At 46.9% G+C, this 42,409-nt stretch carries 38 protein-coding genes and 2 pseudogenes; 15 read left to right on the forward strand and 25 right to left on the reverse strand.

Annotated elements, in window-relative coordinates; translation table 11 throughout:
* Window positions 1-218: 218 nt before the first annotated feature.
* Window positions 219-656, reverse strand: a complete 438-nt coding sequence (locus tag QUA57_RS20705) for a helix-turn-helix domain-containing protein (protein WP_333034650.1) — start codon at window positions 654-656, stop codon at window positions 219-221.
* A 958-nt stretch (window positions 657-1,614) separates the two neighbouring features.
* On the opposite strand from QUA57_RS20705, the gene QUA57_RS20710 reads away from it, so the two are divergent.
* The gene (locus tag QUA57_RS20710) at window positions 1,615-2,259 is read left to right on the forward strand and encodes a pentapeptide repeat-containing protein (RefSeq protein WP_333034648.1); all 645 of its coding nucleotides are present in this window, start codon (window positions 1,615-1,617) and stop codon (window positions 2,257-2,259) included.
* A gap of 260 nt (window positions 2,260-2,519) precedes the next feature.
* Complete coding sequence (locus tag QUA57_RS20715) at window positions 2,520-3,296, forward strand: pentapeptide repeat-containing protein (RefSeq protein ID WP_333063354.1); 777 nt, start codon at window positions 2,520-2,522, stop codon at window positions 3,294-3,296.
* Window positions 3,297-3,303: 7 nt separating this feature from the next.
* Here QUA57_RS20715 and QUA57_RS20720 read toward each other — a convergent pair whose 3' ends face one another.
* The 8 genes and pseudogenes from QUA57_RS20720 to modB all read right to left on the reverse strand — a co-directional run.
* Window positions 3,304-6,309 (reverse strand): GAF domain-containing protein, encoded by a 3,006-nt coding sequence (locus QUA57_RS20720; RefSeq protein WP_333063355.1) that lies wholly within the window; start codon window positions 6,307-6,309, stop codon window positions 3,304-3,306.
* Between the two features lie 370 nt (window positions 6,310-6,679).
* A complete protein-coding gene (locus QUA57_RS20725; protein ID WP_333063356.1) occupies window positions 6,680-7,132 on the reverse strand; it encodes an NADAR domain-containing protein in 453 nt (150 codons plus the stop codon).
* A gap of 471 nt (window positions 7,133-7,603) precedes the next feature.
* Entirely contained in the window at window positions 7,604-7,996 is a 393-nt protein-coding gene (locus tag QUA57_RS20730; RefSeq protein ID WP_333063357.1) for a hypothetical protein, read from the reverse strand.
* An 87-nt stretch (window positions 7,997-8,083) separates the two neighbouring features.
* The gene (frr, locus tag QUA57_RS20735; protein ID WP_333034638.1) at window positions 8,084-8,632 is read right to left on the reverse strand and encodes a ribosome recycling factor; all 549 of its coding nucleotides are present in this window, start codon (window positions 8,630-8,632) and stop codon (window positions 8,084-8,086) included.
* Window positions 8,619-9,347, reverse strand: a complete 729-nt coding sequence (gene pyrH / locus QUA57_RS20740; RefSeq protein ID WP_071884014.1) for a UMP kinase — start codon at window positions 9,345-9,347, stop codon at window positions 8,619-8,621. The genes frr and pyrH overlap by 14 nt, the downstream gene beginning before the upstream one ends.
* A 131-nt stretch (window positions 9,348-9,478) precedes the next feature.
* Window positions 9,479-9,877, reverse strand: coding sequence for a peptide-methionine (R)-S-oxide reductase MsrB (msrB, locus tag QUA57_RS20745; protein WP_333063358.1), 399 nt, complete (start codon window positions 9,875-9,877; stop codon window positions 9,479-9,481).
* Between the two features lie 644 nt (window positions 9,878-10,521).
* A pseudogene (locus tag QUA57_RS28750) lies at window positions 10,522-11,221 on the reverse strand (sulfate/molybdate ABC transporter ATP-binding protein); the annotation flags it as partial.
* A pseudogene (gene modB / locus QUA57_RS28755) lies at window positions 11,204-11,740 on the reverse strand (molybdate ABC transporter permease subunit); the annotation flags it as partial. The pseudogenes modB and QUA57_RS28750, both read right to left, overlap by 18 nt.
* Here modB and QUA57_RS20755 point away from each other — a divergent pair.
* Entirely contained in the window at window positions 11,649-11,858 is a 210-nt protein-coding gene (locus QUA57_RS20755) for a hypothetical protein (RefSeq protein WP_333063384.1), read from the forward strand. The pseudogene modB and the gene QUA57_RS20755 overlap by 92 nt on opposite strands.
* Here QUA57_RS20755 and modA read toward each other — a convergent pair whose 3' ends face one another.
* From modA to speB, 3 genes are all read right to left on the reverse strand, one after another.
* Entirely contained in the window at window positions 11,859-12,665 is an 807-nt protein-coding gene (gene modA, locus QUA57_RS20760) for a molybdate ABC transporter substrate-binding protein (protein ID WP_333063359.1), read from the reverse strand.
* Window positions 12,666-12,844: 179 nt separating this feature from the next.
* Window positions 12,845-13,402 carry a thioredoxin family protein gene (locus QUA57_RS20765; RefSeq protein WP_333063360.1) on the reverse strand — a complete coding sequence of 186 codons (558 nt, stop codon included), beginning with the start codon at window positions 13,400-13,402 and terminating at the stop codon, window positions 12,845-12,847.
* 133 nt (window positions 13,403-13,535) lie between these two features.
* Window positions 13,536-14,465 carry an agmatinase gene (gene speB / locus QUA57_RS20770; protein WP_333063361.1) on the reverse strand — a complete coding sequence of 310 codons (930 nt, stop codon included), beginning with the start codon at window positions 14,463-14,465 and terminating at the stop codon, window positions 13,536-13,538.
* Between the two features lie 248 nt (window positions 14,466-14,713).
* Here speB and QUA57_RS20775 point away from each other — a divergent pair, with 248 nt between their 5' ends.
* Complete coding sequence (locus tag QUA57_RS20775; protein ID WP_333063362.1) at window positions 14,714-15,628, forward strand: alpha/beta fold hydrolase; 915 nt, start codon at window positions 14,714-14,716, stop codon at window positions 15,626-15,628.
* 170 nt (window positions 15,629-15,798) lie between these two features.
* Here the strand turns inward: QUA57_RS20775 and QUA57_RS20780 are convergent, their stop codons facing one another.
* Together QUA57_RS20780 and QUA57_RS20785 are read right to left on the reverse strand one after the other, a co-directional pair.
* Window positions 15,799-17,337, reverse strand: coding sequence for a M10 family metallopeptidase C-terminal domain-containing protein (locus QUA57_RS20780; RefSeq protein WP_333063363.1), 1,539 nt, complete (start codon window positions 17,335-17,337; stop codon window positions 15,799-15,801).
* Window positions 17,338-17,495: 158 nt separating this feature from the next.
* The gene (locus tag QUA57_RS20785) at window positions 17,496-17,909 is read right to left on the reverse strand and encodes a hypothetical protein (protein ID WP_333063364.1); all 414 of its coding nucleotides are present in this window, start codon (window positions 17,907-17,909) and stop codon (window positions 17,496-17,498) included.
* A 143-nt stretch (window positions 17,910-18,052) separates the two neighbouring features.
* Here QUA57_RS20785 and QUA57_RS20790 point away from each other — a divergent pair, with 143 nt between their 5' ends.
* From QUA57_RS20790 to QUA57_RS20810, 5 genes are all read left to right on the forward strand, one after another.
* Window positions 18,053-18,736 carry a response regulator transcription factor gene (locus tag QUA57_RS20790; RefSeq protein ID WP_333034626.1) on the forward strand — a complete coding sequence of 228 codons (684 nt, stop codon included), beginning with the start codon at window positions 18,053-18,055 and terminating at the stop codon, window positions 18,734-18,736.
* Window positions 18,733-20,355 carry an ATP-binding protein gene (locus tag QUA57_RS20795; RefSeq protein ID WP_333063365.1) on the forward strand — a complete coding sequence of 541 codons (1,623 nt, stop codon included), beginning with the start codon at window positions 18,733-18,735 and terminating at the stop codon, window positions 20,353-20,355. The genes QUA57_RS20790 and QUA57_RS20795 overlap by 4 nt, the downstream gene beginning before the upstream one ends.
* A 30-nt stretch (window positions 20,356-20,385) precedes the next feature.
* Window positions 20,386-20,523: a hypothetical protein gene (locus QUA57_RS20800; RefSeq protein WP_158307953.1), complete on the forward strand. Its 138-nt coding sequence runs from the start codon at window positions 20,386-20,388 to the stop codon at window positions 20,521-20,523.
* Between the two features lie 123 nt (window positions 20,524-20,646).
* Entirely contained in the window at window positions 20,647-21,753 is a 1,107-nt protein-coding gene (locus QUA57_RS20805) for a DUF4241 domain-containing protein (RefSeq protein ID WP_333063367.1), read from the forward strand.
* A 15-nt stretch (window positions 21,754-21,768) separates the two neighbouring features.
* On the forward strand, window positions 21,769-22,191 hold the full coding sequence (locus QUA57_RS20810; protein ID WP_333063368.1) for a DUF2809 domain-containing protein: 423 nt from the start codon (window positions 21,769-21,771) through the stop codon (window positions 22,189-22,191).
* A 158-nt stretch (window positions 22,192-22,349) separates the two neighbouring features.
* On the opposite strand, the gene QUA57_RS20815 is transcribed toward QUA57_RS20810, so the two are convergent.
* The 3 genes from QUA57_RS20815 to QUA57_RS20825 form a co-directional block, all read right to left on the reverse strand.
* On the reverse strand, window positions 22,350-22,778 hold the full coding sequence (locus QUA57_RS20815) for a DUF202 domain-containing protein (protein ID WP_333063369.1): 429 nt from the start codon (window positions 22,776-22,778) through the stop codon (window positions 22,350-22,352).
* A gap of 220 nt (window positions 22,779-22,998) precedes the next feature.
* Window positions 22,999-24,414, reverse strand: a complete 1,416-nt coding sequence (locus QUA57_RS20820) for an LCP family protein (RefSeq protein ID WP_333063370.1) — start codon at window positions 24,412-24,414, stop codon at window positions 22,999-23,001.
* Between the two features lie 104 nt (window positions 24,415-24,518).
* Window positions 24,519-24,893 carry a hypothetical protein gene (locus QUA57_RS20825; protein ID WP_333063371.1) on the reverse strand — a complete coding sequence of 125 codons (375 nt, stop codon included), beginning with the start codon at window positions 24,891-24,893 and terminating at the stop codon, window positions 24,519-24,521.
* Window positions 24,894-25,136: 243 nt separating this feature from the next.
* Between QUA57_RS20825 and rpe the strand changes: the two genes are divergently transcribed.
* Window positions 25,137-25,838 carry a ribulose-phosphate 3-epimerase gene (rpe, locus tag QUA57_RS20830; protein WP_333063372.1) on the forward strand — a complete coding sequence of 234 codons (702 nt, stop codon included), beginning with the start codon at window positions 25,137-25,139 and terminating at the stop codon, window positions 25,836-25,838.
* Between the two features lie 257 nt (window positions 25,839-26,095).
* Here rpe and QUA57_RS20835 read toward each other — a convergent pair whose 3' ends face one another.
* The 7 genes from QUA57_RS20835 to QUA57_RS20865 all read right to left on the reverse strand — a co-directional run bounded on the left by QUA57_RS20835 (window position 26,096) and on the right by QUA57_RS20865 (window position 34,886).
* A complete protein-coding gene (locus QUA57_RS20835) occupies window positions 26,096-30,766 on the reverse strand; it encodes a DUF4347 domain-containing protein (protein WP_333063373.1) in 4,671 nt (1,556 codons plus the stop codon).
* 314 nt (window positions 30,767-31,080) lie between these two features.
* On the reverse strand, window positions 31,081-31,863 hold the full coding sequence (locus QUA57_RS20840) for a DsbA family protein (RefSeq protein WP_333063374.1): 783 nt from the start codon (window positions 31,861-31,863) through the stop codon (window positions 31,081-31,083).
* Window positions 31,864-32,297: 434 nt separating this feature from the next.
* Window positions 32,298-32,810, reverse strand: coding sequence for a hypothetical protein (locus QUA57_RS20845; protein WP_333034605.1), 513 nt, complete (start codon window positions 32,808-32,810; stop codon window positions 32,298-32,300).
* Between the two features lie 116 nt (window positions 32,811-32,926).
* On the reverse strand, window positions 32,927-33,370 hold the full coding sequence (locus tag QUA57_RS20850; protein ID WP_333063376.1) for a hypothetical protein: 444 nt from the start codon (window positions 33,368-33,370) through the stop codon (window positions 32,927-32,929).
* A gap of 77 nt (window positions 33,371-33,447) precedes the next feature.
* On the reverse strand, window positions 33,448-33,630 hold the full coding sequence (locus tag QUA57_RS20855) for a CsbD family protein (protein ID WP_333063377.1): 183 nt from the start codon (window positions 33,628-33,630) through the stop codon (window positions 33,448-33,450).
* Between the two features lie 380 nt (window positions 33,631-34,010).
* Window positions 34,011-34,217 (reverse strand): hypothetical protein, encoded by a 207-nt coding sequence (locus QUA57_RS20860; protein ID WP_333034600.1) that lies wholly within the window; start codon window positions 34,215-34,217, stop codon window positions 34,011-34,013.
* Window positions 34,218-34,625: 408 nt separating this feature from the next.
* On the reverse strand, window positions 34,626-34,886 hold the full coding sequence (locus QUA57_RS20865; protein WP_333063378.1) for a hypothetical protein: 261 nt from the start codon (window positions 34,884-34,886) through the stop codon (window positions 34,626-34,628).
* A 1,053-nt stretch (window positions 34,887-35,939) separates the two neighbouring features.
* Here QUA57_RS20865 and QUA57_RS20875 point away from each other — a divergent pair.
* Window positions 35,940-36,038 (forward strand): RQC domain-containing protein, encoded by a 99-nt coding sequence (locus QUA57_RS20875; protein ID WP_333034595.1) that lies wholly within the window; start codon window positions 35,940-35,942, stop codon window positions 36,036-36,038.
* Between the two features lie 80 nt (window positions 36,039-36,118).
* Window positions 36,119-37,210, forward strand: coding sequence for a hypothetical protein (locus QUA57_RS20880; protein ID WP_333063379.1), 1,092 nt, complete (start codon window positions 36,119-36,121; stop codon window positions 37,208-37,210).
* A 312-nt stretch (window positions 37,211-37,522) separates the two neighbouring features.
* Here QUA57_RS20880 and QUA57_RS20885 read toward each other — a convergent pair whose 3' ends face one another.
* A complete protein-coding gene (locus tag QUA57_RS20885; protein ID WP_333063380.1) occupies window positions 37,523-37,843 on the reverse strand; it encodes a leucine-rich repeat domain-containing protein in 321 nt (106 codons plus the stop codon).
* 306 nt (window positions 37,844-38,149) lie between these two features.
* Here QUA57_RS20885 and QUA57_RS20890 point away from each other — a divergent pair, with 306 nt between their 5' ends.
* From QUA57_RS20890 to QUA57_RS20900, 3 genes are all read left to right on the forward strand, one after another.
* A complete protein-coding gene (locus QUA57_RS20890; RefSeq protein ID WP_333063381.1) occupies window positions 38,150-40,099 on the forward strand; it encodes a long-chain fatty acid--CoA ligase in 1,950 nt (649 codons plus the stop codon).
* Between the two features lie 150 nt (window positions 40,100-40,249).
* On the forward strand, window positions 40,250-40,690 hold the full coding sequence (locus tag QUA57_RS20895) for a YlqD family protein (protein WP_015179467.1): 441 nt from the start codon (window positions 40,250-40,252) through the stop codon (window positions 40,688-40,690).
* 173 nt (window positions 40,691-40,863) lie between these two features.
* Window positions 40,864-42,159 (forward strand): dihydrolipoamide acetyltransferase family protein, encoded by a 1,296-nt coding sequence (locus QUA57_RS20900; RefSeq protein ID WP_333063382.1) that lies wholly within the window; start codon window positions 40,864-40,866, stop codon window positions 42,157-42,159.
* Window positions 42,160-42,409: the final 250 nt, after the last annotated feature.

Genomic DNA, 42,409 nt, shown 5'->3' on the forward strand with positions numbered 1-42,409 from the left:
CTCGAGCGAATAAGCTTTCATTTTTTCTGCTGATGTACTGAATGTAGTGTACCACATTTACATGGAATTTGCTGTATATGCTCCGCAGTTTATGAGATCGAGTTTTGTTAAAAAAGAATTAGTCAAGTTTGTCGTGATGACGCAACTCCCCACAATCTTCAAAAGCTGACGGCAAACAATTAGATAATCGGTGCTTAATCCGACGTGCTATGAACTGTCTAGACTTTCGTCAGCTTGGCTTTTAGCTGGTATCTGACTGTTGCATAAACTGCTTTATAGGAAGCCTCAATGCTGTATTCCTGCTGCAACCACTCTTGAATCTCTCCATAGCTTTTAAAGCCTTCCTGGGGGTCGCTGAGGCGCATTGCCAAACTAGCGCGTGCCAAAGGAGGAATGGCAGGCTTGCGGCCGCCGCTGTGCTTTGTTTCGAGGAGTCCTTCGAGTCCGTCAGAGCGGTACTTTCTCAGCCACCGCTGGACTGTAATTCGATTTACCCCGATCGTCATAGCCAATTCTTTAACTGTCTTAACATGACAAATTTTGAACAGGTAAAGTGCTTGAATTTTTTGAAAGCCGCTTGCCGTTTTTTGTTCACTTAACAGGTTTTTTAGTTCTTCAATTGTCTCTGTGATACTAAGCTTACATACTCCAGCCATATCAATTACCTCAAGATTCGCGTTCTACAATACCTTTGTTGGACAATGGAGCCAAAGCTGCTCCTATCCTAAATGCTGACCTTTTGTTTGCCCTGAAGCCATACAAAAGCGATCGTTCTCATTAAACTTTTTCCTTCCGGGAGGCACTCAGACGCTCAGAAACCGCATTATTTTAACCTGGAGCAAGGTGGCAACGATTTTTTTTGGTAAAAAACCCGGTTTCTGGGTCAGTTTTGTATTTGATGGACAAGCGTCATTGCTAATACTGATAGCCGTTAACCGATCGACTCTAAGATTAGCGGCAATAGGTGACTCTTAAGGAATACCATTTATTCTTTTATTGTTAAACATCTATCATGGTTTTCCTGGTATCTATTGGTAATTTTTGCGAACGTATGGGCGATTTTTAGTCATTAGGTGCTAGCAAACAGGCGAATGTCTCTACACCAGCGATCGCATTTTTATACAGACATTCCCCTACTCCCAGAAGTGCATTTCTGGCTTTCGCTGTGCGAGAAATCTTGATACATCAACACTCTCATCACCCGGAGTGGGTAGCGCCGAGTGACATTGCAACCTACTTTCACAGCAAGCGGGCAAGTATCCGTGAAACTACTGGCTTTATCGCCAATTGAGTAAAACACGACGAGGGTGGCATTGTCAATTTTTCAGCATTACAGTATAAGTATCGGCTATTTTTGCCTGCCTGCTGTGATCGAAAGCCGAGTTTCTATGTGATCCTACTAGCATTTTTTTGTGATCTTAGTCACACGCCTACTCAGTAAGCTCAACTACCCACAAAAAGTTATGGGTAGTTGAGCACTTTCCACCTCAAATCTTGCAGATTGAGGGAAGTCTCACCCTGGGTGTGAATCTTTCAGAATCTAAAATTGCAGAACATCCGGTGTAACCAGCTTGCTGACAGTATTCTTCATTTAAAAGGTGTAGAGAAGCCACAATGAACGTTGACGAACTGCTCAAGCTATATGCAATAGGAGAAAGAAATTTTAGCGGGGTCTACCTGCACGAGGTCTACCTCTACGAAGCAGAATTGATTGGAGCCAATCTGTATGAAGCCGACCTGATTGGAGCCAATCTCAGCAAAGCCAAACTTAACAGAGTCAACTTTGGCAAAGCCAATTTATGCAAGATTAATTTGAGCAAAGCAGACTTAGGTGGAGCCGACCTCACAGAAGCACTTTTAGTTGAAGCTAACCTGCATCGAGCTGAGTTGATGGGAGCGAATCTCAGTAAAGCAGACTTGAGCGGAGCTTCCCTGATCCAAGCAACTTTAATTGGAGCCAACATATCTAGGGCAACACTCAGCCATGCAGACTTGCACGGAGTAAATCTTTACGGAGTAAACTTGCGTAGGGCGGTACTCACAGAATGCGATTTAATTGGCGCAAACTTGAGCAAAGTAGACCTTAGCGGAGCCGACTTAATGGGGGCGAGTCTAATTAGGGCAGACTTGACTGAAGCGATTTTAAGTGCGTCAGACTTAAGCGGAGCAAACCTGTTGGGAGCCAACCTTACAAAAGTTAACCTGAGCGGAGTATATCTTAAGGGTACAACGATGCCCGACGGCACGATTCACGACTAATTTATTTGTTAATTTTTATGGTTGCCGAGAACAGCGGCTAAAGGGTAATGAGTAATTCATTACCCTAATTTATTGGCAGCGAAATCTTTATTTGACACTAAGGTAAGGCCGAGAACTTCAATGTAGGGTGCTGATGGCGCACAGAACTCCTACATACGGCAAGTCAAAAGATTTGTTGGGTGAACTTGTGTTATGGTGATTTTCAATTGCTTCGATAAAAGCTATTTTAGATTTAATATTTTGGATTTTGGACGGTTAAAATGAAACTCAGAATCCTCGCTGCTGCAACGCTGCTAAGCGCGATCGCCCCGATCGCTCCTGCACCCGCCGAGAACATCCAACACACGCAACAATTACTAGCCACCCGACAGTGCCCCAACTGCGACCTCAGCAGTGCGGGCTTGGTTTTAGCCAACTTAACAGGAGCCAATCTCAAAGGTGCTGACTTGAGGTTGGCTAACCTCAGTCGAGCCAACCTCACGGGGGCTGACCTCAGCGGTGCTAACCTCAGCGGCACTAGCCTGTTTGGCGTCAACCTGACAGGGGCAAACCTCAGCGGAGCTAACCTCAGCGGTGCTGACTTGAGAAGTGCCTATCTCAGCGACGCCAATTTGCAAGGCGCTAATTTAAATAACGCGCAACTGCTCGGAGTTAGAGGAATGCCAACCAATATCGGCACCGCTGAAGACTTCTACCGGTTGGGAGTGCTGGAAGCTCAAGCAGGAAACTACAGAAACGCGATTGATTATTACAATCAAGCCCTGAATCTGAAATCGGATTTAGCAGCCGTTTATTTTGCGCGCAGTATGTCTCGCGCTGACTTGGGAGACTTCGCCGGCGCGACTCAAGACGCCGAGCAAGCAAACAAACTCTTTGCAGCTCAAGGAAATCCCCAAGGTCAGGATTTGTCAAAGCAGTTAGGCGAAGCCATTGTTGCACGTCAAAAGCCTACGGAACCCCGCACGGGCGGCGGTGGCAACTTTATGAGTCTTCTGGGCTCGATCGGTTCTGTGCTGGTGAAGCTAATCTTGCCTTGACGGTTGCCTAATTCATGGGAATCTCGATCCAGAATTCTGTACCATGACCGGGTACAGAAACACACTTAAGTACGCCTTGGTGTTTCTCAACTACAATTTGGTAACTGATAGACAATCCTAAACCCGTGCCCCGACCTACGGGTTTAGTAGTAAAAAACGGATTAAATATATGAGAGATTAACTCTTTGGGGATGCCGTGACCATTGTCGGCAATACAAATTCCTACCGTTTTTTCATCGATTAATTCAGTGCGAATCCGAATGCAAGGGGATGGGAAATCAGGAATCAAACACTCGGTGGTGGCATTTATATCTCCTGACTCGATAGGCAGTATTTGGGAGCTTAAATGCGTCGCCGCTGCACTTGCCACTTTAAAGGGAAGATTCATAACTCGCTCTTTTTTTCCCATTTCTAGGGCGTCAAGGGCATTACCGATCAGATTCATAAATACCTGATTGAGCGAGCTGGCATAGCATTCTACTAAGGGCAACTTGCCGTATTCTTTAATAATTTCTACGGTGTTGTGATCGGAATTTGCTTTGAGCCGGTGCTGCAAAATCAACAGGGTACTGTCTATGCCCTCGTGAATGTCAACGGCTTTTTTCTCGGCTTGATCCGTCCGGGAAAAATTACGCAAAGATACAACTAACTGGCGGATGCGCTCAACTCCGACTGTCATGGAACCCAAAATTTTTGGCAAATCTTCGGCAAGAAATTCGATGTCGATTGCTTCGGAGCACTCGCTAATTTCTGGGTTGGGATTGGGGTAGTGCTGGCGGTAGAGTTCCACCAAGCAGAGTAAATCTTTGGTGTATTCGCTGGCGTGGGACAGATTGCCGTAGATAAAGTTAACGGGGTTATTTATTTCGTGGGCGACTCCGGCCAGGAGTTGTCCGAGACTGGACATTTTTTCGGTTTGAATCAGTTGGGCTTGGGTATTGTGCAATTCTGTGAGGGTTTTAGCTAGCTGTTCGGCTTTTAATCGATCGGCAGTTGCTGCATTGAGACTTTCTTGATAAAGTTCTGCTTGGTGAATGGCGATCGCAGCTTGAGCCGCTAAATGTTGCACCAATTCCTGTTCTGCTGTTTGCCAAACTCTCGGCCCCGAACACTCATGGGCAATCAGTAACCCCCACAATTGGGAATCTTTGCCTCTCATCGGCACAATTAAACTTCCTCTTACCTGCAACTCTTCCAAAAATTCGCGGTGACAGGGTGTTAAATCCTCAGTATAAATATCATTAATTGCTCGCACCCCTCCGGCTCGATAAAAGCAGTCTGAGAATTCGGGAAAGCATTGTTGTGGAGATGTGATACCTAAAATAGACCGCCACTCGCCGCAAACAGCTTCGACAACTACCTCGCCCTGTCTGTCTGCTGCAAATTGGTAGATTACCGTGCGATCGGTATCCAACAAAACTCTGACTTCTCGCACAATAGTTTGCAGTATGATTTTTAAATCTAAGGTGCTGCGAATCTGGTCTCTAACTCGCGTCAATACTTTGGCAAAGTCCAAGGATTGTTGCAATTGGGCGGTGCGTTCTTGAACTTGGCGCTCCAAGTTGGCATTCAGGGTTTGCACTTCTTTATAAAGAATGTACTGCCCAATTGCCGAACAAAATTGGCGGCCTATAGCTAAAGCTTGCTCAATTTCCTCGTAATTCCACTCGGGCGACTGACCTTTTTTTATTTCTCGCCAGAGTTCAAAGGATTGTCTAGGAAGGGTTTGTTCAGCGCTGGTGTCAAAGCGCCCCGCCCACATTTTTTCGGTATCAATTGCATTGCGAAAAATGGTCAAACAGCCGACTACTTGTTGTTGGTAGTGGAGGGGAATTACCAGCAAACCCTGAATTTGAGTAGATTGGAAAGCGGGAACTAATACTCTAAATAGAGCTTCTTTGTATAAGTCGGTAATTATCAAAACAGGGAATTGAGAATTAGTAAAACTGGCAATTTTGGGAAGTTGGTCCGTATTTTTGAATCCTTTGGTTAGCCATTCCTGCCAGAGGGGATGAGCTTCGAGCGCCTTAACTTTTTCCCAGTTGGGAAGTGTCGGTTGTTCTCCTGTGGTGAACACTTCAAAGGTAGCATCACTGTGGGCTGGGGCAATGGGAAATCCTCCCTCAATCTTGGGAGCAGATAACTTTTCACCGTTGATTTTCGGCGGGTTGAGATAGAGTCGGCCACCGCTGCCACCCAAAGCGGTGACGGTAGCTTCTAAACCCTGTTGCAGTTGAATGTTGACGTGACCGTACAACAGGGCTGCTATGCGGCTCACGGTAGCTTCGCGGGCGGCTTGAGAGCGGGTTTGCTGGAGGAGGAGCGCGTGGGCGATGGCGCTAGACAATTGATCTGATACGAGCTGAACTACTTCTAAATCTGCTGGTGAAATATTGAGGGGCGCGGAGTGGTGAGACACTAAAAGTCCCCACAGTTCGATGTGAATTTTTTGATTATTTCCTGGCTCGTATCTAGTCAGACACGTGGCCGCCTCACAGATATCTGTTTTGCTGTTTGGCGACGCGATCCTGCGGTGCAAAATCGGCACGACTAAGGAAGATTGCACTCCCATTGCTATCAGGTAAGCGGTGTGGCAAGGATCGAGCGATCTGTAGTGCATCTCTTCCTTTACTAAAGGTTGACCGGTGTCTGCAGCATCTAGGGGACTCAGGACGATCGTCCCTGAGTTAACATCTATTATTGTCCGCTGGCGCATAGTGACATACATCTCCCTGGCGCTCGCGGGAATGTCGTCTGCGGGAAAGTGCAGTCCTTTCAAGGAAGGGAGATGGTTGTTATTAATTGATTCCGCAACAACTTCTCCACTCCCGTCGGCACTAAACCTGTAAATCATAATGCGATCTGTTTTCAAAAAATCCCGCACTTCTGCTACTGTACTGGTTAAAATATCTTCTAATTCTAGAGATTGGCGAATGCGTTCTGTTATCCGCCGTATCAAAACTTCTCTGTCTAGTTTATAATGTAATTCTTCCGTATTTTCTGTGAGTTGCATAAATCTCCTTTTGTACTTATACAATGATAATAAGAAGTTTTGATGTGCTGTTGGAGCGTTCAAACTCAAATAACTCACCCTGAGTTTTTGACTCAACCGATCTGTACAATTAATCGGTGGCGCATTGGTGAGAGACGACGGTGTATCGCCTCGGGTGGGCTGGGGCAAGTAAAATCTGCGATCGCGCCGGTTTAATCCTTGCCTTCAACAGGCAGAGCAACTTAAGCAAATAATAATTATTATTTTAATGCTCTTATAAATTTCTCGCAATCTTCAACTCTCACTATGAGAATTCTTAATTGTTAGGATAACTTGACATTTGTTGTATAACTTCATATAATGATAATTAACGAAAGAATTTGAGTTTCTATCAGCGCGCAAAGCGTTGACCAATTTCTTGGCGCACGCTCATCAGAATTTTACCCAAATGATTTTCACCGGTTCGGTCCCAGCCACACCCCCAGTAGTAATCCGTTGGCGAATCCTCAACAATCACTCGATCCCCTGTGGAGAGGAGAATCGCTTGAATGTCTGTATGAGTCAGAAACTTAGTTAAAACTGCTTCGCGCATAATAGGAATTTTCACAGCTTCCCAATCATCGCGAATCCGGTGGTTGGGATCTCGACCTAGTTTAGCGGCTTCTTGAGGAGTTGCTACGGCTTGAATCGCCGCCACTAATCTTTTATCCGTGCTGACAAATTTTTGGGCTTGATAGTAATGTTCCACAGTCAACCAATATTGACCGTGCAGAGAAATGTCGTGTAGTGAAAAATTAGAAAAGCAGCCGTAAGGCTCCTCTACTTTATAAAAGTAAATTATCATTAGATTTGAGATTTTATATTTTACAGGATGTAGGTAGAATGTAATTATTTAAGCTGCCCCTGAAGCGCCTTACCGCGCTCTTAGTAACGTGTCAAACCACTTGTTGCCTCCAGGAGTATTTGAGATTGATTGTATAAGTAGCGCGGGGCTTGTATTAAAAACTCCTCGCATAGACTTTATTTAAAATAGCAGGTACGCTTTTAAACCCAGTTTATTGGAAAAAAGCGGGTTGGGCAAGTAAAAATCTAGGAATCAACTGGCTTTCTGAGGAATAAGCTGTTGTCCATTTAAGTTTTGTGTTGAGGGCGGGCTTTCCGGCCCACTCCACAAGAGTGAAATTTTATTGAGCCATGCAATTTAAAGGCGGATTAGCTTAGTGCGTAATTCCTATTTTTAAATTAAGGATTAAGAATTTGAAATCAAGAATAAGCAATGGGGATTTAAGAGTATTTATTATTCCCTCTTCCTTCATTATAAAACGGCCTCAGAAGAATGAAAAGCGCGGTTAGCGATATCGGCATAACGCAGTTTGCTACACAAAATTTTGCTGATCAACTGAGTAGTCCTCGGAAATTGGAGGCCCGCTTGATAAACAGCTCCTGTAAACTGATAGAAGGCTCGGGCCAAGCGACTAGCCCAAACCATATCAGTGTTGCATTCTTGGGCGATCGATTGAGTGTACGGCTCCTTAGCGTCGTCGGCACCTCCAAGAGCTCGATCGATCGCCTCAGCAGCCTTAAATCCGCTAACAATGGCAGGACGAATTCCTTCACCGGACAACTGGTAATGGGTGATTGGTAATGGGACAGGAGGAATTGGTAAGTTAATGAGTGTTAAATCTTGAGTTTTTAACTCACAACTCACAAATCATTAAGCGTCTGCTCGTTGTTCGCGGCCGGATCTCGGCAATCTCAAAACTATTCCTATTCCCCCTGCCAAATTTCCGATTCCCTAAACAGTCGTGATATCTTTCTCTTTCGCTGCCAGAACTTCTTCTATTTTGCCAATGTACTTGTCCGTCAGCTTTTGAATTTTATCTTGCAAGTCGCGGGATTCATCTTTAGAGATATCGCTGCTTTTTTCCTGCTTGCGAATCGAGTCAACGGCATCGCGGCGGATATTGCGAATTGCAACTTTACCTTCTTCAGCAAACTTCCCGGCCATTTTGACAAATTCTTGGCGTCTGTCGCTCGTCAGCGGCGGAATGTTCAAGCGAATAACTGAACCGTCGTTGTTGGGAACGAGTCCTACATCGGACAGGGAAATTGCTTTTTCGATCGAGTTGAGCGCTGTGCGATCGAACGGTTGAATGGTGATCGTAGTCGCATCCGGGGTGCCGATGTTGGCAAGGGATTTGATCGGAGTTGGAGAGCCGTAGTAGTCTACCATGACTCGATCGAGGAGAGAGGCGTTGGCCCGTCCCGTCCGAATAGTATTAAAAGACCGTTGAGTAGCCTCAACTGCCTTTTGCATATGATCTTCTGCGTCAGCTAACTTCACAAAAACCTCCGACAAGAGTTCCAATAGATTCTCCCATTACAGCTCGGTAGATGTTGCCCGACACCGAGAGGTCAAATACCATAATAGGAATATTATTTTCTTTGCAAAGGGCGATCGCCGTACTGTCCATCACCCGCAAATCTTGATTCAAGACGTGGGCATAGGTGAGGGTTTGATACCTGCGCGCGTTGGGGTTGAGGTGGGGGTCGGAATCGTACACCCCATCTACCTTAGTAGCTTTAAAAATCACCTCTGCATCAATTTCAGCCGCCCGCAGAGCGGCTGTAGTATCAGTAGTAAAAAAAGGGTTGCCAGAACCGGCACCAAAAATCACTACTCGTTTTTTTTCGAGGTGGCGAATTGCCCGCCGCCGGATGTAGGGTTCAGCTACTTCTTGCATGGCGATCGCCGATTGCACCCTCGTTGGCACTCCTGCTTGTTCCAGGGCATCCTGCAAAGTGATAGCATTCATCACCGTCGCAATCATGCCCACATAATCAGCCGTTGCCCGATCCATCCCTGCCGAAGCAGCTTTCACCCCGCGAAAAATGTTGCCGCCACCGACAACAATCGCGATTTGAATGCCTTGCGACACGACTTTGGCAACTTCCTGGGCGATCGACTGAACGACTACCGGATCGATGCCGTAGCCCAAGCTACCCATAAGCGCTTCACCGCTGAGCTTCAGCAAAACTCGCTGATATACCATCCCCATGCCGCCACTATTTTTTTACTCTTTTTGCCTCCACCATAAGATAGCAGTACGGGTGCATTTTGAACATCAATTACCCAGAACAGACCCAAAAGTCTGTTCCAGAACAGTTGACTGAGAACGGTTGACTAAATTTAATCCTTGGGGACGAAATTAAGAGCAGCAGAATTCATGCAGTAACGCTGACCGGTAGGTTTTGGCCCGTCGTTAAATACGTGACCGAGATGAGCGTCGCAAACAGCGCACAGTACCTCTGTTCGGCGCATGAACAAGGTGTTATCCGACTCGCACTTGACATTTTCTTCGCTAACGGGAGCGTAGAAACTCGGCCAACCGGTACCGGAATCGTACTTTGTTTCTGATTTAAATAGCTCAGTGCCGCAGCAAATACACTTATAAGTTCCGGATTTTTTGTTGTCGTGATATTCCCCGCTAAAAGCTCTTTCTGTTCCTTTTTTGCGGGTGACTTTAAACTGTTCTGGCGTGAGTTGTTGTTGCCATTCAGCGTCGGTTTTTTTAAGTTTTTCAGTCATGATTAGAGGTTGGGTTAAGATGTATTTAGCTGATGAGTGTTGACGGTTAACTGTTGAGTGTTGACGATTAACGGTATATTGCTAGTTAACTCAGGCTTCCATTAATATTAACCTAATTGGCTCGAAATGAACATACCAGGGAAAAGGATTGTCCTTAATAGCCCTCCATTTTTCCTTGAAAACTTCGGCTTGTAAGTGATAATCTTGGGAATCATTGGGAGGCGAGTGCAATTTGAGATATAATGTCACCCGGTGGGGAGTTTCCAATGTCGAGGCGATCCAACAAGCAAAAGTATTTTCACGATCGCACCCGCTAACAAAAATCAGTTGATGAGCCCGAATTCCCACAGAAACTAGAGATTTGGGAATGGGTTCGACTACAGTCAGAGTACAGCCCCAGTCGATCGCCTCCACGAGAGTTTCTGCGATCGGTTTAGCTGCTGAGAAATTCTTGCAGCCAGTCAACTGGGCGACAGTGAAGTTGCCAGGGCGATCGAAAATGTTTTCTTTGCTATCAAAGGCGATCGGCCTCCCCTCGGCCAATACCAACAGATTTTTGCACAGCCGGTAAACTTCCTCTAAATTGTGGCTGACAAACAAAGTAATTCCCCGATAATTAGCCAGAGTCTGCATTAATTCCCGTTCAAGTTGACTGCGTAAGTGAGTATCCAAAGCAGAAAACGGTTCGTCTAACAGCAGCAAATCGGGAGAAGGGGCGATCGCCCTCGCCAAAGCTACCCGCTGCTGTTGGCCCCCCGAAAGTTCGTGCGGGTAGCTGTTTTCCAGTCCCGACATTTGCACCGAAATTAGCTGTTCTTTTACCCGAAGTTTTTGCTCGCTTTCAGATAAATGCTGCAAGCCAAACGCAATATTTTCAGCCACAGTCAAGTGAGGAAATAAAGCGTAATTTTGAAACAAAAAACCGATGCGGCGGTCTTTAGAAGGTACATTAATGCCCTGTGCTGAGTCAAATAAAACCTTGCCGTTGACTGCAATTTTACCGCTGCTGGGAGTTTCCAAACCAGCGATGCAGCGCAGAGTCATGCTTTTGCCGGAACCCGATGCGCCCAAAATTCCCAGGACTTCCGGGCTGATATCGAAGCCAACATCCAAGGCAAAGCCGGAGAGAGGTTTAAAAATGTTTAAACAAAGTCCGCTTTCAGATTGTTTTGTTGTGGACTTTGTGGTAGAAGAAGAGGCAGCCTTGGGAAAATGAGATTCCTGTTTTTGACTCGAATTTGGTTTGGGCGATATCCTTTGTAAATCAGTCCAAAAATTAACAGCAGTTAGCACGCTCAAAGAAAGACTAAGAATAATCAAAACCCAAATAGCAGCTTGCCTCATATCCCCTGCTTCCACAGCAAAATAAATTGCCATCGGGATAGTTTGAGTTTGTCCGGGAATATTCCCCGCTAACATCAGCGTCGCACCGAATTCACCCAAAGCGCGGGCAAATGCGAGAATAGTTCCTGCTACAATTCCCGGCCATGCTAGCGGCAACATAATGCGCCAAAAGACTTGCCACTCCGAGGCTCCCAAAGTGCGGGCTGCATTGAGAAGATTGGCATCAATTTGCTCAAAAGCTCCCAAAGCAGTTTTGTACATGAGGGGAAATGATACAACTGTGGCAGTAATGGCGGCGGCTTGCCAAGTGAAAATTATAGTTAAGTCGAATTTTAGCAAAAATTGCCCGATCGCCCCATTTCTCCCAAACAGCAGCAGCAGCAAAAATCCGACGACTGTCGGCGGCAAAACTAAGGGAGAAATTAAAATGCCTTCAATCAAAGCTTTACCTCTGATGCGAGTTGAAAGCATCCACCGGGCGGCCGCTATTCCCAGAAAAAAGGTGATAAATGTCGCAATAGCGGAGGATTTTAGAGATATCCAGAGCGGAGAAATATCAAATTCCATCTATAAATACATTCGCATTAATCAGCGCTTATCTGCTTTCATCAGCGGTAAAAAATCCCTAATTAATTAGTTATCGAACTATGCCAAATCCGTATTTCTGAAATACTATTTTAGCGCGATCGCCCGCCAAAAAGTCAACAAACGCTTTTGCCGCAGCCGGATTGCGGCTGTTTTTAATAACTGCCAGCGGATAAACAATGGGCGAGTGCAAATTTTCGGCAGCCCTTAGTAGCACAGTTACTTTGTCGGAGGCTGTGGCGTCAGTCGCATAAACTATGCCAGCATCAACGTTACCGCTTTCGACAAATGTCAGCACTTGGCGGACGTTATTTCCTAGCACTAATTTTTGCTGGAGTTGCTGCCACAATCCAAGCTTAGTTAACATTTCCTGAGCGTATTGGCCCACAGGTACGCTTTTCGGTTCGCCGATCGCAATTTTCTTGATTCTGGCATCTGTCAACTGTTTGAAATCGCTCAAAGCAACACCGTTTTTGGGAGTAATCAAAACTAGGCGATTTGTCAGCAAATTGCGGCGCGTGTCGTTAATTAGCAGGTTGGATTGCTGCAAAGCATCCATTGGGTTGGTGGCGGCGCTGAAAAATACATCTACCGGGGCGCCTTGCTGAATTTGCTGTTCTAGAGCACCGGAACCACCAAAATTATAAGTAATAGTAAAATTCGGATTACTGCTTTGATAAACAGTTTTGATTTCCTCTAAAGGTTTCGATAGACTGATAGCAGCGGATACGTTTAAGGAGGTGCGCTGCGGCGTATCGACTGAGGAAAAGTTCTTAAATAAGTTCCAACTAATCAGCAGTGCTAGCATGAAGGCGACTGCGAGAATTAAGTTGGGAATAGGTCTACTTTTTAAGTTCACAGAAAATTGTTTTGAATCTTTTTACTCCTTACCAGGCTCTGCCTGCTAAAGCAGATTCGGAGGCTGTACTTCCAATTTGCCTCCAGTCTTTGACGAGGCAGAGCCTCTGGAAATAGGTTCCCAGGCACAGCCAGGGAACCAGTTAATAATTACTGCCGGAACGTTAATTTTAAATCTGCCTATGCTCGCCATTTGACGGAACAGCCTATCGCCTCTGTAGTTGAAGGCTCAACGGGTTGGCTGTTGAGCAATTGGTCGATCGCACTCCGCAGATAAGAAACCTGCACCGCCGCCGGATCGTCGGCGTTGTCGTCAATTAAACCTTTATAGCGCAATCTGCCGTCTTGGTCTAACAAAAAAACTTCCGGCGTTTTAGAAGCCCCAAAACTTTCAGCCACATCTTGAGCAACATCTCGGATGTACGGGAAGTTGAGTTGATTGTTGGCAGCAAAAATTTTCATGTTTTCAAAACTGTCGTCGGGATGCTGGTTTGCATCATTAGCATTAATCCCGATTAAAGTAACATCTCGATCTTGAAAATCTGCTTGAAGTTCTTTCATGCGATTGAGATACAACTGCACGTAAGGGCAGTGATTGCACATAAATATCACCGCGATCGCCCGAAATTTTTCTAAGTATCGAGCTAAATGGTGAACTTCTTCGTCCACTCCCGGCAGTTCAAAATCGGGAGCGTAGCCGTTAATGGGAGTACCCGTTGTATCCATTAGTAAACTCATGTTTTCAGGAGGTGAAGAGCAGGATTTGCTAGCATGAAAGATGAAACTGTCAGCACGAATAAAATTGGCTGTTGTTTGGCTTTAGCTTAATTCTAGCCTTGCCAACAGCCTATTGTGGTTCGTACTTCGCGATTTATTCCTCGTCTGGCTTTAGCCAACCTTGAGCCAGAGCTTGGTATCCAATAAGTTTGTATGCTAATTTGGCGGCGGTAAATTCTGAGACTACAGAATCTACAATAGGTGCTAATTCCATAATGTCACACCCGATTACTTCGTAGGACTCGAAGATGCGGCGCAAAAATGCGGTGAGGGAATACCAATTTAACCCGCCCGGTTCGGGTGTTCCCACCCCTGGAATTAAAGTCGGATCGATGCCGTCTAAGTCGATCGTCAAAAAGACTCGCTTAGTTGTGATGCTGGCAATTGCCCGATCGGCCCAATCCGGTTGAGTAGCGATTTCGCGAGCTCGAATCACGTTTAGCTGTTTTGCTTTAATCAAGTCGGCTTCTTCCTTGCAGATAGCGCGAATCCCGATTTGCAGTGTCGGTAAGCCCATATCTACAATACGTCGCATCACGCAGGCGTGGTTGTGAATCGAGCCTTCGTATTCGTGCCGCAAGTCGCCGTGGGCATCGATTTGCACGACTGTGAAAGGTTCGTTTGGGTATGCTTGGCGATAACCTTCGACAACGCCGGCAGTGATGCTGTGTTCGCCTCCGAGGGAAATGACAAATTTATTTTCGGTAACTAGCTGGTGGACTGCGGCTTGGGTGACTTGGAGCATTTCTGAGGATGAAACCGGTTGCCTGTTGCGGGTATCGGCGATCGGCTCTTGTGTATAAATTCCGACATCGTAGCAAACTTCGGAATCCAATTCTTCGTCGTAGCACTCGAGTTGATGAGAAGCTTCTAGAAGTTTCGCCGGCCCGTTTTCGCACCCCCGGCGGTAAGTGGTGGTAGCTTCGTAGGGAATTGGTAAGATAACTACTTTGGCGGTGTCGTAGTCGGGTACAATTTCCGACCCCAGAAACGGTACGACAGCAGTGGAAATGATTGTTGGCATAAGGGAAATTTTAATACAGCAAAGAAGTCAGCAGGTTTAATCGTGACATAATATCGGCTCTAACTGCAAAGGAAGAAGGAAGAGGAATTAACCGCAGAGGGCGCAGAGGGCGCAGAGGGAGGAGGGAAGAGGGTTTGGGATTTATGTCCTAGCGGTTGCCTCGAATTGCGATACGGTTTGTAGTATTGACTTGAGTTCTTTGCAGCCTTGCATTCATCTAAAATCTAAAATCTAAAATCTAAAATCGCATGACATCTTCTACTCCCACTTCGTCAACTGCTGTTGTCCCTCAAACTTGGCTGTGGAAAGGCTTTCCGATTTGCTACCAGGCTGCGGGTTCCCAGGGGCCTGCTGTGGTGTTTGTCCACGGTTTTGGTGCGTCTTGGGGCCACTGGCGCAAGAATTTGCCGGCGCTGGCTGCTGATTGCCGCTGTTATGCGATCGACCTCATCGGTTTTGGCGGTTCTGCTAAACCCGCGCCCAAGCTTGAAATTGACTATACTTTTGAAACTTGGGGACAGCTAATTGCTGATTTTTGTCGGGAAGTTGCGGGCGGGCCGGCTTTTTTGGTGGGAAATTCGATCGGCTGCGTGGCAATTATGCAAGCGGCTGTTGATTTTCCCGATATTGCTTCTGGCGTAATTTTACTTAATTGTTCCCTGCGATTGCTGCACGATCGCAAACGCGCCGAATTGCCTTGGTATCGCAGTTTTGGAGCGCCAATTGCACAAAAAGTTTTAAATGTCAAGTGGATAAGTCAATTATTTTTTAAACAATTAGCAACGCCAAAAACAGTAAAAAAAGTGCTTTTGCAAGCTTATCGCCGTCCCGAAGCTGTCAGCGACGAACTGGTAAATATGCTGTTGGAACCTGCAAAAGACAGCGGCGCAGTCGAAGTATTTGTAGCATTTATCAGTTATTCTCAAGGCCCGCTACCGGAGGATTTGTTGCCGCGTTTGAGCTGTCCGGCTTTGATTTTGTGGGGGACAGATGACCCTTGGGAGCCGATCGCATTGGGCCGAGAATTGGCAAAGTTTCCGGCTGTTGAAAAGTTTATTCCTTTGGAGGGAGTGGGGCACTGCCCGCAAGATGAAGCGCCGGAATTGGTCAATCCTATTTTACTCGATTGGATTAAAGAGCGATCGGTAATTGCAGAAAATTAGGGCTTTTACTTATTTCCGACAGGAATAATTGGTTTGATTGAAACGCTTCGACGTGCGTTAGCGAAGCGGCGCGTAAGCGCTCTTATCACAAAGGAAGAAGTAGGAAGAAGAAATTAGGACACGGCAGTGCCGTGTCCTCGGTATCATAAGGATTGCAGCCGGAATCGATATTACACAAACAGGAAACTATCAGGAGTAAAGCCCCCTTGAATTACAGCAATTTGGTCAGATGTACCAGCCAAATTGATGGAGTTACCAACAATATTGTAGTCAGAGAGACTCCCGCGTAACTGAATGCGATCGATTCCCTGTTGGAAATCCTGAATCAGTGCAACTCCTGTTCCCTGATAGTAGCTAATTGCCGCATCACCGAGAACAAAAATATCTCTACCCCGACCCCCAATCAGCACATCCGTATCATTGCTTCCCGGTGTAGCACTCAATGGATTTACTCCAATCAGGGTATCATTGCCGCGCAAACCAGAGAGTGTATCGTTACCATCTCCTCCTACTAAAGAATTGTTTAGGATGTTTCCGGTAAGGACATCTACATTCGGAGTTCCTGTGACATTAACGAAATTCTCTACAGTAAAATTCAGAGTGCCGATACCGGGTAAATTGTTAACCGCCAAACGATTCTGCGACAAATCCACATTAATAGAAGCTGTGCGGCTACCTGTAGAAGCATCGATGGTATTAATCTGCCCTAAAGGAGCAATTATTTGTTCTATATTTTGCATGGTATCTGTACCGGCTGCGCCTTTATCTACAATACCTTTAGCCTCAATGGTAATGCCGCTGCCGAGGGAATGATAGCTAATTGTATCCGTGCCTGCTCCTCCAGTTATGGTATCTGTGCCGCTACTGCCTAGGATAAAGTTATCTAAACTATCTCCGGTAATATTGTCGTTTCCTCCTGTGGTGCTAATACTGTTAGCTGGGGGAGGGGGTGGAGTTTGGTTTTGGGGAGGTAAAGCAGAATTCGTAAGTTGTGCTTCCTGATTTTGAGGAGGAGGATTGCCACCCGGTGCGCCTTGATTTTGGGGAGGAGGATTGCCAGGTGCGCCTTGGTTTTGAGGAGGAATATTGCCGATTTCGCCCTGGTTTTGAGGAGGAATATTGCCGATTTCGCCCTGGTTTTGAGGAGGAATATTGCCAGGTGCGCCTTGGTTTTGAGGAGGTTGGTTGCCCGCTGCGCCTTGATTTTGAGGGGGATTGCCCAATGCGCCTTGGTTTTCGGGAGGATTGGCAGGTGCGCCTTGGTTTTGCGGAGGTTGATTGCCCGCTGCGCCTTGGTTTTGAGGAGGTGGATTGCCCAGTGCGCCTTGGTTTTGGGGAGGTTGGTTGCCCGCTGCGCCTTGGTTTTGGGGAGGTTGGTTGCCCGCTGCGCCTTGGTTTTGGGGAGGTTGGTTGCCCGCTGCGCCTTGATTTTGGGGAGGTTGGTTGCCCGCTGCGCCCTGATTTTGCCCTGGAGGATTGCCCGCTGCGCCTTGGTTTTCGGGAGGATTGCCCGCTGCGCCTTGATTTTGGGGAGGTTGGTTGCCCGCTGCGCCTTGATTTTGAGGAGGTTGGTTGCCCGCTGCGCCTTGATTTTGAGGAGGTTGGTTGCCCGCTGCGCCTTGATTTTGGGGAGGTTGGTTGCCCGCTGCGCCTTGGTTTTGAGGAGGATTGCCCGGTGCATTAATTGAATTAGGAAATAGTGCTGGCATGATGTAATTACCTGGATTAATTTTCTAAGTTTGAAGCAGTTGTCAGGCTAAAGAAATGAATTATCGATCTGCCTTTGAGTTAGTCTCTACAATCATTAAGCTGGTGGAATATGACATTTATTCCTGTCCTAGGATTACAGTTTTGTAATGTGAAGAAATTAGCGTTGTTCCGAATTTTGAGGTACATTACGATCGCCCGGTGGACGCGGCGGAATGCCCAGAATTTTAATCAACTCTGCTTCGGTGACTCCCAACTTTTTCGCTGCACCGGGAATATCTAAACGAGGACGGGGCGGTGGGCTGGACGGGCGATTATTTTCGCTGGGTGGTTCCGGGGGTTTGGCGGGTAGGCCCAAAGCTTCGATTAACTCCGCTTCGGTGACTCCTAATTGTTTCGCTGCAGCGGCAAAATCTATACGGGGCGGGCGTCTGCGCTCTTGAGTGGGTTCTGGTTGGCTCTGGGCTAGTACAGTATTAGAATTAGCTGTAGTTCGATCGGGGAAACTCAAGCTGCTAAATCCCAGCAGCAAGGCTGCTGTAGCAGGTAACGCAAGTAGTGAAGTAATTTTCATGATAGTTACGATCGCCGACCTAAAAATGTTTATAACTACATCAAATTCCCCAAACATTACCTGCAACAGTGCGGATGGATTACAGTTTTGTAATTTAAGTAATTCCCTGATGGCCGTATAATCGCAACCGGATAGGTAAATCTATGAATGTTCTATACGTTGAAGATGAAGAAAAAATCGCCAATTTTGTTTGTATGGGCTTGAAAGAACAAGGCTTTGTTGTGGATTATTGCGATAATGGCAATGATGGCTATGGGCGGGCGATGGATAATGAGTACGATGCGATCGTGCTTGATATTGTATTGCCGGGAAAAGATGGATTATCTATTCTCAAACATCTGCGAAAGGCGGGACGCAACGTACCCGTGATTTTATTAACTGCTCGCAATGAACTGGACGATCGCATTGAAGGGTTACATCTCGGTGCTGATGACTATTTAGCTAAACCGTTTTTTGTTGAGGAGTTAGTGGCTCGGATTTATGCTGTGGTGCGACGGGCTTCAGGCGGTGGGCAAAATATTCTGAGCGTTGGCCCAGTTAAGCTCGATCGCATTCTCCGAGAAGTTACTTGCGATCGCCATGCGGTAGAACTTACAAGCCGCGAGTTTAATCTGTTGGAATATCTAATGCGATCGCCCGGTAGGGTACTCACCCGCACGCAAATCCTCGAACATATCTGGGGTTATGATTTTAATCCGAATACGAATGTAGTAGATGTATGTATTCAACGCATTCGCAAGAAAATTGAACCGATTGGCGGTACAGGATGGGTTGAGAGTGTGCGCGGCGTTGGCTATCGGTTTCGCAAACCAGATTCACCATCATGAAACTCCAATCTTTCCGCTTTCGCATTGCTCTATCATCTTCTGTTCTTGCAAGTATTGCTCTGATTGGCTTTGGAGTTGTTTCCTGGTGGTTGATTTACGATGCTAAAGTCAAGCGTCTTGATGCTGGAATAGAAACTCAATTAATCCACGCTACCCGCCCGCGATCGCCCGAATGGGATGCTTATACTGATTCTTTGCCATTACTTTTGGGCATGAATGGAGAAACAACCGTGGCTTTGCTAGTGGCTCAAAGAGATGGTAATTTAATCTACAAATCGAGCCAGTGGCAAGATGGACTTGATGCGAATTCTATCTGGCGATCGTTGCCGCTACACCCTGGTAATCCTGACATAATAGATTTTGAATCAGAACCTCCCCCCCGACAAAATCCACTAGATCCACCACCACCGGATCGCCTCAATTTATTTCCACCGCCCGAAAGCAGACCCCCATTCGATCGACCTCCACAGGATCGACCCCCACACGATCGACCTCCACACGATCGACCCCCACACGATCGACCTCGACAGGATAGACCCCCATTTGATAGGCCGCCATTCGATTCGCTTCATCCTCCTCAAGTGCCCAAAGCTAAGCTAGCAACCCAGCATACTAGGACTGCAATTTGGCGTGTTGGTGCGATTAATTCTCCTTATAATCAAGCAGCCATCGCTGTTAACTTACAAGCGATCGATCGGGAAATGGCATCGATTCGCAATATCTTTCTATTTTCTATTCCCGTAGTGCTTTTACTCGTAGCGGGTGGAGCCTGGGTCATATCGCGGAGTATTCTGTATCCAATTGAGCGACTCACGATGGCAATTCGCAATGTTACCGTACAGGGGCTAGATCGGCGCGTCCCTGACGGAGCAACCGATATAGAGTTTGTAGAATTAATTTTTGTGTTCAATCAGATGTTAGAACGTCTGGAACGAAGTTTTAAACAAGCTTCTCGTTTTAGTGGAGATGCTGCCCACGAATTAAAGACTCCGCTGGCGATTTTGCAAGGTCAACTAGAACGGGCTTTGCATCAAGTTGAGTCGGGTTCTGAGGTGCAGCAAACGCTGAGTAATTTATTGGATGAAGTGCGCCGTTTGAGTGATATAACCCGTAAACTTCTCTTACTTTCTCACGCCGATGCCGGACGTATGGGTTTACATTTGGTTGAGGTGAATATGTCGGCTTTGCTATCGGAAATTGCCGAAGATATGGAACTGCTAGCACCGCATTTAGATGTACAAATGGCAATTGCTCCTAATTTATATATCAAGGGCGATCGCGATTTGCTGGTGCAGGTTTTGCAAAATCTGGTTGGTAATGCGATTAAATATAATTTACCGAAGGGTTGGCTCAGGTTACAGGCTAACTGTCAGGGAAAAAGAGTAATTGTGAAAATTGTCAATAGTTCTCAGGATATTTCTTTGAGCGAGCGCGATCGTATTTTTGAGCGATTCCATCGCGGTGACTCGACTCAGATCCAAAAAATCGAAGGATCGGGATTGGGGCTAAGTTTAGCAAGGGAAATTGCCCGGGCCCACGGCGGCGATATCAAACTAGATGCTGCAATACTTGGTCAAACAGGGTTTATACTGAGCTTACCTGTGGGCGATCGCGATTAACCTTATAGCAGTGAAGCAGGACGAGTTCTGTTGGCTAAGACTTTGGCTAATTCTAACTTTAAAGTTAACGGTGCGACTGGGGAAGTTAAGTTTTTGCTCAGTGGCGATCGCCACAGCAATGTAATTCTTTTGCAAGTGGTACCAGACACTCAATCCGATACAGGTTAAGATTTTATGCCAGCCTTATCAAGTCCGGTTAAATAGATATGGCTTACCCAAGCAATCTTTGATGTTGAACCACAAATCATACATTAGAGTAGTAAAAATGTTTTATCTAACTGCGATCGCCTCATGTCCCTAAAGACTCATACCAATTTCCTCGCAGCATTCGAGCCCAATCAAGTCTACCAATCCCTCACAGAGGGTCGCATAACCAGTGATGTTTTTCAGGCGGGTGACTTAGTTTTACCTTCAGGGCGTATTATTGCTTGCGACCCCGGTTGGCTGTGGTGCAAAGACGTTGACCCGTTTAGCAGAACCGTTCCACCAGGGCGCTATCCTGTGTTGCTAAGTGTGGTTGACAGTGGGCGCACTGCCTGTGCGATGGTTGAGTTTTGCTCTGAATCCCCTGTCCGTTGGGAGATGGCTGTGCGTCTAGGTGAGGATTTGGCCGAGTTAAGACGGAATCAGTTTTTTGGCTATGGTGTTGATGCGGGAATGGGGTGTTTTGTCGATGCTCAGGTAGTTGAGCGGCGTTCTGATGAAGAATTGCAGGATCTAGTCGATCGTGCCTGTGAACAAAAGTTTCAATTGCAGGGCTGGCTAGCAGCTCAGGATCTGGTAACTCAATTGACCTACCCATCTCAGCAAATTATGGATCCGAGTGGTTTCAATCTGACCCTAGACCCCGATACTCACACTTTCAATCTCACCCTAGACCCTGATACTGAGGGCAATGCGATCGCATTTGGAAGTGGATACGGGGATGGTACCTATGCCAGTTATTGGGGGTTCACAGCCGATGATGAACTGGCTTGTTTGGTCACTGATTTCCGGGTACTGCTCGATCACATCACGGAAAATATCGAGATTGAAGTTACAAGCTTCCTAGAAAAATCCATAGAGCATCGTGACTTGGAGCGGCTTGAGATGGCTATAAGACTCAGCGTTAATCGCCCAAGTTGGGTTCAGCTTAGTGATGATTTCCTCAACGATCAACCCAGCAACCCAGATTGCATACTGGTTTTGGAAGGACAGGGGCGCCAGCCCTGGAGCGTCAATTTAGAGCCGGGCGGTCGATTTTCCGGCTGTCCTATGATGATGGTTTCAGAATGGATAGAAGAGGATAGGTGGTACAGAGAATATTGGTTCAATGAGCCGTTGCAAGCCAATGCAGTATTGAAGATCGCACTTAATTCTGAGGTTTATCCACTTCAACCTGTGACAACAAATGCGTGATTGTACCCAGAATCAATGACTTCCCCAATTTCTCCCGATCGCCGTTTTTTCAAATATCGAGTTGCCCTGCTCATCAGTATAATCGCGATCATCCCTTTAGGTTACGTAGTGAGATTTTCTCGCGGCCCTGCACCGGAATGGTTCAACGACTCTTTTGGGAGCATAGCCTATGAGGTATTTTGGATTTTGGTAGTAGTTCTGATATTGCCACGATTTTCGCAAATTAGGGCGGCTGTAGCTGTGTGTCTAGCTACCTGCGGAGTAGAGTTTCTGCAACTCTGGACACCTCCGTTTTTACAAGCAATGCGAGCTACTTTACCCGGAAGGCTGATTTTGGGAAATCACTTTACTTGGTCAGATTTTATCTCTTATTTTGTGGGGAGTTTTTTAGGTTGGTTGTGGGTGCGATGGCTTCATTTCACTTGTTTCCGCTTGTAAGTTGTACTGCATTTAAATTGTATATTTCGATGACCAGAGCCAAAATCGTCAAATCCTCTCCCCATCAGCTCCTCTAACGCCATAGACAATTTAGATGCACAAAAGCTTAATGATATGGTTGCGATTATTTTTACTCAATTGTAAGCGAGCCGCTTAACTTAGAATTGAGAATTTTTAGGAGTTGAAGTGGGAGCTATATTTCCGCGATCTCGCCATAGCAACAACGGAATGCTTAACGTTCCTAAAAGCATTACAACTCCAGTCAGAATCCAAACTAGGACGCGATTTGGGCGATAATCACCTCGCTCAATTTGCCAGAAAACTTGATTATAACGCCATGCTGCTAAGGCAATCACCGCAATTCCAACAACTACCAGACTCAGCCCTAAAGTTTCTGAGTTGAAGAAGGGAGGGGAGGAAACTTCTTGCTGAGTCACTGTAGCTTGAAATTGACGGAGAAATAAACTGAACCGACTGATCGCCAACCCAAAACCAATTAAAGCGAGTGAAGTTCGTAACCATGCAAGAAACGTGCGTTCATTTGCTTGATGTTCTCGCTGTCGGTCTATTTTAGCACCCTTGTTCATCAACCCTACCTTTATAAAATATATTAAGCTTTCCCTCGTTGATTATTGTTTCAGTTCAGATTGCGGAGGGAAGTATCGGTATTGCGATCGCGATCCATCATCACCAAAAAAGATAGTATCAGTAAATCGACAAAAAAGCGATCGCCTCCATCTCAACCAACACAAAAGAAGAGGACACAGCATAGCTGTGTCCCTACAAATACCCCAGTTAAAATCCAGTTTAAAAAGACTTAGCCGCACCGCCGGACTGAGCCTTTTTCTCCAACCAATCCTTACCCAATCTAATTGTCACGTCGGACTGCAAAGAACCGGTACTCTCAACCAGCACATCTCCAAAACCCAAAAACTGGCGAATCGCTTGAGCACCTTTAATATCGCCCTGTTGAGCTACTAGAGTAGTTACCTCCAACGGTTCGGGCCAAGCTTTATAAACCTGAACATTCCGATAACCGGCTTGAGTCAAATTATTGACAAAAGCTTCAACAGCCGATGGATCGCCGGTAGCATCTTGAATCGCCACCTTCAGAAAAGTCGAATCAGCATTCTCAATTTGCCAAGTATTTTGGCCGAAGTCAAAATGTTCCGCCACCATCGTTTCGATGGCATATTGGTCGGGCAACCAAAAACTTGACTTGTAGTCCTTAGAATCGCTAAATTTGCCGGGAACCATCAACATCTGCACGCCAGTGCGATCGGTGTGAGTAGCAAAACCAGCTAAAGCTACCAATTCTTCTATACTCAAATTCGTGTCAAGGTGAGACTGAATCACCGATAAAATCTTCGGTAGTCGAGACAGCAAACCTACATTTACTTCCTGTTCCACAAAAGCCCGCATCAACAATTGTTGGCGCTGTACCCGCCCGATGTCGCCCAAATCGTCGTGCCGGTAAAGCAAATATTGCACGATTTGTTCGCCGTTTAGTTTCTGCTTGCCCGCCTTTAAATCTATATATAAATGCTGGCTTTCATCGGTATACTTCATGTCTTTAGGGACATTAATAGTAATGCCACCAAGTGCATCGACCAAACTTTTTATGCCTTGAATATTGACTGTGACATAGCGGTCAATTCCCACGCCGCCCAAGAGTCCGCTGACTGCCTTCGCTGACGAAGCTGGGCCCCCGTAGTAATTAGCTTCGTTGATTTTCACCTCGCCCCTGCCTTCAACATAGGTGCGGGTGTCTCGCGGAATGGAAAGCACACTTAACTTTTTATTTTGAGGGTCAAACCTAACCAACAGCATGGTATCGGTTAAGCCCTTAAAGGAGTTTTCCCAAACTTCGTATCCGACATTTTTGTTGACACTTCCTTCGATGTCAGAGGTCAGAACTTTAAGTCCTAAAACTAAAATATTAACTGGCCGAGTCAGCTCCGGCATCTTCATGTTGAGCTTTGCCATGTCGCCTTGAGAAAATACTGCTGCTTCTTCAGGGCTCAACTTTTGTTGCTGAAGTGGCGTTGTGGAAAGGGAGACGGCTAGCAACGCTCCGGCTGTGGCTGAGAGCATGGCTACTCCAGCTAAACCAAAACCAAAACCCAGCCAGCGGCCTCGATGGGGCTGGGAAGCTTTTTTGGTGGCAGGTTGAGCTGTTGATTGTTGGATAGGGTCTTGATTAGGAATTTTTTGAGCTGGCACTGGCTTCCTCACACACAACAAAAATAAAAAAGATAATGGCAATATGTAGTATCAAGCTGAAGACGCAATCAATCAATAGGGTAGGGGCTGAAAATAACCCTAAATTATGATAAATGTTTGCCTACTACTTGCTCGGCTACGCGACTAATTCCGGGCAACCATAGCGGTTGACGCTTCCAGAGGCGAACCATGAGTCCCAGAGCAACGATGAAATAGCTGGTTGTTAGCAGGCTACTCATTAATAACATGGGAAGTGTCGGAGATTCCGCAGAAATCGCTCCAGCTTCTAAAAGAATATGTCCTAAGAGCCAACTAAAAGCAAGGGCAATTGCCAAGCGGCTGATGGCTTTGCGTTCGGGACTACCCTGACGGCGGTAAAGAGTCCACAGGGCGGGGAAAAAGCCTATGACTGGGATCATTAATACAAACAGACTGGCACGATCGAGTTCAGGATTTTCTAAGGGATCTGTTTTTTTCATAATTCGGTACTCAAAATTTGCAGAAGGTCAGATTTGGCACACAAGTTATTTGTTAGAGGGAAAATTTATATCCTAAACCAAAATTCGGATAGCAGGGCTGGTGCGATCGCCAAACTTGTCTGTCAGAGGCAAAATTTTTCTGCCCTCCCAATCTCGCGACCGATCGTTGGCAACTTTTCGACCCGGAGACCCGTATTTTGATAAACTGGATACAGCACAGCAGTCAGGAGAACAGACTTAGCCATGACCAAATCCCAAAAACCCATCGTTATTGCTCCATCCATATTATCAGCCGATTTTAGCCGTCTTGGAGAAGAGATTCAGGCTGTCGATCGAGCTGGGGCTGACTGGATTCACGTAGATGTGATGGACGGTCGCTTTGTTCCTAATATTACTATCGGGCCGCTGATTGTTGAAGCAATTCGCCCCGTTACTACGAAGGTAATCGATGTCCACTTGATGATTGTGGAGCCGGAGAAGTACGTCGAAGACTTCGCTAAGGCAGGTGCTGACATTATTTCGGTGCACGCGGAACACAATGCTTCGCCTCACTTGCACCGCACCCTCGGCCAAATTCGGGAATTGGGCAAAATGGCTGGTGTGGTTTTGAATCCTTCGACGCCGCTGGAGTTGATCGAGTACGTGCTGGAACTTTGCGATTTGGTGCTGATTATGAGCGTCAATCCGGGCTTTGGTGGTCAAAGTTTTATCCCGGCTGTTTTGCCGAAAATTCGCCAGTTGCGTAAAATGTGCGACGACAAGGGCCTCGATCCTTGGATTGAGGTAGATGGCGGTTTGAAGGGAAACAATACTTGGCAGGTTCTGGAAGCGGGCGCAAATGCGATCGTCGCTGGTTCTGCTGTGTTTAAGGCCAATGATTACGCAGCGGCGATCGAGGGTATCCGCCACAGCAAGCGTCCGACTCCTGAGTTGGCTGCCGTTTAATCAAAAATTCGATCGTGTCCGGCGAATTACCGATAATCAAAGTGGTTTGTAGTGATGACTTTAGTCCTTATTGGCTCAAAGATTTAAGAAAGGACTGAACCTCACTACAAACTTATGATGGTTAGATCACCGGACTTAATAAGTAAGCTCATCTAGTTCCGAGAAAATTAAATTTTGAAAAAGGCGATCGTATATTTTGACTCATATCAAGTCCGATGCAAGATGCAATCGGACTTGATATCATTTGGTTGAACTACTTACAGGATTGCAAAATCTGCAACATTAATCAGCCCTGTTGACACATTCCTGAGAGTTGCTAACAGTTGACCGGAACTGGTAACTCGGATCGAAGTAGAATTATTTTCTAAAGTAATGCTCAGTTGCGAGAAACTTAAACCGCCTGTCAAGCCGATCGCATCGCGACCATCTTGAAAGTCTAAAATAGTCTCGCGGCCGTTGTCGATACCTAAGATAAATCGATCGTCCCCAGTACCTCCAATCAAAGTATCATTCCCCTCATCTCCAAATAACCAATCGTCCCCAGCACTACCCAGTAAACTGTCTTCATCCTTGCCGCCATAAATAGTATCGTTTCCAGCATCACCGTTGACGGTATCCTGACCTTCATTGCCAAACAACAAATCGTTGCCCAAACCACCACACATCTGGTCTTGACCGCCAGCGGAGCCGATCGCCAAAGGCCTGCCAATATCCCCGTACATAGTATCTTCTCCGTCGCCACCACAGAGAGTATCGCTGCCCTCATCCCCAAACAGCACGTCGTTGCCCAAGTCTCCTACGGCCAAATCATCGCCCTTGCCACCACGCACTGTATCGTTTCCATTACCGCCAGAAAGGGAATCTTCGGCTGCTTGCCCGTTCAGGTAATCATCGCCACTGAGGCCAAATAGCAAATCGCGACCTGTAGAATCGATGTCTAAAGGGTTAAGAGTACCACCGTATAAGGTGTCGTTACCCTCATCGCCAATTAAAGTATCGCTCTGTTTGCCTCCAAAAATTATGTCGTCATCTTTGCCACCGTAAGCAACATCTTCGTTCTTGCCCGCAAAAATTAAATCATTTTTAGCACCCCCGTTGAGGTAATCATCGCCCTCATTGCCAAACAGCACGTCGCTATCTTTGGCAGAGGGAAGAATAACTATATTTCCTAGATCAATGCTGAGGTAAGATCCGCCATAAATATTGTCATTGCCAGTGAAGCCAAACTCCCAGTCGTTACCATTTAAGCCGTTGATTTTGTCATTGGTAATCGAACCCTCCAGAATGTCGTCGCTTTCTGTACCGTTGGTGGTGCTATTTGTTTGGTTGGGGCCGCGAATAGCAGTCGGGCTGGGAAAGGTTATCTGCTTGCAAATGCAATCTTCGTCTTGAGTGTCTGGCGTTGGCGTCGGAGTTGGAGTCGGAGTTTCCGTTGGCGTCGGAGTCGGAGTCGGAGTCGGAGTCGGAGTTTCCGTTGGAGTTGGAGTCGGAGTCGGAGTTTCCGTTGGAGTTGGAGTCGGAGTCGGAGTCGGAGTCGGAGTTGGAGTCGGAGTCGGAGTCGGCGTCGGAGTTTCTGTTGGAGTCGGAGTCGGAGTCGGCGTCGGAGTTTCCGTTGGAGTTGGAGTCGGAGTCGGCGTCGGAGTTTCCGTTGGAGTTGGAGTCGGAGTCGAAGTCGGAGTTTCCGTTGGAGTTGGAGTCGGAGTCGGAGTCGGAGTTTCCGTTGGAGTTGGAGTCGGAGTCGGAGTCGGAGTTGGAGTCGGAGTCGGAGTCGGAGTCGGAGTTGGAGTCGGAGTCGGAGTCGGAGTCGGAGTCGGAGTCGGAGTCGGAGTCGGAGTCGGAGTTTCTGTTGGAGTTTCCGTTGGAGTCGGAGTCGGAGTTTCCGTTGGAGTTGGAGTCGGAGTCGGAGTTGGCGTTGGAGTTGGAGTTGGAGTCGGAGTCGGCGTCGGAGTTGGAGTCGGAGTCGGAGTTGGCGTTGGAGTTGGAGTTGGAGTCGGAGTCGGCGTCGGAGTCGGAGTCGGAGTCGGAGTCGGCGTCGGAGTCGGCGTCGGAGTCGGAGTTGGTGACTCCAAGTCATCATTTGCGATCGCACCTATACCCGTCGCTTTAGTAATAGTCGCATTGACAGCAGTGCTGAGGTTGACGTTAAATGTTTCGTCAGTTTCAAACTTAGAATCGCCGTTGACAGCAACAGTAATGGTTTTTGTCGTTTCCCCGGCATTGAAGGTGACGCTGCCTGTGGCCGCGGCGTAATCGCTATCAGCAGTGTTAGCAGTACCGTCTGAGGTGGCGTAATTGACGGTGACGGGCAAGCTAGAAGCTGCTGAGAGAGTGGCGGTAAAAGTGGCGCTAGCAGTACCCGTATTGCCCTCGGTAACAACTACATCATCGATCGAGATACTAGGAATATCATCATTGGCGATCGTAGCAGTGGCGGTGCTGGTGGTGACAGTCGAACTTTCCGGCGCTGCGGTCAAATTTGGGTTGCTGAGGGTGACGGTAATTGTCTCGTCAGGTTCAACTGCGGTTTCGCCCAAAACATCCACAGCAATAGTTTTAGTTGTTTCGTTGGCGGCAAAGGTGATCGTCCCTGTGGCGCTAGTAGCCCCCGCAGCATTGATAATATTGTAGTCTTCGCCGTTGGTTGCGGTGCCAGCGATCGCATAATCTACTGTACTCGCTACCCCCGTGCCACCGCTGCGAGTGACGGTGAAGGTGAGGGGTTGAGTGCCGGAGTTGCCTTCGGTTAAGGAACCTGTCGCTGGATTTGTGAGTGCGATCGCATAAGCAATCGAGTCATTGGCTGCAATAGTCACCGTAGCATTGCTGCTGGCCGGTGCGATCGCATAATTCCCATTTCCCAAATTCAATCGCAGCGTTTCTGCCAACTCCGGTATAGCGTCATCAACTGGAGTCAGAATCACATCCACAAAGCTTTGCCCATTGGGAATAGTGACTGGAAAGGTACTGCCCAGATTGTAGTCAGCAGGGACAGCGGTACTGCTGCCATCAATGGCGAGATTCACGGTCAAATTACCGACTGTGCTATCACTGCGGCTAACGCGGAAAGTGCCTGGATCGATAGGAGTTTCAGCGGCGGAATTATCCGGTGCGGTGATGCTCACAATCTGCTGTACTTCAACAGCGCCGATGTCAACAGCACTGCCAGAAGGCCGAGTTAAGCCACGCTGATCCGTAGCAGGTGCGATCGCGCTACCCGCATCGATCGCGGGACTACCTACATTCAGCGCGTGGGTTTGCGTAGGGCCACCGTTATTTGCCAGTGCTCCGAGATTCGGATTGATGGGAGTGCCAGCAGTGCCTACTAGATCGCCATTAACACCGTTTGTGAAGCCAGCACCAGTACCGTTGCCAATTAAGTTATTGCCCTCACTCGTAAATGTGCCGTCTACATCGGGGTTTAACGGAGCCGTATTCCCAGCAATGATGGTGTTGCGGACATTTGCCGTCAAGGTATTGAAGATGCCCCCGCCTTGGTTTGTGGCACTATTGAGAGTAAGAGTGCTACTTCTCAGATCCAGCGTACCGCCATTTCTGATCGCGCCAAAGTTGTTTGCAGTGTTGCCAGAAAACGTGCTGTTGGTAATGGTTGCCGCGCCGCTGTTGACAATGCCGCCGCCGTTTTGTACAGCCCGATTGCTGTTAAAGGTGCTGCTGGTGACACTTAATGGCAGGGCATCGTTTCTGATCGCACCGCCATCAGCCGCCGAAATGTTGTTAGTGAAAGTGCTATCAGCAATACTCAAAAGTTGGCCGCCGCCTCTGTGGTAAATCGCGCCCCCACCCTCGGTGTTTTGGGAACTATTGCCATTAAACGTGCTGCCAGTAATGTTTACCGTACCGCTATCGATCAAGATAGCACCACCGCCTTGGCTAGCTGCCGTCGCTGTATTTTCGGTGAAAGTGCTGCCAACAATGTTTACAATACCGCCACCCTGCCTGATCGCGCCGCCGCCCGAAGCAGTAGCGGTATTGGCAGTAAACGTAGAACTCGTTATTGTCATCGTGCCGCCATTGTTGAAGAGAGCACCTCCTGCCCCAGCGACATTGGCGGAGAAGGTAACGTTTGTAAGGTTCAGGGTGACACCGGAGGCGTTATTAATGCCGCCAGTGCCGTTAGCAAAGGTGAGGTTAGAGATGCTAACAGGGCCGGTATTAGTGCTAAGTATCTGCACTAGGTTGTTACCGCTGACTGTCAGGTTTGCCGCCCCAGGGCCGTTCAGAATAAGGCTTTCATTAATAGTTGGCAGCGTTGTAGCGAGGGTAATTGTGCCCGTAATGCCAGTCAGGTCAATAGTATCTACGCCTGTGAGAGCATTCGCTTGGGTAATCGCATCTCGCAGCGATCCTAAGCCGGCGTCGTTGGTGCTGGTGACGGCAAAAGAAGCTAAAACGCGATCGTAACTTGCGATCGCCTCTTGGGTGAATGCTAAAGGTGTCTCGATCGAACCAATTGTTACTTCTAAATCCCAGTCACCGCCTAATGCAGCACTTCCTGTCAGGTTTTTGGAAGCAGCGATGTCTGCACCTGTGAGTTGATTGAGGCGTTGCAAGAACGATCGCCCCGCTATCGGTGGGGCTATTTCTGCCGCCACGTTGCAACCGTACAGCAGGATATCGGCGTTAGGGGTTAAGGCCTTTTTCCACTGCTGAAGTCGAGCGCCATATTCGTCTAGGTTGTCAGAATTTAGCTGAATTGACCCCAGTTGCAAATTTCCAGGCCCGCCGTGAGAAACAATATGAACAGCGGAAATATCGGTGTAGCTAGCTAATAACTCTGTAATTTGCTCGACTCCATCCCCCGCCCGATCAAGTATAAATATCTCTTTCCTTGGTTCGGCGCTTGGTGCAAGGCTTTGATAATCTTCAACGGTTGGGTCAATGACAACTATTTGCGTAATTTTTTCCATGATCGATTTTCCTCGTAGATGCAAAGGAAATGGAGCTTAAAAGCGGCGATCGTCTTGCCAAGAAAATTCAAATTAGTATTGACAAATAATCATTTGAATCCACTAGCTAGGTCTTGGAAAGCTTGTACAAGGCAAGATATAATGCTTAAGTCATAAGCAGCTTAGAGTCTTACTAAGACAACACCTAGAGCAAATTTGTTCCCTATCGTAAAAATTAGTCAGTAAATATAGCGATCGACCCCATCGCGCATTCGAGCCCCGACTTCTTTAAAAAATCGGGGCTCTGGGCGTTCTGTTGTTTCAGGTGGGCTTACTTATTTGGAGATACTAGCGAGAATGCTTTCCATTTCAGCAAGCTCGATCGCCCCGGAGAAAGTTTTGCCGTTCATAATAAAAAATGGAGTGCCTTCAATGCCAAGTTGTTGAGCAAGTTGCACGTCTTTCCCAATGGCGGCTTCGGCAGCGGGGCTATTGCGATCGGTGTTGAATTTATCTAATTTTAGATTGAGCTTTTGGGCGATCGAGGTGTAGAGTGGTTCGCCTAACTCTTTCTGCCCTTGAAACAAAGCGCTGTAGTATTCCCAAAATTTCCCCTGCTGTTGGGCAGCCCAAGCTGCTTTAGCTGCTGGCAGCGCTTGAGGGTGAATTGAAGTCAGGGGAAAATGCTTGTAAGCTAAAGTAACTTTGTCCTGGTGTTTTGCCATAAACTGCTTGACAGTATCGTGAGCGCGCGCGCAAAACGGACATTGAAAGTCAGAGAATTCTAAAAGTACAATCTGCTGCGAAGCTGAACCCGTGCTGGGAGAATCCCCGATCGCAGATTTGGGATTAGTTTTCATCTCCTGCAAAAATGATTCCTGCGCTGCTTTGAGAGACTGCTGCTGCTGTTGCTGGTACGCTTGTACCGACTCTAAAATTGCTTGCGGGTTTTCGCGGATAACCTGCAAGACTTGCTCTTTCAACTTGGGATCGACTGAATTGCCAGCCGCTGACTGCGCGGGGGAACAACCGATAAATACAAGGCAACCTGCCAGGAGTACAGCCAAGCAGAAGGCTTGCTGGCTACGGAGTTTTCGCCAAATAGTGGATACGTTCATCTTTTTTTCTGATTCACGGCAACACTTAATCCTACATTTAATTTTGCGGAGTGTCAGGTATACCGCTGTTGACTGCTGTCGAGCTATTTTTAGCTTTGACCAATAATTAGTCATTGGCAATCGGTAATTCGTAGTCGGTAATTGGCAAGGGTTGTTAATCACCCGGACACAGACTAACCTAATAATTAAGATTTAAATCACGGGAGTTTATTATAATATTATAATTTCGCCTCAAACGACCCAATAAGAAAGGTTTGTAGTGATAATTTTAGTCCTGATCAGCTTCTGAGGACTCAAGTCTTAACGACAAACGCGCTCACGGTTATTTTACAGGACTAGATATAAAATATAAAAATAAAAGGGCGATCGCTCCAGCGATCGTCCTTTTATTTGCTGCACGTATTATCCGCTTTTAGACTTGTCTGAATCGAAGATTATTTGCGGTTGTTGAGCCATTTAGCAGCAACTATTCCCAAAATACCAGCAACAACTGGATTTCCCAAAAACTTCATCAAGCTGGGCTGTTCGGCCAGCACTTCTCGGAAAATATCCGGATGATTGTGATAGGTGAACGACGCCAGCTTGGTAACATCGTCAGCATTCATGCGGCTGGCGTGGTGGGTAGAAAGTCCTAGCTGCTTTTCCAATTGGCGATCGTCCAATCCTCTCTTGCCCAAATGCTTGAAGAATTCGCGCGCCACGTCGTCGCGTTCGTTTGGCTTAATTTGGGCGATCGCCTTTTGCAATTCCGGTTCCAACTGAGCCGGCGGGAGGGAGTCGTGATTCAGGGAACGCCCGAATAATTGTTTGCGCTGAGCAGGCGAAGTTCTCTGAGCAAAATCGTCAAAGTTTTCGTAATCTTCACCAGTTGTCTCCGGCATCATTTCTCGATCGCCCTGGGCTAAATCGTTCATGATTTGACGCTTGTAATTATCGCTGCTACTCATGGTAACTCTCTTCCAATCTACACAACATTTCCGTCTTAAATTTAGATGCTTTCGCCTTCAAAAAACTGCGGAATATTAAACCGCCACGCGGCTATCATTTAAGCTGGCTAACCAGGTCAAGACTTGTATTCAATCTGATTTGATTGCTGGTCGTACTTAGCAGTCAAAATCAGTTTTTTGTCAGGAGCGTAAACCAAAACACTTACATCCTGATTTGGGAAATTGCGGTGAAAACCTTGTGCTAAAGATTTGGCCAAATCTTTCACTTCAGTCGGGCGGACTTGCGGGGTAATAACAACTCCCAATTTGTTATTGTCGCGAACGTAAGCATCCTGAACCAGGCCCTTAGCCGTTTTTGTTACCCATTGACCAAAATCTTGACCTGCGGCGGTATTGCCACGTTCTAGCTGCGCGTAATAACCCTGACTGCCGCCAATTGCTACAGGTACATCAGTCGGTTTTTGGGTTGAAACGCTGGGCGCGCAGGCAGTCGTAATAGCCAGCATTAAAACCAAGAGTAAGCCCGCAATTGTTTTGCGACTCTGCTGCAATAAACTCACCTTTTTTCCTCCCTTCTGAAAACAACTTGAATACTTGAAAGGGTCAGGTTGCTGGACCCTCTCAATTACTATTAGGCTTAGTCTAGTTTCTTTTTGAGCTCATCTTTTACATCTTCGATCGCGTGACCAGCTTCAGCTTTTGCCTGCTTGGCTTTGCCTTCTGCTTTATCCTTCGGGTCGCCAGTAACATTGCCTAGGGCTTCTTGAGCTTTGCCTGCGATGTTGTTGCCAGTTGCCTTTGCTCTATCTTCATTACTCATTGGTTTCTCCCTATCTGTATCTAATTTGACGTTTTTTACTTAATGAACTCATCATATGTAACTAGGAGCTGCGTTGCACTCTACCTCTAGGAATAAAGAATAAATAACAAATGGAATAGGGAATATAGCATAGGGAACAGTTATTTGCAGTCTTGAACTAACTGCGACTTTCAGACTTAATTATTGTTTGTTTTTACCGTTTCTGCTGGCTACAATCAAGTATTTTTGTAAAAAACTGTTGAATCGTCGCGCGTGCGTGCAAGACTATTTTTTTCAACCCTAAAAAATTTATAATTTTAAAATTTTATTTAACTTTGCCTTAAAAAGACGGGTGTAGGCAAGACCAGATCTTACCCCCACCCGAAAAAAAACTATTAGTTTTAATCTACCTTGTGATGACACTCTTTATCTATTTTTTGCTGAAGTTCTTCTTTCAACTGTTCGACAGCGCGCCTAGTTTGAGCATCTTCTTGTTTTTGCTGACCGAGGGCTTTTTCTGTTTCCTCACCGAGCAATATTTCCCGCGATTTTGGTAGGGTGACTTGATTTTCGCTACCAATGTGGGTCGCGTTTTCTTCAGTATTCATTAGTTTTTCCCCTATTGTTTGCAAAAATTATTTTTAACAAGGGTACTTAGAAGTTAACCTTATATCTATCATAAGGGAAATCACGAAGACTTCCCTCTGTCTGAAGGGAGATAGGGGCTGGTGAATAGTTTTGAGTTTTATAGTTAAGATAAATTACGGAAACTTCCATGAACCCGAAAGGAGATAGGGGAAGGAGAAGAGTGCGTGAGATAGCTTGGTGAGTCGCAAGGCGCGGGCAGTGAATGAGTTGGGGAAAAGGGAGGAGGGGGGAGAATTTTTTTGGGGCGCGATCGCCATAAGTACCTTTTGTCGTTTGTTTGATGAGGCTGTTTCGACATTTTTGATAGACTCCCCGACCGTCGCGGACGGAGATTCTAATTTATGGTTCATCGAAGTCCACTTGCTATCTCAGGGTGCATCGTCAATAGTAGAGGGGGTCTTCTCCCCACACTTTCCCTCTTTCGAGGCAGATTCCTCTTGCCCAGAGGTACCGTTTTGCCGCTCCATCCCTAGCATATTCATTCCCTTTTTCTGGATAATTAAAGTCAGTGAAGGAGTCGCCTCCTCCACGGCTCTCCAAAACGGAACGTGATAGTTTCCCATCATTCCGCTCCTCAATAAAACGGCTGTTGTCATCAGTACGTCGTTACCAACATATCGTTTTCCCACGCCCAAAGCCTTGGTTCCACTGGTGGCTTAGGTTTAGCACTTTTGCAGCTAGATTTGTTAGCGAGACTGCCATCATTGGCAGTTTTTGGATTGTGGCAATGTCGATGGAGTAATTGTCAATTATCATACGATTCCCTTCCACCTTTCGATTTGGGGATGATTTGGTCAACCTCTATCGAATCTCCATCTTTGAAGTAGTTATCGCAGTGAGAAAATTTCCCTTTTTGTCGCTTGAGTAGTTTAGCCAGTTTTATGGGTATTTCGGGGTGTACTCCCATTCTTGAACTGGGAGCATCTCACTTTTGCAGCCAAGCTAGAAATTGGAGTTGGGAGTCAAAAGCCAGGAGGAAAGAGGAAGAAGGCAGGAGCCAGAAAAAGTGTTTTTACAAATATGAGATGCTCCCAACCCACGCGACTTATTTATTACTTGTGCAACTTTTATGCAGTGTCTTTTGTGACTTCCTTCCTGGGGTAATAATAGTTGGAAATCAGAGGATATTGCCATTAACTTTGCTTGAGTGGTTTTGCTCAACAGGCAATTGTCGGATGTTGAATCCTAAGAAATAGAATCCGGGTTCTTCATTCAGGGTAAACGCATTCTAACTGGCCCTCAATGTATGCTACAGTTAAAATCGTTCGGCATTGTGGAGCAATGCTTGTAACTGTTCATACGCCAGACCAATTAATCGCTGTGTTTTTTTATGATTTTCTTCAATATGATTCAGGATGTCGCTCAGGTTTATGTGTAAAAATATGTTTTTTATGTTCTTTTACACCTAATGTTACTATTGGGGAGATGTCTAAAGAAGAGTCCCTAAAAATAATTGAAACCGAAATGCCTAATTTTCATGGATAATTTTTCCCCGAATACAGCCCGACTATAACTTAATTGAATTAGTAAGGCATTAGACAAAATAATATATGACCACTCGATTTTTTATATCAATTGAATACCTAGACTATTTATGGCCGCTCCTTTTAAATGAAGGACAATTAATAATTAAATGGGATGGCTCAATCAAAAACAAGGGTAATCCTTGTATCACAGTTTAAATGTGCAACAGCTTAGAGGTGCTGCGCGCTTCTAAAAATCAAAAATTTTTGCAATGCCAGCACCACCAACTTTCTACTTATGGAATTGGTCAAGACTGAAGTATAGACGATTGATGGGAGAAAGGCTACTCTGCGGCACATCTTAGCCGTATCATCTGTTGTTTAGTTCACCCTACTTCATGCCACTGCACCTGAGTTCGGCTAACTCCAACCAACTCGTAGTAATTGAGCAGCCTGCACGTTACTCATTGCGACTTCCCCAATGCCTTTTGCACAATAGCTGTAAAAGTTACGAACAGGCAGAAACAATGAAAGCTACTGGTAAGGTGTATACAATTGATTTGGCTGGAAATCAGTATCAAAGCCCTCGCTACTTGCAAAGTCGGGCGAGGATTAACTCCCTCATCGACCATTATATGTCATTGGAAATTTTGAGCGATCGACTTTCCGATCTGCCCCAGCAATTTTCCGCCCCGCATCCCCGCCCTTGGGAGCCCATAGATTGGCAAGGAATCAATCGCGACCAAATTATTGGTGTCAAGCCAGAAATATTTTTACAAATTTTGGCAAGTGCGGCAGAAATTGAAGCTCCCATCCGCAGCTACGGTAGAGAAAGTTGGTGCTACTTACAGCATATTTACCCGCAAATGGCGCGGTTTATGGGAGGAATTTTTGATGACAACGGCAACATTATAGAGATAGGTGTCTGGGAAAAAGAAGAACGCCAACATTGCCCGACCTTTAGGAAAATTTACCAGCAACTGACAGCCGAAAAACTGCAAGTTAAACCGAACTCTGTGAATGGCTGTCAATCCACAGGTGACGCTTGGCAAGATACCTACAAACACGTGATTAGTCGCCTGAGTACCGAGTGGGGAGCTACTTCTGTTTATTTATGGTTGATGGTACACTCAACTGGGGCGTTGCAACAGGCAATTTCGGAGCCTTTACAGGATGAAATCAATCATTTGGCTAAGTTTTGGGGTTTCAGCCGCTGGGCATTCTCCCAGAGTTACTTCAATCAACTGAAAGGCTCTACCAAAAACCTGATTGCTTTGCTGAAACACCATCAGATTGAACGCACGCACGGCAATGATGTGTTTAATACTTCACTCAGTCTCAAACAGATTTCTTTGGTGTTAGAATTGACTTTTACATTCACGCGAGTGATGGTGCGTCTGCGGCGCTGGAACCGCGAGCTCAGTCGCAGTTATCTCAGACATTTGTTTGGTACAGCGCCGATGGTTGATGCACCGCGCAAGGTCGCTTAAATAGGACTTATGCAAGGGAGCAATTTTTACACTATTTGTGGGGATAAGGTGCGGTGTGCTTCGCCCTACAGATACTATCTGTGGGTAAGTCCTGTTAACAAAATTAAACCCGAATTGCAAAATTAAACGATCGCACTTAAAAGCCAATAAAAACCTAAAACTACCATAAATCATGCAAATTACGATCGCCATTCCCGACAATCTCCCCCTGACTGAAGCCGATGTGCGGATAGAATTGGCGATCGTACTTTATCAGCAGCACGCCCTCGGCGACTGAAACATTTAAGTGCGATCGGGCATCATTTTCAAGTTTTATGGTTCGGCTGGGGGTTCCCACTTACAGATAGACTCTGGCGAAAGAGGGCAAGTTTTGGGAGGGAGCGGATTTCCGCTGAGGCCGAGCCGAGTCAGGTTAGTCAAGGATGCTAGCGGTTTGATGTCGCCGATCGGATTTCCGCTGAGGCCGAGCCGAGTCAGGTTAGTCAAGGATGCTAGCGGTTTGATGTCGCCGATCTGATTGTCGTTGATGATGAGTTCCGTGATACTAGAAAGTTTCCGATCGGCCACATCGCAATCATTAGTCCCTGCTTCCTTCAACAACACGTCAACAGTATGTTTGGTTTCTGGACTCACATCAGCTTTTTGGCGGCACTAATCCGCAAATGTTCGCCTATTGTTTCCCGGTTGCGCCCTCGCAACTTCGAGGTAAAGCGCATTTTCAGATAATGCTACGATCGCACTCAAAGCAACTACTATCTACCTTGGTAAATTCATCTGTTTCTGTGCAACTATAATTTTCATCATTTTGTATCCCTAATTTTCTAAATAGACAATGGCAGGTTGGCAAACTGTCACGATACTGCCATAAAGTTGTAAAATAACTGCGATCTTAAACTTATAGCCAATAATTTTATCTCCATAAACTGAGGAAAATACCCTATGAACGGCCCAGCATCTTACACATCATCTCAAATGACCGATCGCGATCGCGCTAACCTCAGTCGCCTGATCGATTACAGTTCCATCCAATCAGTACCCGAAATTTGGGCGATCGTCAAACAAAAATTCGGTCAAACCGTCGCCCTCCACGACCCCCACAGCCAGCCAGAAATCAAACTCACCTATACCGACCTCTACCAGCAAATCCAGCAATTCGCCGCCGGCCTCCAAGCCCTCGGCATCGAACCAAATCCCGAAGAAGCAGTCCCTCCCCGCGTCGCCCTCTTCGCAGACAACAGCCCCCGCTGGCTGATAGCCGACCAAGGTATCATGATGGCCGGGGCAGCCAACGTTGTTCGAGGCGCCACCGCCGACCCTCAAGAACTCCTATACATCATCCAAGACAGCGGCAGCACCGCCTTGGTAGTCGAAAACCTGGCATTACTGACAAAACTGCAACACCGCCTCCCTGATTTGCCCATTCAACTCATCGTCCTCCTCTCCGACGAAGAACCGGAAACCAGCCAAACCCTAAGCACAGTTAAATTTTCCCAAGTGATGACCACAGGGGCTAACCGTCCCCTCAAACCCACCAACCACAAGCCTCAAACCCTCGCCACCCTCCTCTACACCAGCGGCACCACCGGCAAACCCAAAGGCGTCATGCTGACTCACGGCAACCTGCTGCACCAACTCAACACCTTGGGCACAATTCTCCAGCCCCAAGGCGGCGACGGCGTCCTCAGCATTCTGCCCAGTTGGCACGCCTACGAACGCAGCGTCGAATACTTCCTGCTTTCCCAAGGATGCACGCAAATTTACACCAACATTCGCTATTTCAAACAAGACTTTAAAACTTACAAACCCCAGTACATGGTCAGTGTTCCGCGCATCTGGGAATCGATTTATGAGGCCGTACAAAAGCAATTTCGGGAACAGCCACCTAACAAACAAAAATTGGTGGATTTCCTGTTATCTGCCAGCCAGCAATACATCGAGAACCGCCGCATTTTCCAAGGATTAACTCTCAGTTTGAAACCGGCTTCTGCTTCCGAAAAACTAATCGCCCGCACCAAAAGCATTCTGTTGTCGCCCGTGCACGCCCTCGCCGAAAAACTGGTTTACCAAAAAGTCAGGGAAGCTACAGGGGGACGCTTAAAATGGGCGATTAGCGGTGGCGGTTCTTTGGCCGCGCATATAGACAATTTCTTTGAAATAGCGAATATCGGCTTGTTGGTGGGATATGGTTTAACCGAAACTTCGCCGGTTTTAACTGTGCGCCGGCCTTGGCACAATCTTAAAGGTTCCGCAGGACAGCCGATCGCCCATACGGAAATTAAAATAGTAGACCCAGAAACCAGACAGCAACTGCCCACAGGCCAGTGCGGCTTGGTATTGGCGCGGGGGCCGCAAATCATGGCAGGTTATTATCTTAATCCCCAAGCGACTGCCAAGGCGCTCGACCCCGAAGGCTGGTTCGACACTGGCGATTTGGGCTGGCTGACACCGGGAAACGACTTAATCTTGACGGGGCGCGCTAAAGATACGATCGTCCTCAGCAACGGCGAAAACATCGAGCCCCAACCCATAGAAGACGCCTGCCTCCGCAGCCCCTACATCGACCAAATTATGCTAGTAGGTCAAGACCAGAGATCCGTCGGCGCCTTAATTGTCCCCAATGCAGAAGCTGTGCAGAAATGGGCAGAAACTCAGAATCCCCCTATACACGAAATTGACTGGAATAGCAAGACAATTCAAGACTTATTCCGCAAAGAATTGAACCGAGAGGTGCAAAATCGCCCCGGATACCGCGCGGACGATCGCATCGGCCCGTTCCGGTTGATTCAGGAGCCATTTTCGATCGAAAATGGAATGTTGACCCAGACCCTGAAAATTAAGCGCCCGGTTGTGACGCAACACTACCGCGATATGATTGACGGGATGTTTTGAAATATTCGCAGGACTTGGGGAATGGAAAAGAAAAAATTATCCCAACACCCGAGTCCGAGTCCGAGTCCTCAGTCCTGGGCCATTAGTTCATGTTTACCAACTAATGACTAATGACTAATGCCTAATTCCTAATTGACAAGCAACAACTTTATGGAACCACAATTACTCTTGAAACGATCGATTAACGTTAAAGTCGTCGTTACTCCCCGCTGGAAAGAAGAAGCTCAACAGCAACTCCAAGCCCAAATCAACCAAATAGACTCTCAGCTACAACAGTTAGAAATGCAAGGGCAGCGGATGATTTCAGAAATCCAAAAGCAAAATCTGCAGCCCCCAGGCCCGCAAGTAATGCAGCAAATAGAAAACATTCAAGTGCAGGTGAATCAAAGAAAAAGCGAACTGCTAGAACAGAAAAACCAAAACCTGCAACAGCTTCAGCAAGTGCAGGTGCTAGACCTGGAACAAGAAGTGAGTCAAGGTCAAATTGACGGCACGTTCACTGTCGGGCTCGGAGAAAACTTGATTCAAAAAATGCAAGTAGAAATTCTCCTCCGCGACGGCATAGTCGAAGAAATTCGAGGTGATATTTAGAAATTGGTAAGTGGTAATTGGCGATCGGTAATTGGCAATTGATTTTGAGTCAACAGTCACACATCAAGAATGCGAGAGACTGGCATAATAATAAGTATTGCCGGTGGCCGGTCGCCAATGATCAATTGCCAAATACCGATTACCTATTACCAACACAAAAGGACTTTTTACAGATGATTCGCGAAGTTTTCATGCCAGCCCTGAGTTCGACAATGACAGAGGGCAAAATTGTTTCCTGGGTCAAATCCGCCGGAGACAAAGTAGAAAAAGGCGAAACGGTGGTGGTGGTTGAATCCGACAAAGCCGACATGGACGTGGAGTCTTTCTACGAAGGCTATTTAGCAATAATTATCGTACCTGCGGGCGAAGTTGCTCCGGTGGGGGCGGCAATCGCCCTAGTAGCAGAAACAGAAGCCGAAATCGCCGTCGCTCAGCAGCAAGGAGCCGCCGCTCCAACCGCAGCCGCCGCCCCTGCTCCCAGCCCCGCTCCTGTGAGCGCAGCTACATCGTCAGCAGGTTTGCAGCAAAATGTCAGCCGCCAAAACGGCCGCAGCGTCGTTTCTCCCCGCGCTCGCAAGTTAGCCAAAGAGTTTAAAGTAGATTTGAATTCTATCAAAGGCAGCGGGCCCAACGGTCGCATTGTCGCAGAGGATGTGGAAGCAGCAGCCGGCAAAGCCCAACCCGCTCCGGTTCAGCAAGCGGTAACAGTCCCCGCTGCACCCGCACCTGCACCCGCAGCGCCCGCCCCCGCAGCAGCCAAACCCGCCCCCGCAGCAGTCCCGGCGGTGGCACTTTCTGGTCAAACAGTACCGATGAACGCGCTGCAAAATGCGGTGGTGCGGAATATGGAAGCAAGTTTGAGCGTGCCGTCTTTCCGCGTCGGTTACACAATTACTACTGATAATCTCGACAAACTCTACAAACAAATTAAGTCGAAGGGCGTCACGATGACGGGTATGCTGGCGAAGGCTGTAGCAGTAACTTTACAAAAACATCCTCTGCTGAATGCTTATTATGTGGAGTCGGGGATTCAATACCGCGCTGATATTAATGTGGCGGTAGCGGTGGCGATGGACGGCGGCGGTTTGATTACGCCGGTGCTGCAAAATGCCGATCGCCTCGATATTTATTCGCTCTCGCGCACCTGGAAGGATTTAGTCGATCGCGCCCGCACCAAGCAGTTGAAGCCTGATGAATATAGCACGGGAACTTTTACTCTTTCCAATTTGGGAATGTTTGGAGTAGACAAGTTTGACGCTATTTTGCCGCCGAATCAAGGCTCGATTTTGGCGATCGGTTCTTCGCGGCCGCAAGTAGTGGCTAATGAAGATGGTTTGATGGGAGTGAAGCGCCAAATGCAGGTAAATATTACTTGCGATCACCGGATTATTTACGGTGCTGATGCGGCGTCTTTCTTGCAAGATTTAGCGAAATTGATTGAGACAAATCCTCAGTCTTTGACGCTTTAATTAGTTAACTGTTGACAGTTGACTGTTGACAGTTGACTGTTGACAGTTGACGGTCAATGTTTGGCACTCAACTATTCAAAGAATCTCATCGGGAAAGCTTCCAACAGCTAAGAGTTGATCGCTTAGCTGAAAAAATATCAAACGAAATATGGTTTATTGTTAAAAAGTGGGACGGGTGCATCTCACTGTTGCAAATATATGAAAAAAGGGCGAAAATGAAAAAGCTAGTAAAACTGTGAAAAAAGATGAG

The organism is Microcoleus sp. Pol7_B2 (assembly GCF_036701035.1).
Classification (GTDB): domain Bacteria; phylum Cyanobacteriota; class Cyanobacteriia; order Cyanobacteriales; family Microcoleaceae; genus Microcoleus.

Excerpts from the sequence above, each read along its gene's own strand:
- QUA57_RS20705 (WP_333034650.1), bottom strand. The coding sequence starts at position 656 with ATGGCTGGAGTATGTAAGCTTAGTATCACAGAGACAATTGAAGAACTA.
- QUA57_RS20710 (WP_333034648.1), top strand. The coding sequence starts at position 1,615 with ATGAACGTTGACGAACTGCTCAAGCTATATGCAATAGGAGAAAGAAAT.
- QUA57_RS20715 (WP_333063354.1), top strand. The coding sequence starts at position 2,520 with ATGAAACTCAGAATCCTCGCTGCTGCAACGCTGCTAAGCGCGATCGCC.
- QUA57_RS20720 (WP_333063355.1), bottom strand. The coding sequence starts at position 6,309 with ATGCAACTCACAGAAAATACGGAAGAATTACATTATAAACTAGACAGA.
- QUA57_RS20725 (WP_333063356.1), bottom strand. The coding sequence starts at position 7,132 with ATGATAATTTACTTTTATAAAGTAGAGGAGCCTTACGGCTGCTTTTCT.
- pyrH (WP_071884014.1), bottom strand. The coding sequence starts at position 9,347 with ATGGGGATGGTATATCAGCGAGTTTTGCTGAAGCTCAGCGGTGAAGCG.
- msrB (WP_333063358.1), bottom strand. The coding sequence starts at position 9,877 with ATGACTGAAAAACTTAAAAAAACCGACGCTGAATGGCAACAACAACTC.
- QUA57_RS20755 (WP_333063384.1), top strand. The coding sequence starts at position 11,649 with ATGCCTTCAATCAAAGCTTTACCTCTGATGCGAGTTGAAAGCATCCAC.
- QUA57_RS20765 (WP_333063360.1), bottom strand. The coding sequence starts at position 13,402 with ATGAGTTTACTAATGGATACAACGGGTACTCCCATTAACGGCTACGCT.
- speB (WP_333063361.1), bottom strand. The coding sequence starts at position 14,465 with ATGCCAACAATCATTTCCACTGCTGTCGTACCGTTTCTGGGGTCGGAA.
- QUA57_RS20775 (WP_333063362.1), top strand. The coding sequence starts at position 14,714 with ATGACATCTTCTACTCCCACTTCGTCAACTGCTGTTGTCCCTCAAACT.
- QUA57_RS20780 (WP_333063363.1), bottom strand. The coding sequence starts at position 17,337 with ATGCCAGCACTATTTCCTAATTCAATTAATGCACCGGGCAATCCTCCT.
- QUA57_RS20785 (WP_333063364.1), bottom strand. The coding sequence starts at position 17,909 with ATGAAAATTACTTCACTACTTGCGTTACCTGCTACAGCAGCCTTGCTG.
- QUA57_RS20790 (WP_333034626.1), top strand. The coding sequence starts at position 18,053 with ATGAATGTTCTATACGTTGAAGATGAAGAAAAAATCGCCAATTTTGTT.
- QUA57_RS20795 (WP_333063365.1), top strand. The coding sequence starts at position 18,733 with ATGAAACTCCAATCTTTCCGCTTTCGCATTGCTCTATCATCTTCTGTT.
- QUA57_RS20805 (WP_333063367.1), top strand. The coding sequence starts at position 20,647 with ATGTCCCTAAAGACTCATACCAATTTCCTCGCAGCATTCGAGCCCAAT.
- QUA57_RS20810 (WP_333063368.1), top strand. The coding sequence starts at position 21,769 with ATGACTTCCCCAATTTCTCCCGATCGCCGTTTTTTCAAATATCGAGTT.
- QUA57_RS20815 (WP_333063369.1), bottom strand. The coding sequence starts at position 22,778 with ATGAACAAGGGTGCTAAAATAGACCGACAGCGAGAACATCAAGCAAAT.
- QUA57_RS20825 (WP_333063371.1), bottom strand. The coding sequence starts at position 24,893 with ATGAAAAAAACAGATCCCTTAGAAAATCCTGAACTCGATCGTGCCAGT.
- rpe (WP_333063372.1), top strand. The coding sequence starts at position 25,137 with ATGACCAAATCCCAAAAACCCATCGTTATTGCTCCATCCATATTATCA.
- QUA57_RS20835 (WP_333063373.1), bottom strand. The coding sequence starts at position 30,766 with ATGGAAAAAATTACGCAAATAGTTGTCATTGACCCAACCGTTGAAGAT.
- QUA57_RS20840 (WP_333063374.1), bottom strand. The coding sequence starts at position 31,863 with ATGAACGTATCCACTATTTGGCGAAAACTCCGTAGCCAGCAAGCCTTC.
- QUA57_RS20845 (WP_333034605.1), bottom strand. The coding sequence starts at position 32,810 with ATGAGTAGCAGCGATAATTACAAGCGTCAAATCATGAACGATTTAGCC.
- QUA57_RS20855 (WP_333063377.1), bottom strand. The coding sequence starts at position 33,630 with ATGAGTAATGAAGATAGAGCAAAGGCAACTGGCAACAACATCGCAGGC.
- QUA57_RS20860 (WP_333034600.1), bottom strand. The coding sequence starts at position 34,217 with ATGAATACTGAAGAAAACGCGACCCACATTGGTAGCGAAAATCAAGTC.
- QUA57_RS20875 (WP_333034595.1), top strand. The coding sequence starts at position 35,940 with ATGTGCAACAGCTTAGAGGTGCTGCGCGCTTCTAAAAATCAAAAATTT.
- QUA57_RS20880 (WP_333063379.1), top strand. The coding sequence starts at position 36,119 with ATGCCACTGCACCTGAGTTCGGCTAACTCCAACCAACTCGTAGTAATT.
- QUA57_RS20890 (WP_333063381.1), top strand. The coding sequence starts at position 38,150 with ATGAACGGCCCAGCATCTTACACATCATCTCAAATGACCGATCGCGAT.
- QUA57_RS20895 (WP_015179467.1), top strand. The coding sequence starts at position 40,250 with ATGGAACCACAATTACTCTTGAAACGATCGATTAACGTTAAAGTCGTC.
- QUA57_RS20900 (WP_333063382.1), top strand. The coding sequence starts at position 40,864 with ATGATTCGCGAAGTTTTCATGCCAGCCCTGAGTTCGACAATGACAGAG.